The sequence below is a fragment of the Streptomyces sp. NPDC051211 genome (assembly GCF_040689505.1).
Classification (GTDB): Bacteria; Actinomycetota; Actinomycetes; order Streptomycetales; family Streptomycetaceae; genus Streptomyces.
Genome location: NZ_JBFBAV010000049.1, coordinates 1 through 51,264, shown reverse-complemented (window position 1 = coordinate 51,264; position 51,264 = coordinate 1). Strand labels below are relative to the sequence as shown.

Genomic DNA, 51,264 nt, shown 5'->3' with positions numbered 1-51,264 from the left:
CCCACCCCGCCCCTTCCCGAACTGGGGCTCCGCCCCAGACCCCGCTCCTCAAACGCCGGAGGGGCTGGAAAGGCCAAACCCCGGCGGGGCTGGGGCGGTACCGCCCGGCGAGGCGGGATGGGTACCGCCAGCGGGGCGGGGTGGGTGCCGCCCCGACGGTGGGGGTGCCGACTGCGGCGGTGGAGGCGGTCGCGGCGATGGGGGCGGTGGGGGCCGGTCGGGGGGTGCGGCGCGCCCGGGTGGGGTGGGGGGAACCCCGTGCGGCGGGGGAGGGGGGTGGCCCGATAGCCTTCGGCTCATGACCGCACCGCTTATCTCGGGTAGGGCCCGCCGCAGCGTCGCGGCCCTCGGGGCCGTGTCCGCCGGCCTCCTCCTCCTGTCCGCCTGCGACAAGCCGACCCCCCTGGCGACCGTGACGGTCGGCAGCTCGTCGGTGTCCACGGAGGCCCGCTGCGAGGACAAGAAGGAGCTGACCGTCGAGGAGGTCCAGGGCTGCCTGACCCCCAAGGACGCCAAGACCATCAGCTACGACCGCGGCGAAACCCTCCGCCTCGGCGTCGAGCCGGAAATCGTCGAGGGCGGCAAGCAGTGGCAGGCGGTCCTGGACGGCCAGCCCATCAACGACCTGTCCGAGAAGACCTACCGCAGCTTCCCGAACGCCGACATCTTCGCCACCGGCGGCCAGGGCGAGGCCCCGGCCTCCAAGGCGCTGAACATCGTCCAGTTCTCCAAGGACGGCAAGCCGCTCGCCGTCTGGTCGTTCAAGCTGAAGCTGAAGTAACCAAAACGGCCGAGGATCAGGACACGCGGTGCGCGCGCTCATCGTGACCGCGGTGGCGGCGGAGGCCGACTCCGTCGCCGCCGGGCTCACCCCTCACCCGGACCCGGACACCCCCGGGCCGCGCACCCTGCCCGGCGGTTACCTCATCACCCGCCGGGACCTCCCGGGCCTGGCCCTCGACGTGCTCGTCGCCGGCGTGGGGCCGGCCGCCGCAGCCGCCGGCACCGCGACCGCCCTGGCCCTGGCGCCGTATCAGGTCGTCGTGTCCGCCGGCATCGGCGGCGGGTTCGCGCCCGCCGCCCCGCTCGGCTCGCTCGTGGTCGCCGACGCCATCGTCGGCGCCGACCTGGGCGCCGAAACCCCCGACGGCTTCCTCGCCGTCGACGCGCTCGGCTTCGGCCGGAGCGTCCATCTGCCGCCCGCCGAGCTGGCCGCCCGCGCCGCCGAGGCCACCGGTGCGCTCCTCGCGCCGGTGCTGACCGTCTCCACCGTCACCGGCACCGCCGCCCGCGCCGCCGAACTCGCCGCCCGCCACCCGTTGGCCGGAGCCGAGGCCATGGAGGGCTTCGGGGTCGCCGAGGCCGCCGCCGCGCACGGGCTGCCCGTGCTGGAGATCCGCGCCGTGTCCAATGCGGTCGGTCCGCGCGACCGGGCCGCCTGGGCGATCGGCGATGCGCTGGCCGCGCTGACCGAAGCCTTCCGCGTGCTGGGACCCGTACTCGCGAACTGGGGAGAACGCCATGACCGGCAGGACCGGCCCGACCGACCCGATCGACCCGACTGACCCGATCGACCCGACTGGCCCGACTGGCCCGATCGAACCGACCGGCGCGACCGGCGCGACCGGTGACGCCGCGGCAGGTGCCGTGCGGATCGCCTACTCGCCCTGCCCCAACGACACCTTCGTCTTCGACGCGTGGGCGCACGGCCGGATCCCGGGCGCGCCCGCGCTCGACGTGACCTTCGCCGACATCGACGTCACCAACGGCATGGCCGAGCGCGGCGAGCTCGACGTGCTGAAGGTGTCGTACGCCGTACTGCCGTGGGTGCTCGGGGAGTACGCGCTGCTGCCGTGCGGCGGCGCCCTGGGCCGCGGCTGCGGACCGCTCGTGCTGACCCGGGAGGCGGGGCTGGATCTGGCCGGGCGGACCGTCGCCGTGCCGAGCGAGCGGTCCACCGCCTATCTGCTGTTCCGGCTGTGGGCGGCCGACGTGCTGCCGGACGGCGTCGGCAAGGTGGAGGTGATGCCCTTCCACGAGATCATGCCGGCGGTCCGCGACGGCCGGGTGGACGCCGGACTGGTGATCCACGAGGCCCGGTTCACCTACCGGAACTACGGGCTGCACTGCCTGGCCGACATGGGCGAGCACTGGGAGACCACCACCGGGCTGCCGATCCCGCTGGGCGCCATCATCGCGAAGCGTTCGCTGGGTGCGGAGAGGCTGCGCGAGCTGGCCGAGGCGGCCCGGGCCTCGGTCCTGATGGCCTGGGACGACCCGGAGGCCTCGCGGCCGTACGTGCGGGCGCACGCGCAGGAGCTCGATCCGGCGGTCGCCGACCAGCACATCGGGCTGTACGTGAACGAGTTCACCGCGGGCCTCGGGGACGACGGGTACGCGGCGGTGCGCGGGCTGCTCACCCGGGCGGCGGCCGAGGGCCTGGTGCCGCCCATCGCCCCGGACGCCCTGTACTTCCCGTAGAGGGCACATCGCGAGCACGCCTGCACGAACAGCTGTGCCCCGCCACTCGTTCGGGTGGCGGGGCACAGCTGTTTGACCGTGAGCGGCCCGCGGCTCAGACGTCGAGCTGGTCGGCCACCGCGCGGAGCAGGCCGGCGATCTTCGCGCCGTGCACCTTGTCGGGGTAGCGGCCGCGCTCCAGGCTCGGCGTGATGTTCTCCAGGAGGGTGGTCAGGTCCTGGACGATCGAGGCGAGCTCGTCCGGCTTGCGCCGCTGCGCGGCCGCGACCGAGGGCGCCGGCTCCAGCACCGTCACCGAAAGGGCCTGGTCACCGCGCTGGCCGGCGACCACACCGAACTCGACGCGCTGGCCGGGCTTGAGGGAATCGACCCCGGCAGGGAGCACCGACGAGTGGACGAAGACGTCGCCGCCGTCGTCCCGGGAGAGAAAGCCGAAGCCCTTCTCACTGTTGAACCACTTGACCTTGCCGGTAGGCACGTCTGTCCTCTGTCCTTGCTCGTCGGGTCGGAAATGCCGTCCGGAATGCACGGTAAAAAATGGCTCCGGATAGCAGTGCAGCGGGTCATCTGTGACCCGCCACCTCCAGGCTAATGGTCCCGGGGGCGCTGACAAGACGTCGCCCGGTCGGAACCTGTCGGCCGCTTCGGCCAGGGAACTACCCTGGTGGGGTGACTGCTACTCCTCAGCCCGACGAAGCACGGCCCGGCGACGCATTGGTCAAGGCCGGGGGCATCGTATTCATCCTCGGCGCGCTCGCCACCCTCGCGACCATGGCTCCGCTGTTCCTGGACGTCGACCCGTTCCCGTCCTACGCGTGGGCGGTGTGCATGCTGATGGGCGTCGGCTTCATCATCTCCGCCGCCGGGGTGCTGCGCGGGATCGCCTTCCAGCGCCGCGCCGCCCGCGCCGTGCAGGCCACGACCCAGGGGCAGGGCGGCACCGCCCAGCCGGCTTCCGCTCAGACCCCCTGAGCCGCGACGTACTGCTTCAGCCAGGCCGGCAGCGCGGTGAGGTCGGGCAGCACCACGTCCGCGCCCGCCGCCCGCAGGTCCGGCTCCGGGCAGGGCCCGGTGGGCACCGCCACCGACAGCGCGCCGGCCGTGCGCGCGCCCCGTACGTCGCCCACGTGGTCCCCGACGTACACCTGTGCCCCGTACTCGCGCAGCGCGCCCGCCTTGGCCTCCGCCCACAGCCAGCCGATCACCGCGTCCGGCTCGATGCCGAGGTGGGAGAGGTGCAGCCGGGCGTTCGGCTCGTGCTTGGCGGTGACCACGATCGCGCGACCGCCCAGCGCCTGGACCGCCTCGATCGCCTCGCGGGCGCCCGGCATGGCCGGGGTCGGCACGATGGCGTGGGTGGGGTAGATCTCCCGGTAGCGGTCCGCCATCGCCGGGATTTCCTCCTCCGGGAACCAGTACGCGAGCTCCTCGTCGAGCGGCGGACCGAGCCGGGTGACCGCCTGGTCGGCGTCGATGAAGGTCCCCGTCTCGGCCGACAGGGCCAGGTATGCGGCCTTGATGCCCGGCCGCGAGTCGATGAGGGTCATGTCGAGGTCGAAGCCGACGGTGAGGGCGTGGAGGGTCATAGCGGCCATTGTGCCGAGACCGCGCCCGGAAACGGGAACGTGGACTTAGCCTCGCCTTACCAGACAGTGAAATTTGGCGACATGTCAGCGCCCGTCTCCACGGTCCCGGTGGCCTCGGGGCTGCCCGTCTCCACGGTCCCGGTGGCCTCGGGGCTGCCCGTCCCCGGCGCACCCTGACCACCCGTCGCGCCGCCCGGACGGCGCCCGCGCTCGCCGCACTCCTGTGCCCGATACTCCTCAGCCTCGCCGTCGACGCCCGTCCCGTCCCAGCGCGGGGTCCGGGTTCCGCCGAGCGCACACCCCACCCGCCGGGCGGTCCCCCCAGCCCCTCCGGCGTTCGAGGCGCGGGGGCTGGGCTCCGCCGGGGGTACCACCCCAGCCCCGCCGGGCGATCCCTTCCCAGCCCCTCCGGCGTTCGAGGAGCGGGGTCTGGGCTCCGCCGAGCGCACACCCCAGCCCCTCCGGGCGGTCCCCCCAGCCCCTCCGGCGTTTGAGGAGCGGGGTCTGGGGCGGAGCCCCAGTTCGGGAAGGGGCGGGGTGGGGAACAGCTCCGCGCAGCGGCCGCCTGCCCGGGTGCGGCGCCGTTGCCGGGGGCCAGCCCCCGGTGCCCCGCGCCTCAAACGCCGGCGAGGCTGGAAGTGCCGCTGCGCGGCAACCCAGCTGGGAGCGTCGCCCGGCGGGGGAGGATGCCCGGCGGGGCTGGAGGTGCCTGCGGCAACCCAGCCGCAAAGGACCGGAGGGTCCGGAGGCGGCCCGGCGCAGAGCTGAAGTCGGCCCGACAGGAACCGGGGCGGGGCGGAGTCCCGCCAGGCGGGGCCTCGCAGGGGCGGGTCAGCGTCTGCGGGCTCGCCAGATCAGGTACGCCGCCGAGGCAACCCCCGCCCCCCGCACAACCCACGGCACCATCCCCGTCAACACATCCCCCGCCTCCCCCTCGGCCAGAGCAGCCCCCCACCGCCCGTCCGCCCGCCCCCACACCCACAGCAGCGCCCCGCTGCACACCACGCCCGGCAGCCCGAAGACCACCCACTTCTTCTCGGCAGGCCCGAGCACCCTCGACCCGTACGCGAAGAGCCACCCGACGGCGAGCAACAGCCAGTGCCCGGTGGCCACCCCGGCCACCAGCACGGCGGCGGCCAGCAGCAGGAAGGCGTGCGGTTTGGGCCGGGCCGCGGTCTCGGCGGCCGCGACCTGAGCGGCGGCGGGCTGCTTCCGCCGCTCCCGGAGCGCCCGTACGAGCCTCCGACCCCGCCCCCCGGCCCCCGGCTCCGACCCCGGCCCTGGCTCCGCCTCCGGCCCCGGCTCCGGCTCCGGTTCCTCGTCCACCCGCTCCTTGAACAGGTCCGGGATCTCGATGCCCCCCACGAACCCCTCGACCTGCGGACCCGCGCCGTACGCGCTCGGCGCCACCCGCCACCAGTCCGGCTCCGGCCCGCCGCTGTCGCCGGAGGGGCCGAGCTCGTCCAGCCCGGCCAGGTGCGGCGGCGCGGCCGCGGTGTCCGCGGGCGGGGCCGGCGGCACGGTCTTGCGGCGCAGCCGCCCCGGCCCGCGCTGGGTGGGCACGCCCGGGGAGGAGTCGGGTTCGGTGACCGTCGTGGACGTTCGCCCGGAGGCCGCGTCGAGCACCTCCTCGGGGGTGCCGATCCGCTCCAGGATGCGGCGTACGGCGGCGGGGGTGTCGGGGTCGTACTTGGCGCGGCGGCGGTCGATCTCGTCCCGCAGCCCGGCGACGAGCCGCATCCGGTCCCCCGAGGACAGTTGCCGGCGCTGTGCCAGATCCCCGACCCTGCTCAGATATTCGTAGACCAGATGGTCGCTCTCGATCCCCACGCCCCGGCTCCTCCCGTCCCACCTTCCCCGAAGGTAGCGCGTGCGTGCGTGGAGCAGCCCGGGGCGCAGCGGATAACGTTGGCCGGATGGCGGCCGGCGGGACCGGCCGATGGGACCAGGAGGCGACCGTGCCCGAGGCAAGCACCGGAGGGAATGCGCCGCGCTCCCTCGCCGAGGCGCTGCGCGCCCGCGACGACGCGGGCCTCGCTGCGCTGCTGTCCGCCCGCCCCGACCTGCTCAGCCCGGTCCCGAACGACCTGACCCAGCTCGCCACCCGGGCCGGCACCCGAGCCTCGGTGGTCCGCGCGCTGGACCGCCTGGACCGCTTCGCCCTCCAGACGGCGGAAGCCCTGGCGGTGGCCCCGGACCCCTGCGACTACGCCACGCTGGAAGCCCTGCTGACCGGCCACCAGGGCGAAGCCGCCTTCCCCGGCGGCACCGCGGACCACGCCGGCCCGGACACCGCCGAGCCGAGCCCCACCACCGGAACCGCCACGAGCGCCGCCACCGGCACGGGCACGGACGCCACCACTGGCACCGGAACCGGCACGAGTGCCACCACCGGCACGGGCACGGGCGCGGACACCGCCAGCGGCACGGACGCGGACACCGGCACGGGCGCCGCCGCCGACGGCCCCGGCACCGGGACCGGCACGGACGCCACCACCGGCACGGGCATCGGCACGAGCGCCACCATCGGCACCGGCCCCGGAGCCGGCACGGGCATGGGCACCAGCCCCGGCCCCACCCCCGCAACCCACACCAGCACCAGCACCAGCACCGCCGAAAGCATTCGCGCCGCCCTCCCCCACGCCCTCCACACCCTCCGCACCCAAGCCATCGTCTGGGGCGACAACGACCGGCTCCGCCTCGTCCGTACCGCCCGCGAGCTGCTCGCGCCCGGGCCCGCCCGGCCCTCTCCCACCGGTCTGGGGCCGACCGTCACCGAGGCGACGGCCGGGATGTCGCCCACCCGGATCCAGGAGATCGTGGCGGCGGCCGGGCTGCCGGCCACCCACGATCCGGTGTCCGCCGTCGCCGCGCTGACCGCGCTGTTCACCGATCCGGTCCGGATGTCCGCGCTGCTCGACGAGGCCCCGGCCGAGGCGCACCACGTGCTGGACCGGCTGGTGTGGGGGCCGCCGTACGGGGAGGTCACCCCGAACCCGACCCCGCCGGTCCGCTGGCTGCGCGACCGCGGGCTGCTGCTGCCCGCCACGGCGCGGACCGTCGTACTGCCCCGCGAGGTCGCGCTGCACCTGCGCGGCGGGCGGGCGCACCGTACGCCGGAACCCGTGCCGCCGGCCGTGCCCGCGGCGGCCGAGCACCGTCCACAGCTTGTGGACGCGAACGCCGCCGGCCAGGCCCTCGCCGCTCTGTCGGCCGTCGAGGAGCTGCTGAAGTCCTGGGAGCACGGGGCGGGACCGGCCGTGCTGCGGGCCGGCGGGTTGTCCGTACGCGATCTGAAGCGGACCGCCGCCACCCTCGACGTCGGCGAGTCCGTCGCCGCGTTCTGGATCGAACTCGCCTACGCGGCCGGACTGCTGGCCGGCGACGGCGAGGCCGACGAGCGCTACGCGCCGACCCCCGCCTACGACGACTGGGCCGAACTCCCGCCCCAGGAGCGCTGGTCCGCGCTCGCCCTTGCCTGGCTGCCGGCCACCCGTACCGCCGGGCTGGTCGGCGAGCTCGACACGAAGGGCCGGACGCTGTCCGCGCTCGGCCCCGACCTGGATCGGTCCGCCGCCGCCGAGGTCCGCCACCGGGTCCTGGAGCTGCTCGCCGCACTGCCCGAAGGCGGTTCGCCCGCCCCCGAAGCCCTCCTGGACCGGCTGGCCTGGGAGCGGCCGGTGCGCGGTACGAGCGAACTCCGGGCCCGGCTGGCCCGGTTCACCCTCACCGAGGCTGAGCTGCTCGGGGTCACCGGCCGCGGTGCGCTGTCCGGGCCCGGCCGGGCCCTCCTCGCGGGCGAGGACCCGGCTCCGCTGCTGGCGCCGCTGCTGCCCGAACCCGTGGACCACGTCCTGCTGCAGGCCGACCTGACGGCCGTGGCTCCGGGCCCGCTGCGCCGGCCTCTCGCCGAGACCCTCGCGGTGCTGGCGGTGGTGGAGTCGAAGGGCGGGGCGACCGTGTACCGGTTCACCCCGGGCTCGGTACGGCGCGCCCTGGACGCCGGCCGGACCGCCGCCGACCTGCACGCGTTCCTCGCCGAGCACAGCCGTACCCCGGTGCCGCAGCCGCTCTCGTACCTGATCGACGACGTGGCGCGGCGGCACGGCCACCTGCGGGTGGGGGCAGCCTCCGCGTACGTCCGCTGCGACGACGACTCCGTCCTCGGCGAGATCCTCGCCGACAAGCGGTCGGCGGGCCTGGCCCTGCGCCGGCTCGCCCCGACCGTGCTGGCCGCCCAGGCCGACCCGGCGGCCCTGCTCGACGGGCTGCGCGCCATGGGGTACGCCCCGGCGGCCGAGTCGCAGACCGGGGACGTGGTGGTCGCCCGCGCGGACGCCCACCGCACGCCGCCGCGCACCGCCCCCGTGCCCGTCCCGGACGGCCCGCCGGTCCCCGACGCCACCCTGCTGGGGGCGGCGGTACGGGCGATCCGCGCGGGCGACGTGGCGGCGACGGCGGTCCGCAAGGAGCCGGCCCTTGCCGGCGCCGCCACTCCCGCCCCGGGTGAACTGCCGCGCACCACCGCGGCGGAGACCCTGGCCACCGTGCAGGCGGCGGCCCTGACCGGTTCGGCGGTGTGGATCGGCTACGTGAACGCGGACGGCGCGGCCAGCCAGCGGGTGATCGCCCCGGTCCGGGTGGAGGGCGGCTTCGTGACGGGCTACGACCACACGGCCGACGAGGTCCGCACGTACGCCCTGCACCGGATCACCGGGGTCGCCGAACTGGCCGAGGACCAGGTCTAGCCCGATCCGGCCGCGGGCGGCAAATGCGGTAAATGGTGTGCGGGGCGCGCCCGTGCTGCCGCAGGCTGGCCTCATGTCCGACCCGAACAGCCGCCTGATCCGCGCCGCCCACACCGACACCACGGTCACCGTCTACCAGGCCTACGCGCCCGCCCTCGGCCGGCCGGCCGCCCGCGACCAGCGCTTCCCCGCCGCCTGGAAGCGGGAGCGGATGACCTGGATCAAGCCGTCCTTCCTGTGGATGATGTACCGCTGCGGCTGGGCCACGAAGCCCGACCAGGAGACGGTGCTGGCCGTCGAGATCACCCGCGAGGGCTTCGACCACGCCCTGTCCCGGGCCTGCCTGTCGCACTACGAGCCCGGCACCCACACGGACCGGGCCGCCTGGCAGGCCGCCCTGCGCCAGGCCCCGGCCCGGGTCCAGTGGGACCCGGAGCGGGACCTTCACCTCAACCCGCTGCCCCACCGCTCCCTCCAGCTGGGCCTGTCCGGCCCGGCCTCCCGGGCGTACGCCGACGAGTGGACCGTCGCGATCCGCGATGTCACCCCGCTGGCCCGGGAGATCCACGCCCTGGTCCGGGCCGGGGAGGACGACGCGGCCCGCGCCCTCCTGCCCGTCGAAACCCCGTACCCCTCGGGCCCGCTGCCTCACCTGGGCGCGTAGTCGATCCGGCCCGGCTCGAACGGCCACCGCTCCGCGAGCCAGCGCGACACCGTCTCGTACACGCTCACATCGAGCTCGGCCCGGTCGGCCCGCACCCACGAGGCGACGTGCACCCGGTCCGGCTCCTCGCGGGCCGGGTAGATGTAGAGGCAGCCGATGACCTCGTCGCCGTCCAGGACGCTGTACGTGAACCCGGTCCGGGCTTCGAAGTCCCGGGCGTGGCGGGCAAGGTCCTCCCGGTTGGCCTCCAGGGACATGCCCTCCACCGGCGGCCACTTCCGCCCGAACCCGGGCGTGGCCCGCACGTGGGCGATGCTGCCGCTCCACGCGGCGTGGTCCCGCTCGTTGTGCTCCTCGCCGAGCGGTTCCAGCCGGAATCCGTCCGCGACGAGACTGCGCGGCACCTCGAAGTCGGCGGGTACGAAAGCCTGTTGATCACTCATGCACCCCGACCCTATCCGCCGGCTCCGGGAGCTCGCCGACCGGCCACCGCCACCGCCACCGCCACCGCCATCGCCACCGGTCGTCGACGTGGAATGCCCCGGCGACCTCGATCTCCTCCACCCGCTGGCCCCGCTCGGGCAGCTTCGCCTGACAGGCACGGCCCGCCCTCCTATCGTTTGGCATCGGGCATCCAGGAGGGCGGGGGGACATGACCGGCTCGGCGGGCGGCGGCCAGGACATACACAACGAGATCAGCGGCGGCCTCTTCCACAACGTCGTGGTGCAGGGCGGCACCGTGACCCTCCAACTCCCGCCCACGCTCCACCCGGCGCTCACCGGCATGCCCGCGCCCTCCCTGACCTTCACCGGCCGGGACGCCGACGCCGGCACCCTGCTCGCCGGGCTCCGGCCACCCCCGGGGGCCACCGGTCGGCAGGTGGTGGCAGGGCTGCCCGGGGTCGGCAAGACCGAACTCGTCCTCCAGGTCGCCGACCGGGCCCTGAAAACACCCGGCCTGCTGCCGGGCGGAGTTCTCTTCATCGACCTCTTCGGCTATGACGATCAGCGTCGCCTCGAGCCGCACCGGGCCCTCGGCTCGCTGCTGCGCGCCCTGGCGGTGCCGGACGAGTACGTCCCGGAGGACCTGGAGGACCGGGCCCGGTTGTACCGCTCCGTCCTCGACGTCTACGCGGCGGATGGCCGGCGGGTACTCCTCGTGCTCGACAACGCCATGAACAGCGCCCAGATACGGCCCCTGCTGCCCGGCGATCCCCGGTCACCGGTATTGATCACCTCCCGGCACACCCTCAGCGACCTCGGCGCCCGCGTGCACGACCTCTCCGTCCTCGACGAGCCGTCCGCGGTCGAACTGCTGGGCCGGAACCTGCACATGACCGTGGGCCCGGAGGACACCCGGGTGGCCGACGAACCGGCGTCGGCCGAAGAGATCTCCGCCCTGTGCGGCCGGCTCCCGCTCGCCCTGCGGATCGTCAGTGCCCTGCTCGCGGACCTTCCGGCCCGACCGCTGCACTCCATGGCCGGCGCGCTGCGCGACGCGCGCGGACGGCTGGCCCGGCTCAGCCGCGACGACCTGGCCGTACGCGCCGCCTTCGAGCTGTCGTTCCGCCAGCTGCGGCCCGACCAAGCCCGGCTGTTCCGGCTGTTGCCGCTGAACCCGGGGCCCGACCTGTCCACCGAGGCGGCGGCACACCTGGCCGGCCTCCCGCCCGAGACGGCGGAGGAACTGCTTCTGCCCCTCGCGCGCGGGCACTTCGTCGAACCGGGCGCATCGTACGGACGCTGGCGCATGCACGACCTCATGCGCCTGTACGCCGCCGAGCTGTGCCGGATGCAGGACGAGCCGGACGAGCAGGAGGCTGCCCTCGACCGGCTGTTCGGCCACTACCTCGACGCCGCGCGGACGGCCAGCACCCACATGAACCCCCTGACGCATCCCGACCCCCGGTTCGCCGACCGGGAACACGCCCTCGCCTGGCTGGACGAGGAGCGGCACAACCTGCTCGCCGCCGCGCTCGCCGCACCGGCAATGGGACGACCACGGGCGCTGGTCGAACTCCACTACCTGCTCCACGACTTCCACTCCTGGCGCCACCACTTCGACGACGCGGCCGAACTGGCCCTGAACGCGCTGCGCGCGGTCCGTTCGCCCGGCCATCCGGAGCTGCACGATTTCGAGGCGGCCGTCCTCAACAATCTGGGTACGGTCCAGCGTGAGCTGCGCCGGTTCGACGACTCGGTCGCCTCGTACCTGGAGTCGCTGCGCCTCTACGAACGGCGCGGGAACGCCCCTTCCGCCGCGATCACCCTGAGCAACCTGGGCCTGACCTACTGGCACATGAACCGGCCGGAAGAGGCCGTCGAGGCACTCTTGAGGGCTCTCGCGCTGTATCCCCCGGACACCGACCGACGCGTCCTCGGCATGGCCTTCACCAACCTGGGCAAGGCCCTGCACTCCCTGCGCAGGCTGGAGGAGGCCGCGGACGCCTTCGGCGAGGACATCGCCGTCTGCCGGGAGACCCACGACCGGATCGGCGAAGGCGTCGCCCTCAACAACCTGGGGATGGTCCTGCGGGACATGGGACGGTACGCCGAGGCCGTGGACGCCCACGAGCAAGCCCTGGCGGCCGCCCGGGAGACCAAGGACCGGCGCAGCGAGGGCCTGGCCCAGTCGAACCTCGGCCTGGCGCTGGCCCTGGCCCGCGACGACCGGGGTCCGGCGGAGGCGATCGACCTGCTCTCCCGGTCCATCGAGCTGCTCGACTCGCTGAGCGACGAGCACATGGCCACCCACGCACGCCACCAGCTCGGGCTGGTGCTGATCCACGCCGGCCGCTCCGAGGAGGCGCTCTCTGTCCTGTCGGCCGTGGTAGGGACGAGCCGCGCGGCCGACGACCCGGACACGGAGGCGATGGCCCTGAGCAATCTCGGCCTCGCCCAGGAGATGTCGGGCCGGTTCGACGACGCCGTACGGGCCCAGACACGGGCCGTCGCCCTCTACCGGCGGCTCGGCAACCGCCACCTCGAGGGTCGGGCCCTGCTGAATCTCGGCCTGGCCTTCAACCGGACTCACGCCTGGGATGCCGCGATCGAAGCGTACGGCGATTCCGCCGCCGCATTCCGGGAGACCGGGGACGAGGAGTTGTTCTCCGAGGCCATGAGGTGCCGTGACGAGACCGAGCGGACGCGCCTGCGAAGGCAGCGCCGCCGACTCCGCAGCCCGGGAACCCGCCGCCGCCCCGAGTGATACGGCAGACTGGAGGTTTGGCCACCCGCACCCGGGGGGCCACCCCTGCCGGAAGGGATGCACGACAGGTGAACGGTCCGCTCATCGTTCAAAGCGACAAGACGCTGCTCCTCGAAGTCGATCACGAACTCGCCGAAGCGGCGCGCCGGGCCATCGCGCCCTTCGCCGAGCTGGAGCGTGCCCCCGAGCACATCCACACCTACCGGATCACCCCGCTCGGCCTGTGGAACGCCCGGGCCGCCGGGCACGATGCCGAGCAGGTCGTGGACGCGCTGGTCGAGTACTCCCGGTACCCCGTCCCGCACGCGCTGCTCGTCGACGTCGCCGAGACCATGGCCCGGTACGGGCGGCTCACGCTCTCCAAGCACCCCGTGCACGGGCTGGTGCTGACCAGCACCGACCGGCCGGTGCTGGAGGAGATCCTGCGGTCCAAGCGGATCATGCCGCTGGTCGGGGCGCGGATCGACGCCGACACCGTGGCCGTACACCCCTCGGAGCGCGGGCAGATCAAGCAGACCCTGCTCAAGCTGGGCTGGCCGGCCGAGGACCTTGCCGGGTACGTGGACGGCGAGGCGCACCCCATCGAGCTGGCCGAGGACGGCTGGAAGCTCCGCCCGTACCAGCGGCAGGCCGTCGACGGGTTCTGGCACGGCGGGTCCGGGGTGGTGGTCCTGCCCTGCGGTGCGGGCAAGACCCTGGTCGGCGCCGGCGCCATGGCCGAGGCGAAGGCGACCACGCTGATCCTGGTGACCAACACGGTCTCGGCCCGGCAGTGGAAGCACGAGCTGGTCCGGCGGACCTCGCTGACGGAGGAGGAGATCGGCGAGTACTCCGGGACGCGCAAGGAGATCCGGCCGGTCACGATCGCGACGTACCAGGTGCTGACGACCAAGCGGAAGGGCGTCTATCCGCACCTGGAGCTGTTCGACTCCCGGGACTGGGGGCTGATCGTCTACGACGAGGTGCACCTGCTGCCCGCGCCGGTCTTCAAGTTCACCGCGGACCTGCAGGCCCGGCGGCGGCTCGGGCTCACCGCCACCCTCGTGCGGGAGGACGGACGCGAGTCCGACGTGTTCTCCCTCATCGGGCCGAAGCGGTTCGACGCGCCCTGGAAGGAGATCGAGGCGCAGGGCTACATCGCGCCGGCGGACTGCGTCGAGGTGCGGGTGAACCTGACGGAGGGCGAGCGGCTGGCGTACGCGACCGCCGAGACGGAGGAGAAGTACCGCTTCTGCGCGACCACCGCGACCAAGCGGAAGGTGACGGAAGCACTGGTCAGGAAGCACCGGGGCGAGCAGACGCTGGTCATCGGCCAGTACATCGACCAGCTCGACGAGCTCGGCGAGCACTTGGACGCGCCCGTGATCAAGGGCGAGACCTCGAACGCGCAGCGCGAGAAGCTCTTCGACGCGTTCCGCCAGGGCGACATCAGCGTGCTGGTCGTGTCCAAGGTCGCGAACTTCTCGATCGACCTCCCGGAGGCCACGGTCGCCATCCAGGTGTCCGGCACCTTCGGCTCCCGCCAGGAGGAGGCCCAGCGCCTGGGCCGGGTGCTCCGCCCGAAGGCGGACGGCCACGAGGCCCGCTTCTACTCGGTGGTGGCCCGCGACACGATCGACCAGGACTTCGCGGCCCACCGCCAGCGCTTCCTGGCGGAACAGGGCTACGCCTACCGGATCATGGACGCCGACGAGCTGCTCAAGGAGAGCTGACCGGCGGATCGCAGCGCGTGCCGGGGAGGCGCGGGGGTCAGCGACGTATGACGCCCGCGTCTTCCGCGTATTCGCCGAGGAGGACCACGCTGAAGGCGGTCGCGGCGAACACCCTGGCGGCGCGCAGCATGCCGCCGACGCGGTGCCGGGGGTGGATGTCGGAGGTGGTGGCGGTGGCGCCGCTCGGGCGGCCGCCCTGGATCGGGGTGAAGGTTGCGGTGCTCATGGATCCATGGTCCCGATCCGGCCCGCTCCGCACATCGCTCCCGGGAGCGAATCCCAGGGCTCTCCTTCTACTACTCCCGACCCATGCGGAGACCCGCCGCCTCTGCCCAAGGTCTGACACTCCCGGGTATGACACCCGCACGGACCCCTAGGGGGCGCCGGAAAAACCGGTCGCGCCGCACCGGCGCCGTGACTACAATTCCCGCTCTTGCCGCCTCCGCCGCCATCACCGGGGAGTGCCACCGTCCGGTCGGAACCGGACGGACCCAGCTGGTTCAGTTTCCGGTCCATGAGCAGGAGGCAGTTCCGTGCCCGCGCACGTCCCCGACACCGCCGACACCGCCGACACCGCCGACACCGCCGACACCATCGACGGAGCCGATACCGCCGCCCCCGCCGCCGATCCGCTCGGCCGGGAACGCGCCCATCTCGCCGCGTCCCGCGCCGCGCTCCGCGCGATGCGCGAGGACGTCGAGTCCCTCGACATCCGCGACGTCACCGCGAACTGGGTCAACGCGATCGTCCTGCAGGCCCAGATCGACGACCGGATCAAGGCCCTCGCCGACCTCGCCCACACCCCGCTGTTCTTCGGCCGCCTCGACTACCTGCACGCGCCCGGCGCCGAGCTCGCCGAAGGCGCCGAGGGCGAGCAGTTCTACATCGGCCGCCGCCACGTCCACGACGCCGACGGCGACCCCATGGTGATCGACTGGCGGGCGCCGGTCTCCCAGCCCTTCTACCGCGCCTCCAAGGCCGACCCGCAGGACGTCGCGCTGCGCCGCCGCTTCGGCTACACCGGCGGCGAACTCACCGCCTACGAGGACGAGCACCTCTCCGACCCCGCAGAGGCGGCCGCCGTCTCCAAGCTCCTCCAGCAGGAGATCGAGCGCCCCCGCGTGGGCCCCATGCGCGACATCGTCGCGACGATCCAGCCCGAGCAGGACGAGATCGTCCGCTCCGGCCTGGCCGGCTCGGTCTGCGTGCAGGGCGGCCCCGGCACCGGGAAGACCGCCGTCGGCCTGCACCGGGTCGCCTACCTGCTGTACGCCCACCGGGACCGGCTGGCCCGCACCGGCACCCTGGTCATCGGGCCGAACCGTTCCTTCCTGCACTACATCGAGCAGGTGCTGCCGGCCCTGGGCGAGCTGGAGGTCAAGCAGGCCACCGTCGACGACCTCGTCGCCCGCGAAGGCCTGGAGGTGCGGGCCGCCGACGCCGCCGAGACCGCCGTGGTCAAGGGCGATGCCCGGATGGCCGAGGTGCTGCGCCGCGCCGTCCGCTCGCACGTCACCCTCCCGACCGAACCCCTGATGGTGGTGCGCGGCTCCCGCCGCTGGCGGATCCCCGCGTACGAGCTCACCGAGATCGTGGAGGAGCTGCAGAACCGCGACATCCGCTACGGCGCCGCCCGGGACGCGCTCCCGCAGCGCATCGCGCACGCCGTGCTGGTCCGGATGGAGCAGGCCGGCGAGGCACCCGACGACCGGGTCCAGGACGCGGTGGCCCGCAACGCGGCCGTGAAGGCGGCGGTCAAGGCGGTCTGGCCGGCGGTGGATCCGGCCAAGCTGGTGCTGCGGCTGCTCGCCGACCCCGGCTTCCTCGCCGAGCACGCCGACGGGATCCTCACCGCCGACGAGCAGAAGCTGCTGCTGTGGCCGAAGCCCTTCCGCAGCGTCAAGGCGGCCAAGTGGTCCCCGGCCGACCTGGTCCTGATCGACGAGGCCGCCGACCTCGTGGAACGCACCCACTCCCTCGGGCATGTGGTCCTCGACGAGGCCCAGGACCTGTCCCCGATGCAGTACCGCGCGGTCGGCCGCCGCTGCACCACCGGCTCGGCGACCGTCCTGGGCGACCTGGCCCAGGGCACCACCCCGTGGGCCACCCGCAGCTGGGCCGAGGCCCTGGCCCACCTGGGCAAGCCGGAGGCCGTACTGGAGGAGCTCACCGCCGGCTTCCGGGTGCCGCGCGAGGTCATCGCGTACGCCTCCCGGCTGCTCCCGGCGATCTCGCCGGGCCTGGCACCGGTCTCCTCGGTCCGTGAGACCCCCGGATCGCTGCTGGTGGAGGCCGTCGCGGAGGGTACGGAGCTCACCCCGTCGGTGCTCGCAGCCTGCCGCGACGCGCTCCGCCACGAGGGCTCCATCGGCCTGATCGCCGCCGATGCCCGCATCCCGGTGCTGGCCGAGGCGCTCCTCGCGGCCGGTCTGCCCTACCTGTCGCCGGGCGAGGAGACCACCGCCGAGTCCCGGCTGACGCTGGTGCCGGCCTCGCTCGCCAAGGGCCTGGAGTACGACTACGTGGTCCTGGACGAGCCGGCCGCCATCGTCGACGGCGAACCCGACGAGCGCACCGGCCTGCGCCGCCTGTACGTCTGCCTGACCCGGGCCGTGTCCGGCCTGACGGCCCTGCACGCGGCCCCGCTGCCGGAGGCCCTGGCCTGACGGCCCGGGCAATCGCCCCACCGCGACACCCGCCCCGGTGTGGGCATTCGTCCCGCAGGGCGGGACGGGTGGGCACACCGGGACCACCGGCGTGCAGCCGCCGAAACGCCCGCACCCCCGCCGGGGCAGGCGCCCCCTGGGCCCGCGCCCCCTCGGCCGCGCCCCGCTCCGTCCCGGCGGCCTCGACGCTCAGGCGCGGGCGCCCTCGGACTCGGTCCGCGCGCCCGGGGTGCCCGAGGAGGCGACCACCCGGGCCGCCGTCCGCGTACGCCGGTCCAGCCGCAGCGCGATGACGGCCAGGCCGATCGCGGTGACCGTCATCGCCGCCCCCGCCCAGGCGGTGGCGGCGAAGCCGTGGCCGGCGTCGATGACGGTGCCGCCCAGCCAGGGCCCGCCGGTGTTGCCCAGGTTGAACGCGGCCGTGGTGGTCGCCCCGGCCAGGGTCGGGGCGGCGCCCGCCACGTTGAACATGCGGGCGTTGAGCGCCGGGGCGGTGAAGAAGGCCGAGACACCGATGAGGAAGGACAGGCCGACCGCCGCCACCGCGGCGGAGGCCAGCAGGGCGAGGGCGACCAGGAAGACGGTCGAGCCGACGATGCCCCAGATCATCACGCCGAAGAGGTGGGCGTCGGCGACACGCCCGCCGATGGTGGTGCCGATCAGCGCGCCGACCCCGAAGAGCCCGAGGATCCACGGCACCCAGCCGGACTCCAGGCCCGCAACGTCCGTGAGCAGCGGGGCGAGGTAGCTGAACGCGCAGAAGACGCCGCCGGCCGCGAGCGCGGTGACGCCGATGGACAGCCAGACCTGGCGGTCGCGGTAGATGCGCAGCTCACGGGCGAGGGTCGGCCGCTCGGCGGGCAGCGGAATGCGCGGTACCCGGGCGAGGATTCCGGCCAGGGCGACGGCGGAGGCGGCTCCGACCGCCCAGAACGCCGACCGCCAGCCGAGGTGCTCGCCGAGGAAGGCGCCGAGCGGCACCCCGAGGACGTTGGCGATCGACAGGCCGCCGATCATCACGGCCATGGCGCGGGCCCGGGCATCGGCGGGGACCATCGCGATGGCGACGGCCGCGCCGACCGCCCAGAAGCCGGCGCAGGCGAGGGCGGAGACCACCCGGGAGGCGAAGAGCAGCTCGTACGAGGGGGCGAGCGCGCCCGCGACCTGGCCGAGCCCGAAGAGGGTGATCAGGGAGATCAGGGTGGTGCGGCGGGGCAGCCGGAGGGTGGCCACGGCCAGCAGCGGGGCGCCGACCACCATGCCGATCGCGAAGGCGGATATCAGCAGGCCGGCCTGCGGGATGGTGACGTCCATGTCCTCGGCGATCGGCGGGAGCAGCCCGGAGAGCATGAACTCGCTGGTGCCGAGTGCGAAGACGGACAGGCCGAGGATGTAGACGGCCACGGGCATACGGGGTCGTTCGGCGGCAGCGGGCATGAATGGGATCAACCCCGCCGAACGCGATCTCATTCCCCGCCGTCTTCCCGCCCGCCTTGCGGCCGTCTCAGACGGTGGCCCCGGGCGGCTCGGTGAGGGTGGCCAGCTCGGCGGCCAGATTGCGGCGGGCAGTGCCTTCCCAGTGGGCGGTTCCGTAGGGCGTACGGAAGAGCCGGGGCAGGTCGAGCAGCTGCCGGAGCACGGCGGCCCGGCCGGACCGGAAGGCATCCTCCGGTACGAAGCGGTACTCCTCGCGGACGGCCGCGACGTACGCCGCGTACGCGTCGACCGCGCCGGCCAGGACGGCGAGGTCGGCGTCGCACAGCACCTCGCCGTTGGTGTCGCCGGGTGCGGGGTCGTGGGTGACGGTGAGCCGGACCAGCCGGGCCACCTCGGCGGTGCGGGCGGCGTCGATGCCGAGCTCGGCCAGGGCGCGCTCGGCGAGGGCCGCACTGCGCTCCTCGTTCTCGGACCGGTCGGGCCGGTAGACGGCGTCGTGGAACCAGGCGGCGAGCCGGACGGCGGCCGGGTCGGCGGCGTGGCCCGCGAGGGTGTCGACGTGCCGGAGGACGGCGTCGAGGTGTGCGGTGGTGTGGTACCTGCGCTGCGGTTCCGCCCAGGCGGCGAGCAGGCGGGCGCCGTAGGGGGCGGGGTCGCGCGCCGCGCCCGCTTCGGCGGCGGTCTCGTTCCAGGCGGCCGCCAGTCTCTGCTCGAGCTGCGCGATGTCGGTGTGCATGCGGTCATTGTGCTGTGGCGGTGTGGGTCGCATGCGGGGCGGATGTGCGGGTGGCGTGATTGTGCTGGTGAACCGCGGCCGGGGACCCGTACCCTGGATATTGGACTAGACCTATTTTCGAATACCGACCATACCGACAGCTTTCCGAAGGATGAGGTCAGATGAGCAACCGTGCAGTCCTGGAGGTGATCGCCCTCAACGTCGAGGACGCGGTCGCCGCCCAGGCCGGTGGGGCGGACCGCCTGGAACTGGTCACCGACATGGCTGCGGACGGGCTCACGCCGCCGCGGGAGACCTTCGCGGCGATCCGTGCGGCCGTGGACATCCCGCTGCGCGTCATGCTCCGGAAGACGGACGGCTTCGCCGCCGGTGACCCGTCCGTCTTGCTCGCGGAGGCGCGGGCGTTGCGCGCGGAGGGCGCGGAGGAATTCGTCCTCGGCTTCCTGACGCCGGACGGCACCGTCGACCTTGCCGCGGTCGAGGCGGTCGTCGCCGAGCTGGCGGGCTGCCGCTGGACCTTCCACCGGGCCATCGACCGGGCCGCCGACCGCGACCAGCTGCGGAAGACCCTGGCGGACCTGCCCGGCCTGGACACCTACCTGACGGCCGGTTCGGCCGAGGGTGTGGACGCCGGCCTGCCGGTGCTGCTGGCGGAGGCCGCACGGCGCGGCGAGCCGGGGTACGGGGCGCAGATCCTGGTCGGCGGCGGGCTGTCGCTCGGCCACCTCCCGGCGCTGCGCGCGGGCGGCATCGACGCGTTCCACATCGGCGGCGCGGCCAGGCCAGAGGGCTGGGGCCGACCGGTGAGCGCGGCCGCCGTCGCGGAGTGGCGCACGGCCCTTTCCTAACCCGCCGTTCCGCCCGCCGGCCCCTTGCCAACACCCGGCCCGGCCCGGCGGCACTCGGGCCGGCTGTGCGCAGCCCTCCCCGCCCCGCCGGGCGGTACCCCCAGCCCCTCCGGCGTTTGAGGAGCGGGGTCTGGGGCGGAGCCCCAGTTCGGGAAGGGGCGGGGAGGGGAACAGCTCCGCGCAGCGGCCTCCACCCCACCCCGGCTTCGCAGCGGGTCCGGGTTCGGGTGCGGCGCCGTTGCCGGGGGCCGGCCCCCGGACCCCCGCGCCTCAAACGCCGGCGAGGCTGGGGTGGCTCAAGCACCGGCGGGGCTGGAAATGCCGCTGCGCGGCAATCCAGCGCAAGGGGACGGCGGGGCCGGAGGGCGCGGTGGGAGGCGGGTCAGGCCGGGCGGCCCTTGGGGCGGCGCAGGCCGGCCCCGGTCAGGCGCCGGACCAGCTCCTTGCTGCCGACCTCGATCGCGCCCGCCGCCACCGCATCCGCGTACCGCTCCGAGGGCACGTCGTAGTGGTCCCGTTCGAACGCCCGCGGCGGACAGCCGATACCCGCCGCGAAGACGTGCAGTTCCTCGTACGACACATCGCTCACCAGGTGCGACCACATGCGGCCGTGGCCGGGCCAGGTGGGCGGGTCGATGTAGACGGTCAAGGGCGGATCACCGGATGCCCAGGACGGGGCCGAGACCGCCGACGGACGCCACCTTCACGCCCGCCTTCCCGCACACCCAGTGCGGGTCCGGCCCCAACTCGGGTTCCACGTCGAGCGCGTGCGGGTCGCCGTGCGAGCACACCGGGCACAGCGGCCAGCGTCCGTACTTCTCCAGCAGGGCGTCCTGCACGTCCTGGGCGACGAGTCCGGCAAGGTAGTCGACCCCCTCGGGCCACTGCTCCACCCACCAGCGGCGGTGCGTGACCGAGTCCTCGACGAGGGAGACGACATCGGCCTCGGCGACCTCGCCCGCGACGAGATCGGCGAGTACAAGAGCGCGGGCGGCGTGCAGCGCCTGTTCCAGAGGGGTCGCGTGGTCCATGGGCCCATTGTGGCCCCGGGTCCCCCATGTGCAGAAGGTCCCTTTCGAACAGAGCCTCATGGCTCCTTGACGCCCCCATCCGCTGAAAATACCTTTCGAAGCGTGAGCGCATCTCAGAAGGAAACTTTCAGCCATTCGGCGGCAGCACCGACGACACCAGCTGCACCGGCCCCCGCGCCCGCCGCGCTGCGGGCCAAGGTGCGCAGCCTCGCGCCCACCATGACCCGGTCCGTGCACGCCGTCGCCCAAGCCGTCGCCTCCGACCCGGCGGCCTGCGCCAAGCTCACCGTCACCGCGCTCGCCGAGCGAACCGGCACCAGCGAGGCCACCGTCGTCCGCACCGCCCGCCTCCTCGGCTACCCCGGCTACAAGGACCTCCGCCTGGCCCTCGCCGCACTCGCCGCCCAGCAGGAGTCCGGCGCCGCCCCCGCCGTCACCGCCGACATAGCCGTCGACGACCCCATCGCCGAGGTGGTCGCCAAGCTCGCCGCCGAGGAGCGCCAGACCCTCGCCGACACCGCCGCCGGCCTCGACCACGCCCAACTGGCCGCCGCCGTCTCCGCCCTGGCCACCGCCCGCCGGATCGACATCTACGGGGTGGGCGCCTCCCACCTCGTCGCCCAGGACCTCGCCCAGAAACTCCTCCGGATCGGCCTGATCGCGCACGCGCACGGCGACCCCCACCTCGCCGTCACCAACGCCGTGCTGCTCCGCCCCGGCGACGCGGCCGTCGCGATCACCCACTCCGGCTCCACCGGGGACGTCGTCGACCCGCTCCGCACCGCCTTCGAGCACGGCGCCACCACCGTCGCGCTCACCGGCCGCCCCGGCAGCCCGGTCACCCACTACGCCGACCTGGTCCTCGCCACCTCCGCACCCCGCGAGACCGAGCTGCGGCCCGCCGCCATGTCCAGCCGAACCAGCCAGCTCCTCGTCGTGGACTGCCTGTTCGTCGGCATCGCGCAGCAGACGTACGAGACGGCCGCCCCCGCCCTCGCCGCCTCGTACGAGGCCCTCGCCCCCCGCCACCGCGCCACCGCGCCGTCCGGCAAACGCACCCCCCGCCAGGAGTCCCCATGACCGCGTACGCGGACCTCCGCGCCCAGCTCGACGCCCTCACCACCGAGGCCTTCCGCCCCGAACTCGCCGAGATCGACCGGCTCCCCACCCTCGACATCGCCCGCACCATGAACGCCGAGGACGCCGCCGTCCCGGCCGCCGTGGCCGCGCAGCTGCCGCAGATCGCCGCCGCCATCGACGCCATCGCCGCCCGGATGGCCCGCGGCGGCCGGCTCGTCTACGCGGGCGCCGGTACGGCCGGCCGGCTCGGCGTGCTCGACGCGAGCGAGTGCCCGCCCACCTTCAACACCGACCCCGCCGAGGTGGTCGGTCTGATCGCGGGCGGCCCCTCCGCCATGGTCACCGCCGTCGAGGGCGCCGAGGACTCCAAGGAGCTGGCAGAGGCCGACCTCGCCGCACTGGGGATCACCGAACTCGACACCGTGGTCGGCGTCTCCGCCTCCGGCCGCACCCCGTACGCGATCGGCGCCGTCGAGTCCGCCCGCGCCCGCGGGGCGCTGACCGTCGGCCTGTCCTGCAATGCCGGTTCGGCGCTGGCCGCGGCCGCCGAGCACGGCATCGAGGTGGTCGTCGGCCCCGAACTCCTCACCGGATCCACCAGGTTGAAGGCCGGCACCGCCCAGAAGCTCGTCCTCAACATGCTCTCGACGATCACGATGATCCGGCTCGGCAAGACCTACGGGAACCTGATGGTCGACGTCCGCGCCTCCAACGAGAAGCTGCGCGCCCGCTCCCGCCGCATCGTCGCGCTCGCGACGGGCGCACCGGACGAGGAGATCGAGGCCGCACTGACCGCCACCGGCGGCGAAGTCAAGGACGCCATCCTCGTCATCCTCGGCGAGGTGGACGCCCCCACCGCCGCCGGACTGCTCTCCTCCTCCCAGGGCCACCTCCGCGCCGCCCTCGCCCGCACCCGCTGACCGCACCCGCCGACCCACCCGTCGACCCACCCGTCGACCGCATCAGCACCCCACCCGCCGACCCCAAGGCACCCACACCATGGCTACAGACAAGAACCGCGCCACCGCCGCCGCGATCCTCCCTCTCGTCGGCGGCCCGGACAACATCTCCTCGATCGCGCACTGCATGACCCGCCTGCGCATCGGCCTGCACGACCGCACCTTGGTCCAGGACGAGGCCCTGAAGGCGCTGCCCGCGGTCCTGGGCGTGGTCGACGACGACACGTACCAGATCGTCCTGGGGCCGGGCGCCGTCGCCCGGGTCACCCCCGAGTTCGAGGCCCTCGTCGCCGAGGCACGCGCGACCGCCCCCGCCCCGCCGAACCCCGCGCCCCCGGCGTCACCGGCAGGAGCGACAGCCCCGCCCCCGTCCCACCCGGTGACCGCGGACGAACTGGCCGCCCAGGGCGCCGCGTTGAAGGCGGCCCGTAAGGAGCGGAACGCCACCCCCTTCAAGCTGTTCCTCCGCCGGATCGCGAACATCTTCGTCCCGCTGATCCCCGCCCTGATCGGCTGCGGCATCATCGCCGGCCTCAACGGGTTCATGACCAACATGGGCTGGCTGCCCACCGTCGTCCCCGCGCTCGCCGCGATGGCCTCCGGCTTCATGTCCCTGATCGCCGTGTTCGTCGGCTACAACACGGCGAAGGAGTTCGGCGGCACCCCGATCCTCGGCGGCGCGGTCGCCGCGATCATCGTCTTCCCCGGCGTCGCGAAGATCACCGCCTTCGGCATGACCCTCGCCCCCGGCCAGGGCGGCGTCCTCGGCGCCCTCGGCGCGGCCTTCCTCGCCGTCCAGGTCGAGAAGTGGTGCCACCGCTGGGTGCCCGAGGCCGTCGACGTCCTGGTGACCCCCACCCTCACCGTGCTCCTCTCCGGCCTGGTCACCCTCTTCGGCCTGATGTTCCTGGCGGGCGAGGTCTCGCAGGCCATCGGCACCTTCGCCGACCGGCTCCTCGCCACCGGCGGCGCCTTCGCCGGCCTGGTCCTCGGCGGGCTGTTCCTGCCCCTGGTGATGCTCGGCCTGCACCAGGCGCTCATCCCCATCCACACCACCCTGATCGAGCAGTCCGGCTACACCGTCCTGCTGCCCATCCTCGCGATGGCGGGCGCCGGCCAGGTGGGCGCGGCCATCGCCGTCTACTACCGCCTCCCCCGCAACGGATCGATCCGCGCCACCATCAAGTCGGCCCTCCCGGCGGGCTTCCTGGGCATCGGCGAACCCCTCATCTACGGCGTCTCCCTCCCCCTGGGCCGCCCGTTCGTCACCGCCTGCGTCGGCGGCGCGGCCGGCGGCGCGTTCGTCGGCCTCTTCAACCAGCTCGGCACCGCCTTCGGCTCCACCGCCATCGGCCCCTCCGGCTGGGCCCTCTTCCCCCTCCTGGACGGCCGCTCGGGCATGGGCGCGACCGTCGCCATCTACGCGGGCGGGCTGCTGGTCGGCTACCTGGTGGGCTTCGCCGCCACCTACTTCTTCGGCTTCACCGGGCCGATGCTCGCGGAGCTGAACGCGGACCCGGATACGGTCGTGGCCACCGGCCCGGAACCGGCCCGTCCGCAGCCGGCCGACACGCCGGCCTTCACACCCTGATCATTTCCGCCGGCTCGCTGACACACTGTCCCGTTGGCCATCTGCCCACAGACAGGAACAAGTTCAGTTGCGAGCCACATCAAGGGCCTTAGTCACCACGGGTATAGCGGCGCTCATGGCCGCCACCGGACCGCAGACCGCAGGCGCGGCCGGCGGTCCGGCCGCAGGAATACGCACGGCGCCGGCCACGGCCGGCGCCCTCAGCGCGGGCGGACCGTCCGCGACCGTCACCCTCATCACCGGCGACCGCGTCGTCACCGGCCCCGACGGAACCGTCGTACGGCTGATCCGCGCCAAGGGCCGGGAGTCCGTACCCATCTCGGTACAACGACGGGCCGGCCACACGCACGTGGTGCCGCAGGACGCCCTGCGGATGATCGCCGACGGCACCCTGGACCGGCGCCTCTTCGACGTCACCCAGCTGGTCAAGGACAAGTACGACGACGCGCACCGCAGCTCGCTGCCCCTGATCATCGGCTACCGGCAGCAGCCGGGCAGCGGTTCACCCGACCCGTCCGGCTCCGGCTCCGGCTCGGCCGCGGGCGACGACATCATCGACGGCCTGGGCGGCATCGCCCGGGAGCGCCGCGCCCTCCCCGCCATCGGCGGCGAAGCCTTCCACGCCGCCAAGTCCGGTACGGCGGACCTGTGGTCGGCGGTCACCACCACCGGCACCGCCGCCCCGGCCACCCCCGGCGCCCGCCCGTTCGCGGCCGCCGCCCCGGCCGTCGCGCACATCTGGCTCGACGGCAAGGTGTACCCGACGCTCGACAAGAGCACCGCCCAGATCGGCGCGCCGACCGCCGTGAAGGCCGGCCACACCGGCAAGGGCGTCAAGATCGCGGTCCTCGACACCGGCGTCGACCAGGCGCACCCGGACCTCAAGGGCGTCGAGATCGCGGAGAAGAACTTCACCTCCTACCCCGACGCCAAGGACCGCTACGGCCACGGCACGCACGTCGCCTCCATAGCCGCCGGCTCCGGCGCCAAGTCCGCGGGCCGGTACAAGGGCGTGGCCCCCGATGCCCGGATCATCGACGCCAAGGTGCTCGGCGACGACGGACCGGGCGAGGAGTCGTGGATCCTCGAGGGCATGCAGTGGGCCGTCGACCAGGGCGCCGACATCGTCAACATGAGCCTCGGAGCCCCGGAGCCCGACTACCGGCCGATGGACGAGGCCGTGGCCCGGCTGTCCGGCAAGGCGCTCTTCGTGGTGAGCGCGGGCAACCACGGCCCGAAGGCCAGGACCCTCACCTCCCCGGCCGGCGCCCCCCAGGCCCTGACCGTCGGCAACGTCGACAAGCAGGACGTGCTCTCGGAGGACTCCAGCCGCGGCCCGTCCGTCGCAGGCAACGTCAAGCCCGACCTCACCGCCCCCGGCACGGACATCACAGCAGCCCGCAGCACCAGCCTGTCGGACGGGCCGGGCAACGGCTACATGTCCTACTCCGGCACCTCGATGGCCGCCCCGCACGCGGCGGGCGTCGCGGCGATGCTCATGCAGCAGCACCCGGCCTGGACCGGACAGCAGGTCAAGCAGGCACTGACCGCCTCCGCCAAGCCCAGCCCGGCGCTCCACGCCTACGAGCAGGGTTCCGGCCGCGTCGACGCCGCCCGCGCCATCACGGCGAACGTGATCTCGGAGCCGGGCTCCCTCGGCTTCGGCACCCAGGCGTGGCCGCACGGCGACGACAAGCCGGTGACCAAGACCCTCACCTACCGGAACCTCGGCACCAAGCCGGTCGCCCTCAGCCTGTCCATCGCCACGGCCACCGGCGCGGGCCGCCCCGCCCCTGCCGGCATGTTCACGCTGAAGGACACCAAGCTGACCGTCCCGGCCGGCGGCACCGCGAAGACCAGCGTCACCGCGAACACCAAGGCCGGAACGGCCGACGGCACCTTCGGCGGCACGGTCCTCGCCTCCGGCGACGGCCAGGCCGTACGCACCGGACTCGTCGTGGTCCGCGAGGTCGAGTCGTACGACCTCACCCTCAAGCACCTGGACACCAAGGGCGAGGCCGCCCCGTACTACACGACGGCCGTGTTCGACCCGGCCACCCACGAGCGCCACGAATCCGTGCTGAGCGCCGACGGCACCCACACCCTGCGCCTGCCCAAGGGCACGTACGCGGTGGAGAGTTCGGTCCACGGCAATGCCGGCGACATCGCCGCCTTCGTCCAGCCCGTCCTGAACCTCACCAAGAACACCACCGTCGCCCTCGACGCCCGCGCGGCCAAGCCGGTCGCCGTCACCACACCCGACCCGGCCGCCCGTCTCACCGGCTACACCATCGGGTACGGGGTCCTGAACTCCGCACTCACCGGCGCCTGGTACGGAACCGCGCAGACGGTCCTGCGCACCGCCCACCTCGGCCCCCCGGCCCCGGACCTGAAGGCCCAGTTCAGCGGCGTGTGGCAGGCCCCCAAGGGCGCCGAGTACCGCCTCGCCTTCAACCGCAAGGGCAGCTGGTTCACCGGCCTGGCCCACCGCATCACCAAGGCCGAGACCGCCGAGGTCAAGGTCTCCGTGGCGGCCTCGGTCACCGGCGCCAAGGGCACGCTCACCGCCACCCCCATCGACCCGAGCGGCAACTCCGTCGGCGCACCGGAGCCGACCCCGCTCAGCCTGCCCCGGACCACCACGCAGTACGTCAACGCGGAGGCCGGCCTGCGCTGGATCTGGAACGTGCAGCAGCTGAACGCCGCGGGCGAACCCCGCATCAGCTACGGCACCACCCCGCAGGCGTACACCGCAGGCAAGGCACGCACCCTGCGGTTCAACACCGGCGTGGTCGGCCCCGACCTGGCCGACCCCGAGCAGGGAGCAAGCCGCTCCGGAGACACCATCTCCGCCTCGGTGAGGCTGTTCAGCGACGGCTGGGGGCACCCCGGCGACTCCGCGATCACCAGCGGCTCCAGCCGCCTGGACCGCAACGGCGTCAAGATCGGCGAGGGTTCGGCGGGCTGGCTCAACGCCGACGTGCCGGCGGCCTCGGCGACGTACCGGCTGAGCATGACCGCCAACCGCTCCGCCAAGGACACCGCCACCAGCACGAAGGTGGCCGTGGCCTGGACCTTCACCTCGGCACGCACCCCCGAGGACCGGTCGACGGAACTCCCGCTGTCCACCGTCCGCCTCTCCCCGGTCCTGTCCCCGTCGAACACCGCCAAGGCGGGCACCACCCTGAAGGTGCCCCTGGTCCTCGCCGGCGCCGCGGCCAAGCCCGGCGCGCTCGCCTCCCTGACGGTCAAGGTCTCGTACGACAACGGCACCACCTGGACCACGCTGCCGGTCACCACGGACGCCCAGGGCGCCCGCTCGGTCAGCCCCGCCCACCCGGCAACGGCGAAGGCCGCGTCCTTCCGGATCGACCTGAAGGACAAGGCCGGCAACACCACCACCGAAACCCTCACGAACGCCTACCTGCTGGCCCCCTGACGGGGCTGCTGTCCCACCCGCTCGTGCAGTACGGCGGCCAGCCTGAGCGCGGTGTCCAGGTTGCAGCGGCCGAGGTCGACCAGGGGCAGGCCGTACGTACCGGCGGCCGAAACCTGGTCGACCCCGAGCGACGGAAACAACACCCCCACCCCGTCCAGCGCGGTCTTCAGCTGCGCCACGGCTTCCTCGGCCGCCTGGACCCGCTCCTTCGGCGTGAGCACCACTACATGCCACCTTTCCACTCTGCGTATCCGGCTTCTGCACACAGAGTGGCGACGGGCTCGCTAGCCTTCAAGAGCGGACACCGCAACAACCGCACCTGTTGGTCAGGGAGTTGCCATGCCAGGAAAGAACCTCGACCCCTCCTCCTCACCACGCGCCCTGCTCGGCTCCGAACTGCGGGTCGCCCGCGAACGCGCCGGCAAGAGCCAGGCCGAACTCGGCGAACCGCTCTTCGTCAGCGGCTCGTTCATCGGCCAGCTCGAAGCGGGCACCCGCCGGATGCACCTCGAACTCGCCCGCCAGATAGACGACATCCTCGACACGGGCGGCTTCTTCGCCCGCAACTGCGGGGCGGCCGCCAAATCCAAGTACCCGGACCACTTCGCGGCGGCGGCCGAGGCGGAAGCCTTGGCAAAGGCCATCCGCGAGTATGCGCCGCTGATCATCCCGGGGCTGCTCCAGACGGAGGCGTATGCGCGGGAGGTGTTCAGGGCGTACCAGCCGACGGCGACGGAGGAGACCATCGACGAACTGGTCACCAACCGGCTCGCTCGCGCAGCTCTTCTCGCAGATCCAACAACGCCGCTGTTGTGGACCGTTCTTGACGAGGCAGTCCTACGACGGGTGGTCGGCAGCGCCGTGGTGATGGCGGAGGCTCTGCGCCACCTCGCTGCCCTGATGCAAACACACCGAATCATCGCCCAGGTGATCCCGTTCCACGCGGGCGCTCACTCAGCCTTGGGTGGCCCCCTCAGGCTGATGTCCTTCGACGACGCACCCCCACTTGCCTACGTCGAAGGCCTGGGAACGGGACTGCTGTTGGACGATCCGGCCACCGTCACCCACCACACGCTGACCTACGATCTCCTCACGGCCAACGCGCTCTCACCGCGCAAGTCGCTGGCCTTGATCGAGTCGGTGGCGGAGGATTACGAGCATGACGAGCACGCCTGAGTACGACCTGTCGGCGGCCACCTGGCACAAGTCCAGCTACAGCGCCGGCGACGGCGGAAACTGCCTGGAGATGGCCACCTGGCGCAAGTCCACCCACAGCGGCGGCGACTGCGTCGAAGTCGCCGACGGCCAACCCCACCTCGTCCCCGTCCGGGACTCCAAGCGCCCCGACGGCCCCCACCTGACCTTCCAGGCGGCAGCCTGGTCCGCCTTCGTCACCACCCTCTGACCGGGTCCACGTCGAACGTCGGTGGCAGTTCGCCGCCGTCCTCGTCCATGTTCACGAAGACGTAGCTGCCGGGCGGCCCCGGGAACACCTCGAACCGCTGCCCGAGCGGCACTTCGCGCAGGATGGCGGACTCCTGCCGGGGCCTGCCCGTGCCCGCGTCCAGGCGCCACAGGTGCGTCCAGGGGTACTTCGAGGTCACGACCGTGACCTCGTTCCCCCGCCCCGGCCCCAGGCCGAGGACGTTCCCGCCGTCCAGTGAGCGGTTCCAGAGGCGGCGGCCGTCCGTGAGGGAGTATGCGGACACCGACTGCTTCTTCTTCCCCCGCTGGACCGGGGTGATCAGCAGATCGCCCCGCACCCACGGTGCTGGGGCCGGCAGCAGGTCCTCCTCCGGGCCGGACACCGGCACGGAACCGCGCTGCCGCCCGGTCTCGTCGAACAGCAGCACCGATTCCGTGTTCCGGATCGCGATCGGGTCAGCGGAGAGCACCCGGACCACCTCCAGCCCGGCCGTCGGGGGCAGCGGGCTCTGCCAAGCCTGCGCGCCGGTGCGCGCGTCGACGGCCGTGAGCCGCATGGCGCGCTCGCACTGCTCCACGTACAGGACCCGCTCCCGCGCGCCGTCCAGGGCTTCGATCGAGCACCTCGGTGCTCTCTTCACCCGCCAGCGCTCCGTGCCCTCGCGCACGTCGAGCCCGACCAGCGCGTCCTCCTGGACGATGACGGCCGTGCCGGCCACGACGGCGGGCGGGACCCGTTCGGCGGTCGGGGCGGACTTGGTCCACAGGGTCCGGCCCTCGGCGAGGTCGACCGCCACGAGCTTCGTTCCGCAGGCCGAGCCCGGTCCTCCGTACGCGAGGGCACCGATGTCCGAGGGGGCGGTGCGGCTCAGCGCGCAGACGAGGGTCCCGTCCGGGGCGGGCAGCCGCCAGCCCTTGCGGCCCTCCCCGTTGTAGGCGATCAGGCCGTCCGTCCGGGCCCGTACGAGCAGACCGGAGCGCTCCGACGGCCAGACGCCGAGCGGCTTCGCCGACGTCGGGCGGACGGGCTCCTGCCAGCCCGAGAGGTCCATCTGCGGGCCCCGCATCCACTCGAAGGCCAGCCAGCCGGGCCAGAGCACGGCCAGGGCGGCGACGAGGGCGAGCGCGCGGGCCGGGCGGGAGGTGCGGATGCCCTTCTCGTCCTTGACCCGGGACCACACGAACCAGGCGGCCACCCAGAGGAGCGGGGTGAAGATGATCAGCCAGCCCATGCCGCGCGGGCAGTCGTCGGAGCCGCACTCGTTGTAGGGCATGTCGACGAACGCGAGCTTCCAGAAGAGCACGAAGTACAGCGCGGTGACGGCGGCGAGCGCCGCGGCCAGGCCGAGCCAGGCAGCCCCGATGAGCCGCTCGGCCGGCGGCAGTTCCTTGTCCATGATCCCCCCCGGCGCAGCCTATCGGCCGGGGCGGCAGGGCTCAGTGGGGGAAGGCCCTGGTGTCCAGCTTCAGCCCGAAGGGCTTGGGGAGCTCCAGAGCATCGCCGAACGCCACACGGTCTGCGTGCTTGTACGCGCCGTTCTGCGGTTCGGTGAACAGCGTGGCAGTGGGGCCGTGCTCGTCGAAGCGGTCGATGAGCAGGTAGGCCGGCACCGGGGCGTGGGCGTACGCCCAGAGCTTCTTCTTCCGGTCGTCCTCGGCGTTGCCCTTCGAGGTGATCTCCACGACGAGCAGCGCCTCGGCCGCGTCGACGGGGTCGTTGACGTCCGCGTCGATGCCTTCGACCGGTTCCCGCGGTGCAACCACCAGGTCCGGCACGTACAGCTTGCCCAGCGGGGCGATGTGGATGCCGAGGGTCTGGTAGATCCCCCATTCCGGGGACAGCACCGGGTACAAGGCATGCTGCACACGCTCGGCAATCCCGTTGTGGTGGCGGTGGGGCGGCGGTACCAAGTGGATCTGTCCTCCGTCGATCTCGGCGCGCCAGCCCTCTGGCACATCCAACTCACGCCAGCTCTGCAGCAGGTACTCCCACGCACGGCCACCGGCACTCCGGCCGGGCTCGACCATGGCAGCGGTCATCGCGGGTCCCCTCTCCTGTGGCCCATGGGGGCGAGCGTAGATCGACGGTTTGGCGGCACGGGCCGCCTTTCATCAGCGTCCCACGATCGAGGGGCGCACGCAGCGACTAGCCGCGGGCCGCCTCGATGAAGGCGCGGATCAGGTCCGGGGACTTCACGCCGCGCGAGCTCTCCACCCCGCTGGACACGTCCACTCCCCACGCCCCGGTCACCTCGACGGCCTCCCGCACCGTGGCCGGGGTCAGCCCGCCGGCCAGCAGCCAGCGGCCTTCGGGTGCGGTGAAGTCCGCCGAGCCCCAGTTCCACGGCTTGCCGGAGCCGGGGTCGGGGGCGTCGATGAGCAGCAGGTCCTCGCCGTACTCCCCGCAGCGCTCGGCGTGCTCGGCGGTGGCCCGCAGCAGGGTCCGACCCTCGGCGCGCAGGGCCGCGAAGTCCTCGGGCCCCTCCTCGCCGTGCAGCTGGATGCCCCGCACCCCGCTCTCCTCGGCGAACCGGCGCACCTCCTCGACCGACTGGCACCGGAACACCCCCACGGTGAGCACCCCGGCCGGCACCCGCCCGGCCAGCCGCCGGGCGGTGGTGGCGTCGACGGTCCGCGGGCTCCCGGGCGCGAACACGAACCCGACGGCGTCGGCCCCGGCGGCCACGGCCACGTCGACGTCCGCCTCGGCCTTCAGGCCACAGATCTTGATGAACACGTCAGTCATACGGCCAGTCAACCAGGTCACCCCGCGTCAACACCCAGGAGTTCCTCATCCGGTGAGGCGCTGCGGACGGAACAGCCGTATGATGTCGTCCACGACATCATACCTTCCGCCGCATGGACGACGATCTGCACGTGATCGAGGTGGAACCCGAAGTGCGCACCTGGCTGGAACCTCTGCCGGACAAGCAGCACCGCAAGGTAGAGGAGTACGCGGAGCTGCTGGCCGTCCACGGAGCCCGGACTCCCATGCCGTTTGCCCGCCCCCTCAGGGGCGGGGTGTACGAGCTGCGGCCCACGCTCGACGGTGTCGCGACGCGGATCACGTACTGGTTTGCGCCGGGCCGCCGGATCGTGCTGCTCACCGTCTTCCGGAAGACGCGTATGCACGAGGCGGACCAGATCGCCCGCGCGGTGGCAGCCCGTATGGTGTGCGAGATGAAGCACGGCCCGGCCCACACGGTGTACAGCCGCGGCGAGGAAGGCGACGCATCATGAACCACGCGCGTTGGAAACTGGCCCGCGAGAAGAAGGCCTCCGGAGATTACGCCGAGTCCCCCGAAGCAGCCGCGGAACGCTCGGAGGTCCGGCTGGCGATGGCCTTCGCCAAGGCCGTCTACGACCGGCGCAAGGCGCTGGGGCTGTCCCAGGCCCAGCTGGCCGAGCGGGCCGGTCTCACCCAGGCGAAGATCTCCCGTATCGAGGGCGCCGACGCCGTGCCGACCCTCCCGCTGCTGCGTCGCCTCGCAACCGCTCTGGACGCGGCTTTGAACATCGCGCTCGACGCGGACCACGAGGAGGTCCGCTTCGTGGCACGGTCGGCCGCCTGAACGCCCGAGGGCGGTATCCCCCGCTGGGGATACCGCCCTCGGCTTACAGCTTCTGGAGCTACCGATCCGCGGGGGATCAGAAGTCCATGTCACCGCCCGGCATGCCGCCCGGAGCGGCGGCAGCCTTCTCCGGCTTGTCGGCGATGACGGCCTCGGTGGTGAGGAACAGCGCCGCGATGGAGGCCGCGTTCTGCAGGGCAGAGCGGGTCACCTTCGCCGGGTCGATGATGCCCGCGGCGATGAGGTCGACGTACTCGTTGGTCGCGGCGTTCAGGCCGTGGCCGACGGGCAGGTTGCGGACCTTCTCCGCCACGACGCCGCCCTCGAGGCCGGCGTTGATCGCGATCTGCTTCAGCGGGGCCTCGAGGGCCAGCTTCACGATGTTCGCGCCCGTGGCCTCGTCGCCCGTGAGGTCGGCCTCGAGCTTCTCGAAGACCGAGGAGGCCTGGAGCAGGGCCACGCCGCCACCGGCGACGATGCCCTCCTCGACGGCCGCCTTCGCGTTGCGAACGGCGTCCTCGATGCGGTGCTTGCGCTCCTTGAGCTCGACCTCGGTCGCGGCACCGGCCTTGATGACCGCAACACCGCCGGCGAGCTTCGCCAGGCGCTCCTGCAGCTTCTCGCGGTCGTAGTCGCTGTCCGAGTTGTCGATCTCGGCGCGGATCTGGTTGACGCGGCCCTGAACCTGGTCGCTGTCACCGGCACCGTCGACGATGGTGGTCTCGTCCTTGGTGATGACGACCTTGCGGGCGCGGCCCAGCAGGTCCAGGCCGGCGTTCTCGAGCTTGAGGCCGACCTCCTCGGAGATGACCGTGCCACCGGTGAGGATGGCGATGTCGCCCAGCATGGCCTTGCGGCGGTCGCCGAAGCCCGGAGCCTTGACCGCGACGGACTTGAAGGTGCCGCGGATCTTGTTGACGACCAGGGTCGACAGGGCCTCGCCCTCGACGTCCTCGGCGATGATCAGCAGCGGCTTGCCGGACTGCATGACCTTCTCCAGCAGCGGAAGGAGGTCCTTCACGTTGCTGACCTTGGAGTTGACGATCAGGATGTACGGGTCGTCGAGCGACGCCTCCATACGCTCCATGTCGGTGGCGAAGTACGCCGAGATGTAGCCCTTGTCGAAGCGCATACCCTCGGTGAGCTCCAGCTCCAGACCGAAGGTCTGGGACTCCTCGACGGTGATGACGCCTTCCTTGCCGACCTTGTCCATGGCCTCGGCGATGAGCTCGCCGATCTGGGTGTCGGCGGCGGAGATGGAGGCCGTGGAAGCGATCTGCTCCTTGGTCTCGACGTCCTTGGCCTGCTCCAGCAGGGCGCCGGAGACGGCCTCGACGGCCTTCTCGATGCCGCGCTTGAGGGCCATCGGGTTGGCGCCGGCGGCCACGTTGCGCAGGCCCTCGCGGACGAGCGCCTGGGCGAGGACGGTCGCGGTGGTCGTACCGTCACCGGCGACGTCGTCGGTCTTCTTGGCGACTTCCTTGACCAGCTCGGCGCCGATCTTCTCGTACGGGTCCTCGAGCTCGATCTCCTTGGCGATGGAAACACCATCGTTGGTGATCGTGGGCGCGCCCCACTTCTTCTCGAGGACGACGTTGCGACCCTTGGGGCCAAGGGTGACCTTGACGGCGTCGGCGAGCTGGTTCATGCCGCGCTCGAGACCGCGCCGGGCCTCCTCGTCGAACGCGATGATCTTGGCCATGTGAAGTGGTCCTCCCGGACGGGGTGGATTGCTCCGGACCGCGCTGGCGCCCGCGACGGACGGCCTGCGTGCCAGGCGGTTCCTTCCCGCCGGACACTGCGGGCCTCACCGACCCGGTCCTCGTCTATGTAGCACTCTCACCTGGAGAGTGCTAACGCCAATGATTAGCACTCGACCCCCACGAGTGCAAGCGGCTTCGGGCAAGGACCGGACATCCTCCGGCTGCGATGCAGGTCAACGCGCGAGGGGCCCGCATCCCTGTCCGGAATGTGGGCCCCTCGCGTGTGCGTGTCGGTGGTCGACGTCCTGGTCAGACCGCGAGCTTGACCATGTCCGCCTGCGGACCCTTCTGGCCCTGCGAGATCTCGAACTCGACCCGCTGACCCTCTTCGAGGGTGCGGTACCCGTCCATCTGGATGGCGCTGTAGTGGACGAACACATCCGCACCACCGTCGACCGCGATGAAGCCGTAGCCCTTCTCCGCGTTGAACCACTTGACGGTGCCCTGAGCCATGCCTAACTCCCCTATTACTGGCCCTTGCGCAGGACCGCACTTCGCGGTCCCGGGTCAGAACTTGCGTCGGAACGCGTCGACCGCGGCTGAATGTATCTGGACCGGAGCTGTCTGCAACAGGTCATTCCGACGAGAATTCTGGACATGCGAATAGCTTGAAATAGAGTGAAAATTTGCCATATCCCAGGGCAAGTTGGACCTGGCGAAACACGCCAAAGCCTCATATCGCACACGCACATTGGCCCGATGTCGACCATGGGGAGGCCCGCTCATATGCGGCGGGCAAGAACGGCGGAGGGGACTTCCCCAACTCTACCGCGCCCAATCAAGCAGAATTGCCCCCTCCGCTTTTGCGGAGGGGGCAATTCAGGGTTTGCGCGTGTCAGCTACCGACGGGTCGGCAGCCGCCCGCCGGCACGGTGCCGGTCCGGTCAGCCGCCCGCGACGGCCGGAATGATGGAGACGCCCGCACCGTCCGGAGTCGCAGCCTCCAGGCCGCCCTCGAAGCGCACGTCGTCGTCGTTGACGTAGACGTTGACGAAGCGGCGGAGCTTGCCCTGGTCGTCCAGGACGCGCGCGGCGATGCCCGGGTGGTTCTTCTCCAGCGACTCGATGACCTCGGCCAGGGTCGCGCCCTCGGCCGGGACCTCGGCAGCACCACCGGTGTAGGTGCGCAGGATGGTGGGGATGCGGACGTTGACGCTCATGGCGCTACTGCCTTTCCGGTAGTACGGGGAGATGGTCAGGCCAGGCCGGCGGCGCGGAACGCGTCCAGGCTGGGGCGGATGGTGGCGGTCTGGCCGCTGTCCGCGGCCACCGCCTCCAGGGTCTTGAGGCCGTCGCCGGTGTTGAGGACGACGGTGGTCAGCGCCGGGTCGAGCTGCCCGTTCTCGATGAGCTTCTTCGTCACGCCGACGGTCACGCCGCCCGCGGTCTCGGCGAAGATGCCCTCGGTCTGGGCGAGCAGCTTGATGGCCTCGACGACCTGGGTGTCGTCGACGTCCTCGACGTAGCCGCCGGTGCGGCGGGCGATGTCGAGCACGTACGGGCCGTCGGCCGGGTTGCCGATGGCGAGGGACTTGGCGATGGTGTTCGGCTTCTGCGGGCGGACCACGTCGTGGCCCGCCTTGAAGGCGGTGGACACCGGGGAGCAGCCCTCGGCCTGGGCGCCGAAGATCTTGTAGGGCTTGTCCTCGACCAGGCCGAGCTTGATCAGCTCCTGCAGGCCCTTGTCGATCTTCGTCAGCTGCGAGCCGGAGGCGATCGGGATCACGATCTGGTCGGGCAGCTGCCAGCCGAGCTGCTCGCAGATCTCGTACGCCAGGGTCTTGGAACCCTCGCCGTAGTACGGGCGCAGGTTGACGTTGACGAAGCCCCAGCCCTCGCCCAGCGGGTCGCCGATGAGCTCGGAGCAGAAGCGGTTGACGTCGTCGTAGTTGCCCTCGATGCCGACCAGGTCGCCACCGTAGACACCGGCCATGACAACCTTGCCCTGCTCCAGGTCGTGCGGGATGAACACGCAGGACCGGAAGCCGGCGCGGGCGGCCGCGGCGCCGACGGCGCCGGCCAGGTTGCCGGTGGAGGAGCAGGAGAGCGTGGTGAAGCCGAAGGCGCGGGCGGCCTCGACGGCGATGGCCACGACGCGGTCCTTGAAGGAGTGCGTCGGGTTGCCGGAGTCGTCCTTGACGTAGAGCTTGCCGGTGATGCCCAGCTCCTTGGCCAGGTTCTCGGCGTCCACGAGCTTGGTGAAGCCCGGGTTCAGGTTGGGCTTGGCGGCGACGTCGGCCGGGACGGGCAGCAGCGGGGCGTAACGCCAGATGTTGTTCGGGCCGGCCTCGATGGCGGCGCGCAGGGCTTCGGGGTCACCGGTGGGGAGCTCGTACGCGACTTCCAGCGGTCCGAAACACTCGTTACAGGCGAAAATGGGACCGAGGTCGAAGCGGGTGCCGCATTCACGACAGGAGAGCGCAACGGCAGGTCCGAGATCGACAGAGGTGGCGACAGTCTGTGCAGCCATGATGGCGAGGCCCTTTCTCCTCATCTTCCCCGTGGCGCACTTCGCCACGAGACGGATTTGGCACCTTCCCTAGCCGGGGACCTCGCTGCTGAGCGCAGACGCGAGAACCGACTGGAGGGTTGCCGGGGCTTCAACGGGCCGTGTCCCTCTGCCCCTCTGGATGAGCGGTATGGCGCCGGGCCGCGCGCTCTATGGCGCACCCGGGCATTTGTGTGCGAGCACCCCCGGCATGCGGGGGTCCTGCGCGTTGTTCAAGACTGTAACCGACGGATCGGGCGGATGAGACAGCTGTCCGAACGGCGAGATGGATCTCATGACGGACGGATTCAGGGAGTGCCGCAGGTGCTGGAAGAGGTGGAGCGCTGGCTGGGCCGGCGGTCCTGGACTGCCGCCGACAGGCCGCTCGACCAGCTGCTTTCCGCGAAGCGGGCGGCTGGGACGACGGTCAGTGTCGTGCTTCCCGCGCTCGACGAGGAGGCGACCGTCGGGGAGATAGTCGAGGTGATCCGGCGGGAACTGATAGACGGCCTTCCGGTTCCTCTTGTTGACGAACTCGTAGTAATCGACTCCGGGTCGGCCGACCGGACCGCGGAGGTCGCGGCCAAGGCCGGCGCCCGGGTGGTGCACCGCGACGAGATCCTCCCCCGCATCCCGGCCGTGCCCGGCAAGGGCGAGGTGCTGTGGCGCTCCCTGCTGGCCACCACCGGGGACATCGTCTGCTTCGTCGACGCCGACCTGCGCGACTTCTCCTCCGCCTTCGTCTCCGGCATCGTCGGCCCGCTGCTGACCGACCCGGACATCCAGTTCGTCAAGGCCATGTACGACCGCCCCCTCGGCACGGAATTCGACGGGCTCGCCTCCGGCAAGACCCCCGGCCAGGGCGGCCGGGTGACGGAATTGGTGGCCCGGCCGCTGCTCAACCTGCACTGGCCCCGGCTGGCCGGCTTCGTGCAGCCGCTGGGCGGCGAGTACGCCGTACGCCGCTCCCTGCTGGAGCGGCTCCCCTTCCCGGTCGGCTACGGCGTGGAGCTGGGCCTGCTGGTCGACGCCCTGCACACGGTCGGCCTGGACGCCCTCGCGCAGGTCGACGTCGGGGTCCGGCTGCACCGCCACCAGGACGGGCAGGCGCTGGGCCGGATGGCCGCCGCGATCTACCGGACCGCCCAGGTCCGGCTCTCCCGCGGCCACCTCGTCCGCCCCGCCCTCACCCAGTTCGAACGCGGCCCGGACGGCTTCGTCCCGCACACCTACCCGGTGGACACCGAGGAGCGGCCGCCGATGCGCGGCATCCGGGAGTACGCCGTCCGCCGCGTGGCCTAAGCACACGCGGAAGCGGAAGAACTCACGTTTGAGTGGGGGCGGGCCGGGCTAGGTTGGCCGCATGGCTTCCCAGGTACTCGTCGCAGCCAACCGTGGCCCCCTCTCGTACGCCCTCGCCGCCGACGGCACCCTCGGTGCCCGGCGCGGCGGGGGCGGTCTCGTCTCCGGCCTCTCCGCGGCCCTCGCCGAACAGCCGGACACGCTGTGGATCTGCGCGGCGCTCGGCGAGGCCGACCGCGAGGCGGTCCGGCGGGGGCTGTCCGAGCCGGGCGTGCGGATGCTGGAGATCGACGGGACGGTCTACGACGACGCGTACAACGGCATCGCGAACTCGGTGCTGTGGTTCCTGCACCACGGGCTGTACGAGGTGCCGCGCGCGCCGGTCTTCGACGCGGAGTTCCGGCGCCAGTGGGACTCGTACCGGACCTACAACCGGACCTTCGCGCAGGCACTGGCGGCCGAGGCCGCCGACGGCGCCGCCGTCCTGATCCAGGACTACCACCTCTCCCTGGCCCCGGGCATGCTCCGGGAGCTCCGCCCCGACCTGCGGATCGCCCACTTCACCCACACCCCGTGGGCGACGCCCGAGTACCTGCGGATGCTGCCGTCCGACGTCCGCGAGGAACTGCTGCGCGGGATGCTCGGCGCCGACCGGCTCGGCTTCCACACCGCCGCCTGGGCGGCGGCGTTCACCGAGTGCGCGCAGGCCGTCGAGTCCGCCCGCCGGCCCGAGGTGGCGGTGTACCCGCTGGGCGTGGACGCGGACGAGCTGCGCGCGCTGGCCCACCGGCCCGAGGTGAACGACCGGCTGGCTTCGCTGCGCGCGGAGGTCGGCGACTGCCGCACGATCGTGCGGGTGGACCGCACCGAGCTGTCGAAGAACATCGTGCGCGGCCTGCTCGCCTACCGGGAGCTGCTGGCCGGCCGCCCCGAGTGGCGCGGCCGGGTGGTCCACCTGGCCTCCGCCTACCCGTCCCGGCAGGACCTCGCGGTCTACCGCACGTACACGGCGGCGGTGGCGGAACTGGCGGAGGAGATCAACGCCGAGTTCGGCACGGCGGACTGGCAGCCGGTGCACGTGTCCGTGAAGGACGACTTCGTGCGCTCGCTGGCCGCGTACCGGCTGGCGGACGTGGCGTTGGTCAACCCGGTGCGGGACGGCATGAACCTGGTCGCGAAGGAGATCCCGGTGGTGTCGGAGGCGGGCTGCGCGCTGGTCCTGTCGACCGGGGCGGGGGCGTACGACGAGCTCCGCAGGGACGCGCTGACGGTGAACCCGTACGACGTGTCGGAGACCGCCGAGGCCCTGCACCAGGCCCTGTCGATGCCGCCGGAGGAGCGCACGGAACGCACGAAGCGCCTGGCCACGGCGGCCACGGCCCTGCCCCCGGCGGCCTGGTTCACTGCCCAGCTGACGGACCTGCGGGGCTCCTAGGGGGTGTCGGAGTCGATGGCCCGGGCCAGGGTGGCGAGGAAGGCGGCGACCTTGCCGGGGCCGGCCAGGGTGAGGTCCGCGCGGGCGGAGAGTTCGGGGACTTCCGCGGAGCCGCTGCAGACCAGGAGGCCGGGCAGGCCGTCGGCGCGGCGCTTCTCCACGGCCGCGAAGGCGGCGAGGTCGCCCAGGTCGTCGCCCGCGTACAGCACTGCTTCCGCTTCCGTTTCGGCGAGGTACTCGGTGAGGGCCACTCCCTTGTCGGTGCCCGGCGGGCGGAGTTCCAGGACGGCGCGGCCGGGTTCGACCACCAGGCCGTGGCGCCGGGCCAGCTCGGTGAGGGGTTCGCTCAGGGCCGCGAAGGCGGCGGAGGGGTCCTCGGTGCGGCGGGTGTGGACGGCGAGGGCCCGGCCCTTTTCCTCGATCCAGGTGCCCTGCCAGGCCCCGATCGAGTCGAGGAAGCCCGGCAGCTCGGCGCGGACCGCGGCGACGCCGGGGTGCTCGGCGGGGGCGTGGACGTTCCCGGTGACGGCGTCCCAGCGTTCGGCCCCGTAGTGGCCGAGGACCACCAGGTGCTCCAGGCCTGCTGCGCCGGCGAAGCCGCCGTAGCGGACGGCGACCCCGGCCGGCCGGCCGGTGATCACCGCGACGGAGCCGACCCGGGGCGCGAGCGCGGACAGCGCCGGGAGGGCGTCCGGGTGGGCGCGGGCCTGGTCCGGGTCGGGCACGATCTCGGCGAGGGTGCCGTCGAAGTCGAGGGCGACCACGGATCGGCGCGGTGCGCGGAGCAGGGCTTCGAGTCCCTCGCGTCCGGCAGCGGTGACGGGCATCGGCATGTCGTGCGGATGGCTCCCCATGCCCCCGACCCTACCGGCGCCCGCGGGGGCCCGCCCAGGCTTCCGAACGAAGGGCACGGAACCCCCTGCCGGCGGGCCCGGCGGTCCCCCTGCCGGCTGGCCCTTACCGGCGGTCCCTTACCGGCGGGCCCGGCGGTCGGCGCGGATGCGGCGGAGGCGGTTGACCGTGCCGGGGGCGTGGGCCAGTGCGCGGGGGTCGTCCATCAGGGCGTTGAGCAGCTGGTAGTAGCGGACCGGGGTCATGCCGAGGTGTTCGCGTATCGCGCGCTCCTTGGCGCCGGGCCCGGGCCAGGTGCGGCTCTCGTACGCGAGCACGGCGGCCTCGCGCTCCGAGAGTTCCTGCCCGTCGTCTGTCATACCGTCCAACATATCGCCGGGCTCCGACACCCCCGGCGCCGCCCGTGGTCAGCCCGCTTCGGCCACGCGGGCCTCGCCGGCCAGGTCCTCCAGGGTCTGGGACGGGGAGGCCGGGGGCGGCAGCAGGGCGCTGCCGATGCGCTGCTTGACGTTCTCGCTGACGCCCGCCCAGGACTTCTTGTTCACCGGGTAGAGCCGTGAGCTCGGCAGGGCCTTCAGGAAGGTGCGCAGCCGCGGGTCGGCTCCGCCGGTGCCCTGCTCCATCGCGCGGTAGCCGCTGGTGGTGACGGGCAGCAGGCCGTACGTGCCGGTGAACCTGGTGACGTTCTCCGGCGCGTACAGGTGGTCGAGGAATTTGCCGGACTCCTTGCGGTGCCCGTTCTTGAAGGCCATCACCCAGTCGGCGACGCCCATGGCGGGGCGGGGTTCGCCGTCGATGGTGGGCAGCGGGACCATGCCGTACTTCACGCCCTTGGATTCGGCCTGCTTCATCAGGGTGGGGTGCCCGTTGAGCATGCCGGCCTCGCCCCGGGAGAACGCGTCGAAGGCGGCCTGCCGGTCCAGCTTCGCCGGTTCGACCGGGCCGGTCAGGCCCTGGCCCGTGAGCTTGTCCCGCAGCCAGGTGAAGGTCTTGACGTTGGCCGGGGAGTCGAGCGCGTACTTCTCCTCGGTGTCGGTGTAGCCGCCGCCGCCGGCGAGCAGCCACATCATGGTTTCGGCCTGGGCCTCCTCGCGGCCGAGGGGCAGCGCGAAGGGGGTCGTCACCCCGGCGGCCTTCAGCTTCTTCGCGGCGGCTTCCAGGTCCGCCCAGGTCTTGGGGGCCCAGGAGGTTCCGTCCTTGCCGGTGATCCCGGCGTCGGCGAAGAGCTTCTCGTTGTAGAAGAGCAGCCGGGTGCTGGCCACGAACGGCATGCCGTACTGGACCCGGTCGATGGTGCCGGCGTCGGCGAGCGGGGTGAGGAAGTCCGCCTCGGTGTGGACGGAGAGCAGTTCGTCGGCGGAGTAGAGCTTGTCGGCGGCGGCGTAGTCGGCGTAGGCGCCGATCTGTGCGATGTCGGGGGCCTTGCCGGCGGCGACCATCTCGGCGACCTTGGCGTCCACCTCCGACCAGGACAGGACGGTCACCTCGACCTTGATCCCGGGGTTGGCCTTCTCGAAGCCGTTCGCGAGGTTCTTCCAGTAGGCGGCGGAGGAGTTCTGCGGATTGTCTCCGTAGTCGGCCGCCACGACGCGGAGGGTCACCTCGTTGTCCTCGCTGAGGCCGAGGGCTCCGCAGCCCGTCAGCGCGCCGGTCAGCGTCATGGTCAGGCACAGTGCGCCGACGGTCGTGGCCAGCTTTCGGTAACGGCCCTGCACAGCTCTCGATCCACCCCTGGTTGTCCGTACGATGCCCATAAGGTCTACACCACTTCGCCAACGCCGCAGGACCCGGGGGGCGGACCTGCGACATCCGCGTCCCCGAATTTGTATGGCCACTCAACAATCCCCCTCAATGGACTAGACCTTTCCCCTTGATGCACGCGAGACTGTCACCCGTGAAACCCGTGAAACACGTCATCGCCCTCGATGTGGGCGGCACCGGGATGAAGGCCGCCCTCGTCGCCGAAGACGGCTCCCTGCTCCACCAGGCGCGGCGCGCGACCGGCCGCGACCGGGGCCCCGAGGCCGTCGTCGAGTCGATCCTCGACTTCGCCGCCGAACTGCACGCCCTGGGCACCGACCGGTTCGGGCGGGCGGCCTCGGCCGCCGGAGTCGCCGTCCCCGGCATCGTCGACGCCGAGAACGGCATCGCCGTGTACGCGGCCAACCTCGGCTGGCGCGACGTACCCCTGCGCGCCCTGCTCAGCACACGGCTGGCCGGCATCCCCGTCGCCCTCGGGCACGACGTCCGCACGGGAGGACTCGCCGAAGGCCGCATCGGCGCCGGCCGCGACGCCGACCGCTTCCTCTTCGTCCCGCTCGGCACCGGCATCGCAGGCGCCATCGGCATCGACGGCCGGATCGAGGCCGGCGCCCACGGCTACGCCGGCGAGATCGGACACATCGTGGTCCGCCCCGGCGGCCCCGAGTGCGGCTGCGGCCAGCGCGGCTGCCTGGAGACCCTGGCTTCCGCCGCCGCCGTCTCCCGCGCCTGGGCCGCCGCCTCCGGAAACCCAGACGCCGACGCCGCGGACTGCGCCGAGGCCGTCGCAGCCGGCGACGCCGCCGCCGGGCAGGTGTGGCAGGCCGCCGTCGGCGCGCTCGCCGACGGCCTGGTCACCGCCCTCACCCTGCTCGACCCGCGCACGCTGATCATCGGTGGCGGGCTCGCCGAGGCCGGGGAAACCTTGTTCACACCACTGCGGACGGCCGTCAAGGAGCGCGTGACGTTCCAGCGGCTGCCCGACATCGTGCCGGCGGCCCTCGGGGACACCGCCGGATGCCTGGGCGCAGGGCTGCTCGCCTGGGACCTACTCGCCACGGAGGTACCTGCCTGATGTCCGGAAGCGCACACAGCACCGTTCTCTCCGGCGCCAGGGTGGTGCTGCCCACCGGGACCGTCGCGAACGGCCGGGTCATCGTCTCCGGCGACCGGATCGCGGGCAGCGCGCCCGAGGCCGCCGAGCTCGTCGACCTGTCCGGACACTGGGTGGTCCCCGGCTTCGTGGACATGCACAACCACGGCGGCGGCGGGGCCTCCTTCACCTCCGGCACCCCGGAGGAGGTGCTCAAGGGCGTACGGACGCACCGCGCGCACGGCACCACCACCCTGATCGCCTCCACCGTCACCGGCGACCTCGACGAACTCGCCCGGCGGGCCGGCCTGCTCGCCGAACTGGTGCAGCAGGGCGACCTCGCGGGCATCCACTTCGAGGGCCCCTTCATCTCCCCCTGCCGCAAGGGCGCCCACAAGGAGGACCTGCTGCGCCACCCGGACCCCGCCGAGGTCCGCAAACTCGTCGACGCCGCCCACGGCACCGCCCGCATGGTCACCCTGGCCACCGAGCTGCCCGGCGGCCTGGACTCCGTACGGCTGCTGGCCGAGCACGGGGTGATCGCCGCGATCGGGCACACCGACTCCACGTACGAGCAGACCCGCGAGGCCATCGACGCGGGCGCCACCGTGGCCACCCACCTGTTCAACGCCATGCCGGCCCTCGGGCACCGCGCCCCCGGCCCCATCGCCGCCCTGCTGGAGGACGAGCGGGTCACCGTCGAGCTGATCAACGACGGCACCCACCTCCACCCGGCCGCCCTGGAACTGGCCTTCCACCACGCGGGCGCCGGCCGGGTCGCACTGATCACCGACGCGATGGACGCGGCGGGCTTCGGCGACGGCACCTACCACCTCGGCCCGCTGGAGGTCGAGGTCAGGGACGGCGTGGCACGCCTCGTCGAGGGCGGCTCCATCGCGGGCTCCACGCTCACCCTGGACACCGCCTTCAAGCGGTCGGTGACCGTCGACCGGCTGCCGGTGGAATCGGTGGTCCGGGCGATCTCGGCGAACCCCGCAAAACTCCTCGGCCTGTACGACCGGGTCGGCTCGCTGGAGCCCGGCAAATACGCCGACCTGGTCGTCCTGGACGAGGACTTCGACCTCAAGGGCGTCATGCGGCGCGGCGAATGGATCGTCAGCCCGCTCGCCTGAGCGGGTAGTCGAAAGGCGGCGGTCGGCCCCGGGGACTGGGCGGACCGCCAACTGTTTGGCATGATCCCGGCACCGACCGACCGGGGGGTGCCATGATCCTGACCGTCACGCTCAACACCGCGCTGGACGTGACGTACCACGTGCCGCGACTGCTCCCGCATGCCTCGCACCGCGTCCGCGACGTCCGTGAACGGCCGGGTGGCAAAGGCGTGAACGTGGCCCGGGTACTGGCCGCGCTGGGGCACGGGGTGACCGTCACGGGCTTCGCCGGTGGACCGCACGGCGAGGTCCTGCGTACCTCCCTCGCCGAGGCGCCGGGCGTCGCCGACGCACTGGTCCCGTGCGCCGGGAACACCCGCCGCACCGTCGCCGTGGTCGACGCGTCCACCGGGGACACCACCCAGTTCAACGAGCCCGGCCCGGCCATCTCCTCGGTCGAGTGGACCCGCTTCCAGGCCCGCTACCAGGAACTCCTCGGCACCGCCCGCGCAGTCGCCCTGTGCGGCAGCCTCCCCCCGGGCCTCCCGGTGGGCGCGTACGCCGTCCTCGTCCGGGCGGCCCGCGCGGCCGGGGTCCCCGTCCTGCTGGACACCGGCGGAGAGGCCCTGCGCCGCGGTGTGGCCGCCCGCCCCGACCTGATCAAGCCGAACGCGGTCGAACTGGCCGAGCTGACCGGGTCCCGCGAGCCCCTGCCCGCCACCCTGGCCGCCCGCCGCCGCGGCGCCCACGCGGTGGTCGCCTCCCTCGGCCCGGCCGGCCTGCTGGCGGCCACCCCGGAGGGCACCTGGCAGGCGGCCCCGCCGCGCGCCCTGTCGGGCAACCCGACGGGCGCGGGCGACTCGGCGGTCGCGGGCCTGCTGTCGGCCTTGGCGGAGGGCCTGGACTGGCCGGAACGCCTGACCCGCGCGGTCGCCCTGTCGGCGGCGACGGTGCAGGCCCCGGCGGCGGGAGAGTTCGACCCCCGCACCTACGAAGAGCTGCGGGGGTCGGTGAAGGTGACGTCAGGTCAGCCCGACTAGCGGCCGGCGGGCCGACGGGCTCAGCCCGAGAGACCGGTCAGCCAGAACTGGTCGATGTTCGCGTTGCACTTGTTGTTGGCTTCGCAGGACAGCTTGATGGTGTTGGTGCCCTCCTTGAGGTCCACCTGACCCCAAGTGGTCTGCCAGCCCTTCTCCCAGTCGCCCTTGGGCTGCTTGGAGAAGTTGTGCAGTCTGACCGGCTTCTCGTTCGGCTTGCCGTTGATCGTCAGGGTGCCGTCGGCGTCCTCACCCGGAATGCCGTACCGGATGTAGAAGCGGTACTTGCCGGCCTTCGGCGCCTCCAGCGTCCAGGTCACCGCCGCACCGACCTGGTTGAAGTTGCCGACGTACTGGCCGCTGGCGGACTTCGCGCCCGGAATCACGCTCTGCAGACCCGCGTTGCCCGTCAGAGCCATACCGGGGCCGCCCGCGTCGCCCTTGGGCAGCACCGGGCCCGAGGACTTCGACGTGCTCGGCTCCGGGCTGGCCGAGTTCTGCGGGGCCGCCGACTGGTTCTGGGTGCCGCCCGCGGGCTGCTTGCCGGCGGTGTCGTCCTTCTCACCCTTGTCACCGAAAGTCATCGCCGCGCCGATGCCGATGGCAACCGCGGCGACCACCGCGATCGCGGCGATCAGCAGGCCGCGCCGGCTTGAGCCGCCACCGCCGCCGTGCGAGGCGATCCGCTGGGTGTGCTGCTGCGGGGGCTGCGGGGGCAGGGCCTGCGGCGGAACGCCGTAGCCGCCGCCCTGGATCGCCTCCGGGGCCGCGTAGTGCGGCTGCGGCTGCGGCGGCACCTGGCCGCGCTGGCCGCCGGGCCTGCGCTCGCCGACCGTATGGACCTGGTTGTACGAGGTCCGCGGCACGCCGGGCTGCACGCCGGGCTGACCACCGACCGTCGGGCCGGGGTAGCCGTATCCACCGCCCGACGGGGGCGGGGTGGCTCCGGCAGCCTGGCCGTCCGCGTAGAGGTAGCCGAACGGATCGTCGTCCTCGGGCTTGTTCGCGGGGGTGGTCATCGCAGGTCACTCCTTTCGACCCACGGGAGCCTACCCCGAACACGTGCACACACGGGCTTCGGATGCCCTCAGCCGGCCCGCCGGTGCGCCTTGGAACGGGACCTTTTCTCGATGTACATCCGCTGGTCGGCCGAGCGCAACACCTCGTCCGCGGACATGCCGCAGCTGGCCCAGCCGATGCCGAAACTGGCCCCCACCCTGACCGCACGGCCGTCCACCCGGATCGGCGGGATGATCGCGTTGCGCAGCCGCACGGCGAGATCGGCGGCATCGGCCGCCCCCAGCCCGTCGGCAAGGACGACGAATTCGTCACCACCCAGCCGAGCGACGGTGTCACCGTCCCTGACGCCCGTCGTCAGCCGCCGGGCCACCTCGATGAGCACCGCGTCACCGGTGTGGTGCCCGAACCGGTCGTTGATCGACTTGAACCCGTCCAGGTCGCAGAAGAGGACGGCCAGGCCCTTGGTGCCGTCGTCGATGTCGGTGGCGGGGGCCACGGTGTGCACGTGGTGGTCGTACGGGCCGCCGGCGACGGCACCCGCGCCCGGCCCGCCACCGTGCCCGTGACCGTTGCCGCCCGGCGCACCGGGGAACTCGAAGGGGTCGGGGAGCCCGTCGGGCCGGAAGCCGTGCTCCCCGGAGACGGCCGCCGCGCCCCGCTCCTCGAAGGCCGCGTCCAGCGCCTCCACGGCCGTGGCCCGCACCGACTGCGGGCGGCGGCACAGCCGCGCGCCGAGCCGGGCCCGCAGCTCGGCGCTGTTGGGCAGGCCGGTCAGCGAGTCGTGGCTGGCCCGGTGGGCGAGCTGCAGCTCGTGCCGCTTGCGTTCCTCGATGTCCTCGACGTGGGTGAGCAGGAACCGCGGGCCGTCGGCTGCGTCGGCGACCACCGAGTTCCGCAGCGACACCCATACATAGGTGCCGTCCCGGCGGCCGAGGCGGAGCTCGGCCCGGCCGCCCTCGGCGGAGGTCCGCAGCAGCGTCCCGATGTCCTCCGGGTGCACCAGGTCGGAGAAGGAGTAGCGGCGCAGCACGGACGCCGGGCGGCCCAGCAGCCGGCAGAGGGCGTCGTTGGTGCGCAGCAGCCGGCCGTGCTGGTCGCCGCCCATCTCGGCGATGGCCATGCCGCTGGGCGCGTACTCGAAGGCCTGCCGGAACGACTCTTCACTGGCTCGGAGCGCCTGCTGCTCGCGCTCCAGCCGGACCAGGGCGCGCTGCATGTTCGCGCGCAGCCGGGCGTTACTGATCGCAATGGCGGCCTGGAAGGCGTACATCTGGAGCGCTTCGCGCCCCCACGCGCCGGGGCGGCGGCCGTTGCGCGGCCTGTCCACCGAAATGACCCCGAGCAGCTCGCCGCCGGAGGCGTACATCGGCGCGTACAGCCGGTCCTCGGGGTGCCATTCGTCCTTGAAGCGGGGCTCGGGGCCGTCGGTGTGCCACTGGGGCACGTCGTCCTCCAGCAGGACCCAGCCCTCGGTGTGCGGGATGAAGCGCAGGCCGTCCCAGGACTCGCCCATGGAGAGGCGGCGCTCCCAGGAGGACCGGGAGCCGACCCGGCCGGTGATCAGGGCTTCGGCGGCGGGGTCGCCGGCGAAGGCGGCGACGACGAGATCACCGTCGGGGCGGACGAGGTTGACACAGGCGAGTTCGTAGCCGAGGCCCACGACGATGCCGTCCACGACGGTCTGCAGAGTGTCCGCCAGGCTCCTGGCCGTGTTGAGTTCGGCCACCACCTGGTGCAGCTGCCGCAGGGTCGCAAGACGGACGTACGGCTCCGACTCGGTCTCCATTGCTCGCTCTCCCCGAGACCTCGACAGCAACTCCAGGTTTGTCATCGGCGTTTCGTTGCGGTGTCCCGTCCACTGAATCACAGTGAGCTGTGCGCCAGGTACACAGGGTCAACAAATCTTGCTCTCTGTGACTTAAGTCACACGATATGGAAATAGGGGTACGGGAGGGGTGGGAGCGCTCCGCTCCATTACCGGAAGCAAACGATACGTCGCGGGTCCTAGGTCGCGGTGCCGGGACCGCCGCGGCACACCGCCGAACGGACCCGGACCGGCCTCGGACCGGCCTCGGACCGGCCTCGGACCGGCCTCGGACAGGACTAGGACCGGACTCGGACCGCGGTCCGATGCGGGGCCCGGGAGGGCGAGACTAGCGTTCGGGTCATGCTGAAGACGAGACCCGGGACCGGACCCGGCACTGCCCCCACCCCTCATGCTGAAGGGGTGAGCAACGAAGACTTCCGGGCCGCGATGTCCCGGCTCGCGGCGGGCGTGGTGCTGGTGACCGCGCACGAACCGCCCCTGACCGAGGGCGGCCCGCGCGGCGAGGACGCCGGCATGACGGCCACCGCCTTCATGTCCGTCTCGCTGGACCCGCCGCTGGTGGTGGTGAGCCTGCGGGAGGGCTCCCGGATGGACGACCTACTGGCCGAACAGCCGCTGTGGGCGGTGTCGGTGCTGGCCGACGGCCAGCGGCAGGTGGCCGGCCGGTTCGCGATGAAGGGCCGCATCAGCGACCGGCTCCTCTTCGCCGACCTGCCGTATTCCAGGGGCGAGATCTCGGGCGCGCCGCTGATCGGGGGCGCACTGGCCACTCTGGAATGCCGGACCGAATCCCGGGTACCGGCCGGCGACCACACCCTGGTCATCGGCCGGGTCCTCGGCGCGACCCTTCCGCCCGCCGAGGGCGGCCCGCTGATGTACTTCCGCGGTGGCTACCGCCGGATGGGGGCGTAGGCGGCTCGCGCTGCCGACCGGACGGGGCGGTGCCTGCGGGAGCTGCCGGCCCTGGGCTACCAGTCGCGGCGCTACCAGTCGCGGCCGGAGCGGCCCCGCTTCGTCTCCGCGCGGGCCTTCTTCTCGCGCAGGCGCCGCTCGTTGATCCCGCGGGGGATCTTCGTCGCGCGGCGCGGCTTGGGCGGCGGGGCGGTCGCCTCCGCCAGCAGCGAGGCCAGCCGTACCAGGGCCATCTCGCGGTTGCGCCACTGCGAGCGGTGCTCGGACGCGCGGACCGTGACCATCCCGTCCACCAGACGGGAGGCCAGCCGCTCCAGCGCCCGCTCCTTCCACACATCGGGCAGCGCACCGGTGTCGCGCAGGTTGAACAGCAGCTCCACCCGGGAGTCGGAAGTGTTGACGTGCTGTCCGCCGGGCCCCGAGGAACGCGAGAAGCGCCACGTGAGCTCGGCCTCGGGCAGCACGACCGAACCGCGGATGACATAGGGACCAGGCATGCCCCCATGGTCCCGCCCGGCCGCACTCCCCGTCACCTCCATTTCGCATCCTTTTCGCACAACCGACCGCCGGGCTGGAACCTCCCGTCCCCTCCCCGCGTTAAGACAGTCAGCGGTAGCTTGACCACACGGTCTTGACGGTCATGGTTCGAGGAAAGGGACATCCGATGGCGGTAAGCCTGTCCAAGGGCGGCAACGTCTCGCTCACGAAGGAGGCGCCCGGCCTCAGCGCGGTCACGGTCGGTCTCGGCTGGGACGTCCGTACGACGACCGGCGTGGACTTCGACCTGGACGCGTCGGCCATCGCGGTGAACGCGACGGGCAAGGTCGTCTCCGACGGCCACTTCGTCTTCTTCAACAACAAGTCCACTCCGGACCAGACCATCGTCCACACCGGTGACAACCGGACCGGCGAAGGCTCGGGCGACGACGAGGCCATCAACGTCAACCTGGCGGGCCTGCCCGCCGATGTCGACAAGATCGTCTTCCCGGTGTCCATCTACGACGCCGACTCGCGCAGCCAGAACTTCGGCCAGGTGCGCAACGCGTACATCCGCGTCGTCAACCAGGCCGGCGGCACCGAGATCGCCCGCTACGACCTCTCCGAGGACGCGGCGACCGAGACCGCGATGGTCTTCGGCGAGCTCTACCGCAACGGCGCGGAGTGGAAGTTCCGCGCGGTCGGCCAGGGTTACGCCTCCGGCCTGACCGGCATCGCGCAGGACTTCGGCGTCAACGTCTGAGTCCGGGCACGCGGCACCGGCCCGAGCGGCCGATGCCCCGATAGCCGAAGCCCCCTCCCGGCCGTCCGGGGAGGGGGCTTCGCCACGTCCGGTACCGGGCGCCCGGCCGCAAGGACCGGGATGCCCGGGTAAAGGGGGCACGGCCTAGTCTTCTGAGTCATGAATTCTGTTCAGATGTGTAGGCTTGCTCCATGGCACGAATGGGGCGACCGAAGGCCGAGTTGACGCTGTCGGACGA

At 72.7% G+C, this 51,264-nt stretch carries 48 protein-coding genes and 1 riboswitch; of the genes, 25 read left to right on the top strand and 23 right to left on the bottom strand.

Annotation, left to right across the window (positions count from 1 at the left end; all coding sequences use genetic code 11):
- Nucleotides 1–298: 298 nt before the first annotated feature.
- The 3 genes from AB0447_RS31505 (at nt 299) to AB0447_RS31495 (ending at nt 2,481) form a co-directional block, all read left to right on the top strand.
- The gene (locus tag AB0447_RS31505) at nt 299–781 is read left to right on the top strand and encodes a DUF2771 domain-containing protein (RefSeq protein ID WP_366480272.1); all 483 of its coding nucleotides are present in this window, start codon (nt 299–301) and stop codon (nt 779–781) included.
- Nucleotides 782–809: 28 nt separating this feature from the next.
- Complete coding sequence (locus tag AB0447_RS31500; RefSeq protein WP_366480271.1) at nt 810–1,565, top strand: futalosine hydrolase; 756 nt, start codon at nt 810–812, stop codon at nt 1,563–1,565.
- Nucleotides 1,566–1,653: 88 nt separating this feature from the next.
- On the top strand, nt 1,654–2,481 hold the full coding sequence (locus tag AB0447_RS31495; RefSeq protein WP_366480277.1) for a 1,4-dihydroxy-6-naphthoate synthase: 828 nt from the start codon (nt 1,654–1,656) through the stop codon (nt 2,479–2,481).
- Nucleotides 2,482–2,575: 94 nt separating this feature from the next.
- Here the strand turns inward: AB0447_RS31495 and AB0447_RS31490 are convergent, their stop codons facing one another.
- Nucleotides 2,576–2,959 carry a cold-shock protein gene (locus AB0447_RS31490; RefSeq protein WP_366480270.1) on the bottom strand — a complete coding sequence of 128 codons (384 nt, stop codon included), beginning with the start codon at nt 2,957–2,959 and terminating at the stop codon, nt 2,576–2,578.
- Between the two features lie 191 nt (nt 2,960–3,150).
- On the opposite strand from AB0447_RS31490, the gene AB0447_RS31485 reads away from it, so the two are divergent.
- The gene (locus AB0447_RS31485; RefSeq protein WP_366480269.1) at nt 3,151–3,453 is read left to right on the top strand and encodes a hypothetical protein; all 303 of its coding nucleotides are present in this window, start codon (nt 3,151–3,153) and stop codon (nt 3,451–3,453) included.
- On the opposite strand, the gene AB0447_RS31480 is transcribed toward AB0447_RS31485, so the two are convergent.
- Together AB0447_RS31480 and AB0447_RS31475 are read right to left on the bottom strand one after the other, a co-directional pair.
- Nucleotides 3,441–4,067: an HAD family hydrolase gene (locus tag AB0447_RS31480; RefSeq protein WP_366480268.1), complete on the bottom strand. Its 627-nt coding sequence runs from the start codon at nt 4,065–4,067 to the stop codon at nt 3,441–3,443. The genes AB0447_RS31485 and AB0447_RS31480 overlap by 13 nt on opposite strands.
- Nucleotides 4,068–4,898: 831 nt before the next feature.
- Nucleotides 4,899–5,897, bottom strand: a complete 999-nt coding sequence (locus tag AB0447_RS31475; RefSeq protein WP_366480267.1) for a hypothetical protein — start codon at nt 5,895–5,897, stop codon at nt 4,899–4,901.
- Nucleotides 5,898–5,983: 86 nt separating this feature from the next.
- Between AB0447_RS31475 and AB0447_RS31470 the strand changes: the two genes are divergently transcribed.
- Both AB0447_RS31470 and AB0447_RS31465 read left to right on the top strand, forming a co-directional pair.
- Nucleotides 5,984–8,815 (top strand): helicase C-terminal domain-containing protein, encoded by a 2,832-nt coding sequence (locus tag AB0447_RS31470; RefSeq protein WP_366480266.1) that lies wholly within the window; start codon nt 5,984–5,986, stop codon nt 8,813–8,815.
- Nucleotides 8,816–8,888: 73 nt separating this feature from the next.
- Complete coding sequence (locus tag AB0447_RS31465) at nt 8,889–9,479, top strand: DUF4291 domain-containing protein (RefSeq protein ID WP_366480265.1); 591 nt, start codon at nt 8,889–8,891, stop codon at nt 9,477–9,479.
- On the opposite strand, the gene AB0447_RS31460 is transcribed toward AB0447_RS31465, so the two are convergent.
- Entirely contained in the window at nt 9,464–9,922 is a 459-nt protein-coding gene (locus AB0447_RS31460; protein ID WP_366480264.1) for an N-acetyltransferase, read from the bottom strand. The genes AB0447_RS31465 and AB0447_RS31460 overlap by 16 nt on opposite strands.
- A 209-nt stretch (nt 9,923–10,131) precedes the next feature.
- On the opposite strand from AB0447_RS31460, the gene AB0447_RS31455 reads away from it, so the two are divergent.
- Together AB0447_RS31455 and AB0447_RS31450 are read left to right on the top strand one after the other, a co-directional pair.
- Entirely contained in the window at nt 10,132–12,687 is a 2,556-nt protein-coding gene (locus AB0447_RS31455; RefSeq protein WP_366480263.1) for a tetratricopeptide repeat protein, read from the top strand.
- Between the two features lie 68 nt (nt 12,688–12,755).
- Complete coding sequence (locus AB0447_RS31450; protein WP_366480262.1) at nt 12,756–14,399, top strand: DNA repair helicase XPB; 1,644 nt, start codon at nt 12,756–12,758, stop codon at nt 14,397–14,399.
- A gap of 37 nt (nt 14,400–14,436) precedes the next feature.
- On the opposite strand, the gene AB0447_RS31445 is transcribed toward AB0447_RS31450, so the two are convergent.
- Nucleotides 14,437–14,625, bottom strand: a complete 189-nt coding sequence (locus AB0447_RS31445; protein WP_366480261.1) for a hypothetical protein — start codon at nt 14,623–14,625, stop codon at nt 14,437–14,439.
- Between the two features lie 457 nt (nt 14,626–15,082).
- Here AB0447_RS31445 and AB0447_RS31440 point away from each other — a divergent pair, with 457 nt between their 5' ends.
- A complete protein-coding gene (locus AB0447_RS31440) occupies nt 15,083–17,065 on the top strand; it encodes an AAA family ATPase (protein ID WP_366480276.1) in 1,983 nt (660 codons plus the stop codon).
- Nucleotides 17,066–17,254: 189 nt separating this feature from the next.
- Here AB0447_RS31440 and AB0447_RS31435 read toward each other — a convergent pair whose 3' ends face one another.
- Both AB0447_RS31435 and AB0447_RS31430 read right to left on the bottom strand, forming a co-directional pair.
- Complete coding sequence (locus AB0447_RS31435; protein WP_366480260.1) at nt 17,255–18,475, bottom strand: Cmx/CmrA family chloramphenicol efflux MFS transporter; 1,221 nt, start codon at nt 18,473–18,475, stop codon at nt 17,255–17,257.
- A 94-nt stretch (nt 18,476–18,569) separates the two neighbouring features.
- Complete coding sequence (locus AB0447_RS31430) at nt 18,570–19,238, bottom strand: hypothetical protein (RefSeq protein ID WP_366480259.1); 669 nt, start codon at nt 19,236–19,238, stop codon at nt 18,570–18,572.
- Nucleotides 19,239–19,399: 161 nt separating this feature from the next.
- Here AB0447_RS31430 and AB0447_RS31425 point away from each other — a divergent pair, with 161 nt between their 5' ends.
- Nucleotides 19,400–20,086 (top strand): copper homeostasis protein CutC, encoded by a 687-nt coding sequence (locus tag AB0447_RS31425; protein ID WP_366480258.1) that lies wholly within the window; start codon nt 19,400–19,402, stop codon nt 20,084–20,086.
- A gap of 382 nt (nt 20,087–20,468) precedes the next feature.
- Here AB0447_RS31425 and AB0447_RS31420 read toward each other — a convergent pair whose 3' ends face one another.
- Complete coding sequence (locus tag AB0447_RS31420; protein WP_366480257.1) at nt 20,469–20,735, bottom strand: DUF4031 domain-containing protein; 267 nt, start codon at nt 20,733–20,735, stop codon at nt 20,469–20,471.
- A 7-nt stretch (nt 20,736–20,742) separates the two neighbouring features.
- On the bottom strand, nt 20,743–21,117 hold the full coding sequence (locus tag AB0447_RS31415) for a hypothetical protein (RefSeq protein ID WP_366480256.1): 375 nt from the start codon (nt 21,115–21,117) through the stop codon (nt 20,743–20,745).
- A gap of 186 nt (nt 21,118–21,303) precedes the next feature.
- Here AB0447_RS31415 and AB0447_RS31410 point away from each other — a divergent pair, with 186 nt between their 5' ends.
- The 4 genes from AB0447_RS31410 to AB0447_RS31395 all read left to right on the top strand — a co-directional run bounded on the left by AB0447_RS31410 (nt 21,304) and on the right by AB0447_RS31395 (nt 28,186).
- Nucleotides 21,304–22,197 carry a MurR/RpiR family transcriptional regulator gene (locus AB0447_RS31410; RefSeq protein ID WP_366480275.1) on the top strand — a complete coding sequence of 298 codons (894 nt, stop codon included), beginning with the start codon at nt 21,304–21,306 and terminating at the stop codon, nt 22,195–22,197.
- Nucleotides 22,194–23,117, top strand: coding sequence for an N-acetylmuramic acid 6-phosphate etherase (gene murQ / locus AB0447_RS31405; RefSeq protein ID WP_366480255.1), 924 nt, complete (start codon nt 22,194–22,196; stop codon nt 23,115–23,117). The genes AB0447_RS31410 and murQ overlap by 4 nt, the downstream gene beginning before the upstream one ends.
- Before the next feature lie 79 nt (nt 23,118–23,196).
- Complete coding sequence (locus AB0447_RS31400; RefSeq protein ID WP_366480254.1) at nt 23,197–24,747, top strand: PTS transporter subunit EIIC; 1,551 nt, start codon at nt 23,197–23,199, stop codon at nt 24,745–24,747.
- Between the two features lie 115 nt (nt 24,748–24,862).
- Nucleotides 24,863–28,186 carry a S8 family serine peptidase gene (locus tag AB0447_RS31395; RefSeq protein ID WP_366480253.1) on the top strand — a complete coding sequence of 1,108 codons (3,324 nt, stop codon included), beginning with the start codon at nt 24,863–24,865 and terminating at the stop codon, nt 28,184–28,186.
- Here the strand turns inward: AB0447_RS31395 and AB0447_RS31390 are convergent.
- Nucleotides 28,168–28,410, bottom strand: a complete 243-nt coding sequence (locus tag AB0447_RS31390; protein ID WP_366480252.1) for a hypothetical protein — start codon at nt 28,408–28,410, stop codon at nt 28,168–28,170. The genes AB0447_RS31395 and AB0447_RS31390 overlap by 19 nt on opposite strands.
- Nucleotides 28,411–28,525: 115 nt before the next feature.
- On the opposite strand from AB0447_RS31390, the gene AB0447_RS31385 reads away from it, so the two are divergent.
- The gene (locus AB0447_RS31385; RefSeq protein ID WP_366480251.1) at nt 28,526–29,362 is read left to right on the top strand and encodes a helix-turn-helix transcriptional regulator; all 837 of its coding nucleotides are present in this window, start codon (nt 28,526–28,528) and stop codon (nt 29,360–29,362) included.
- Nucleotides 29,346–29,591 (top strand): DUF397 domain-containing protein, encoded by a 246-nt coding sequence (locus tag AB0447_RS31380; protein WP_366480250.1) that lies wholly within the window; start codon nt 29,346–29,348, stop codon nt 29,589–29,591. Before AB0447_RS31385 ends, AB0447_RS31380 begins: the two co-directional genes overlap by 17 nt.
- Here the strand turns inward: AB0447_RS31380 and AB0447_RS31375 are convergent.
- The 3 genes from AB0447_RS31375 to AB0447_RS31365 all read right to left on the bottom strand — a co-directional run bounded on the left by AB0447_RS31375 (nt 29,578) and on the right by AB0447_RS31365 (nt 32,357).
- Nucleotides 29,578–31,008: a PQQ-binding-like beta-propeller repeat protein gene (locus AB0447_RS31375; RefSeq protein WP_366480249.1), complete on the bottom strand. Its 1,431-nt coding sequence runs from the start codon at nt 31,006–31,008 to the stop codon at nt 29,578–29,580. The genes AB0447_RS31380 and AB0447_RS31375 overlap by 14 nt on opposite strands.
- Before the next feature lie 40 nt (nt 31,009–31,048).
- Nucleotides 31,049–31,651, bottom strand: coding sequence for a Uma2 family endonuclease (locus AB0447_RS31370; RefSeq protein ID WP_366480248.1), 603 nt, complete (start codon nt 31,649–31,651; stop codon nt 31,049–31,051).
- Between the two features lie 106 nt (nt 31,652–31,757).
- Nucleotides 31,758–32,357: a phosphoribosylanthranilate isomerase gene (locus AB0447_RS31365; RefSeq protein WP_366480246.1), complete on the bottom strand. Its 600-nt coding sequence runs from the start codon at nt 32,355–32,357 to the stop codon at nt 31,758–31,760.
- 113 nt (nt 32,358–32,470) lie between these two features.
- Here AB0447_RS31365 and AB0447_RS31360 point away from each other — a divergent pair, with 113 nt between their 5' ends.
- Nucleotides 32,471–32,851 (top strand): type II toxin-antitoxin system RelE/ParE family toxin, encoded by a 381-nt coding sequence (locus AB0447_RS31360; protein ID WP_366480245.1) that lies wholly within the window; start codon nt 32,471–32,473, stop codon nt 32,849–32,851.
- Nucleotides 32,848–33,183, top strand: coding sequence for a helix-turn-helix domain-containing protein (locus AB0447_RS31355; protein ID WP_366480244.1), 336 nt, complete (start codon nt 32,848–32,850; stop codon nt 33,181–33,183). The genes AB0447_RS31360 and AB0447_RS31355 overlap by 4 nt, the downstream gene beginning before the upstream one ends.
- 76 nt (nt 33,184–33,259) lie before the next feature.
- Here the strand turns inward: AB0447_RS31355 and groL are convergent, their stop codons facing one another.
- The 4 genes from groL to thrC form a co-directional block, all read right to left on the bottom strand.
- Nucleotides 33,260–34,885 carry a chaperonin GroEL gene (gene groL, locus AB0447_RS31350; protein ID WP_366480243.1) on the bottom strand — a complete coding sequence of 542 codons (1,626 nt, stop codon included), beginning with the start codon at nt 34,883–34,885 and terminating at the stop codon, nt 33,260–33,262.
- Between the two features lie 310 nt (nt 34,886–35,195).
- Entirely contained in the window at nt 35,196–35,399 is a 204-nt protein-coding gene (locus AB0447_RS31345) for a cold-shock protein (RefSeq protein ID WP_005315736.1), read from the bottom strand.
- Between the two features lie 431 nt (nt 35,400–35,830).
- The gene (locus tag AB0447_RS31340) at nt 35,831–36,106 is read right to left on the bottom strand and encodes a MoaD/ThiS family protein (protein ID WP_366480242.1); all 276 of its coding nucleotides are present in this window, start codon (nt 36,104–36,106) and stop codon (nt 35,831–35,833) included.
- Nucleotides 36,107–36,141: 35 nt separating this feature from the next.
- Nucleotides 36,142–37,440: a threonine synthase gene (gene thrC / locus AB0447_RS31335; protein ID WP_366480241.1), complete on the bottom strand. Its 1,299-nt coding sequence runs from the start codon at nt 37,438–37,440 to the stop codon at nt 36,142–36,144.
- Nucleotides 37,434–37,583, bottom strand: a riboswitch (SAM riboswitch). (Overlaps the previous gene by 7 nt.)
- A gap of 175 nt (nt 37,584–37,758) precedes the next feature.
- On the opposite strand from thrC, the gene AB0447_RS31330 reads away from it, so the two are divergent.
- Both AB0447_RS31330 and AB0447_RS31325 read left to right on the top strand, forming a co-directional pair.
- Nucleotides 37,759–38,736 (top strand): glucosyl-3-phosphoglycerate synthase, encoded by a 978-nt coding sequence (locus AB0447_RS31330; protein WP_366480240.1) that lies wholly within the window; start codon nt 37,759–37,761, stop codon nt 38,734–38,736.
- Between the two features lie 61 nt (nt 38,737–38,797).
- Entirely contained in the window at nt 38,798–40,171 is a 1,374-nt protein-coding gene (locus AB0447_RS31325; protein WP_366480239.1) for a trehalose-6-phosphate synthase, read from the top strand.
- On the opposite strand, the gene otsB is transcribed toward AB0447_RS31325, so the two are convergent.
- From otsB to AB0447_RS31310, 3 genes are all read right to left on the bottom strand, one after another.
- On the bottom strand, nt 40,168–41,025 hold the full coding sequence (gene otsB / locus AB0447_RS31320) for a trehalose-phosphatase (protein WP_366480238.1): 858 nt from the start codon (nt 41,023–41,025) through the stop codon (nt 40,168–40,170). The two genes, AB0447_RS31325 and otsB, sit on opposite strands and share 4 nt — an antisense overlap.
- A 117-nt stretch (nt 41,026–41,142) precedes the next feature.
- A complete protein-coding gene (locus AB0447_RS31315) occupies nt 41,143–41,382 on the bottom strand; it encodes a DUF3263 domain-containing protein (protein ID WP_366480237.1) in 240 nt (79 codons plus the stop codon).
- Between the two features lie 48 nt (nt 41,383–41,430).
- Nucleotides 41,431–42,684 carry an extracellular solute-binding protein gene (locus AB0447_RS31310; protein ID WP_366480274.1) on the bottom strand — a complete coding sequence of 418 codons (1,254 nt, stop codon included), beginning with the start codon at nt 42,682–42,684 and terminating at the stop codon, nt 41,431–41,433.
- Between the two features lie 281 nt (nt 42,685–42,965).
- Here AB0447_RS31310 and AB0447_RS31305 point away from each other — a divergent pair, with 281 nt between their 5' ends.
- From AB0447_RS31305 to AB0447_RS31295, 3 genes are all read left to right on the top strand, one after another.
- Nucleotides 42,966–43,859, top strand: coding sequence for an ROK family protein (locus AB0447_RS31305; RefSeq protein ID WP_366480273.1), 894 nt, complete (start codon nt 42,966–42,968; stop codon nt 43,857–43,859).
- Nucleotides 43,859–45,010, top strand: coding sequence for an N-acetylglucosamine-6-phosphate deacetylase (gene nagA / locus AB0447_RS31300; protein WP_366480236.1), 1,152 nt, complete (start codon nt 43,859–43,861; stop codon nt 45,008–45,010). The genes AB0447_RS31305 and nagA overlap by 1 nt, the downstream gene beginning before the upstream one ends.
- A 92-nt stretch (nt 45,011–45,102) precedes the next feature.
- Nucleotides 45,103–46,029: a 1-phosphofructokinase family hexose kinase gene (locus AB0447_RS31295; protein ID WP_366480235.1), complete on the top strand. Its 927-nt coding sequence runs from the start codon at nt 45,103–45,105 to the stop codon at nt 46,027–46,029.
- Nucleotides 46,030–46,049: 20 nt separating this feature from the next.
- Here the strand turns inward: AB0447_RS31295 and AB0447_RS31290 are convergent, their stop codons facing one another.
- Both AB0447_RS31290 and cdgB read right to left on the bottom strand, forming a co-directional pair.
- The gene (locus AB0447_RS31290; protein ID WP_366480234.1) at nt 46,050–47,045 is read right to left on the bottom strand and encodes a carbohydrate-binding protein; all 996 of its coding nucleotides are present in this window, start codon (nt 47,043–47,045) and stop codon (nt 46,050–46,052) included.
- Nucleotides 47,046–47,113: 68 nt separating this feature from the next.
- A complete protein-coding gene (gene cdgB, locus AB0447_RS31285) occupies nt 47,114–48,832 on the bottom strand; it encodes a diguanylate cyclase CdgB (RefSeq protein ID WP_366480233.1) in 1,719 nt (572 codons plus the stop codon).
- A gap of 381 nt (nt 48,833–49,213) precedes the next feature.
- Here cdgB and AB0447_RS31280 point away from each other — a divergent pair, with 381 nt between their 5' ends.
- The gene (locus AB0447_RS31280; RefSeq protein ID WP_366480232.1) at nt 49,214–49,786 is read left to right on the top strand and encodes a flavin reductase family protein; all 573 of its coding nucleotides are present in this window, start codon (nt 49,214–49,216) and stop codon (nt 49,784–49,786) included.
- 71 nt (nt 49,787–49,857) lie between these two features.
- On the opposite strand, the gene arfB is transcribed toward AB0447_RS31280, so the two are convergent.
- The gene (gene arfB / locus AB0447_RS31275; RefSeq protein ID WP_366480231.1) at nt 49,858–50,283 is read right to left on the bottom strand and encodes an alternative ribosome rescue aminoacyl-tRNA hydrolase ArfB; all 426 of its coding nucleotides are present in this window, start codon (nt 50,281–50,283) and stop codon (nt 49,858–49,860) included.
- A 167-nt stretch (nt 50,284–50,450) separates the two neighbouring features.
- Here arfB and AB0447_RS31270 point away from each other — a divergent pair, with 167 nt between their 5' ends.
- Nucleotides 50,451–51,026 carry a TerD family protein gene (locus tag AB0447_RS31270; RefSeq protein WP_366480230.1) on the top strand — a complete coding sequence of 192 codons (576 nt, stop codon included), beginning with the start codon at nt 50,451–50,453 and terminating at the stop codon, nt 51,024–51,026.
- Nucleotides 51,027–51,264: the final 238 nt, after the last annotated feature.

What these genes read in the sequence shown, in the direction of transcription:
- AB0447_RS31505 (WP_366480272.1), top strand. Translation starts at nt 299, where the DNA reads ATGACCGCACCGCTTATCTCGGGTAGGGCCCGCCGCAGCGTCGCGGCC.
- AB0447_RS31480 (WP_366480268.1), bottom strand. Translation starts at nt 4,067, where the DNA reads ATGACCCTCCACGCCCTCACCGTCGGCTTCGACCTCGACATGACCCTC.
- AB0447_RS31470 (WP_366480266.1), top strand. Translation starts at nt 5,984, where the DNA reads ATGGCGGCCGGCGGGACCGGCCGATGGGACCAGGAGGCGACCGTGCCC.
- AB0447_RS31465 (WP_366480265.1), top strand. Translation starts at nt 8,889, where the DNA reads ATGTCCGACCCGAACAGCCGCCTGATCCGCGCCGCCCACACCGACACC.
- AB0447_RS31460 (WP_366480264.1), bottom strand. Translation starts at nt 9,922, where the DNA reads ATGAGTGATCAACAGGCTTTCGTACCCGCCGACTTCGAGGTGCCGCGC.
- AB0447_RS31455 (WP_366480263.1), top strand. Translation starts at nt 10,132, where the DNA reads ATGACCGGCTCGGCGGGCGGCGGCCAGGACATACACAACGAGATCAGC.
- AB0447_RS31445 (WP_366480261.1), bottom strand. Translation starts at nt 14,625, where the DNA reads ATGAGCACCGCAACCTTCACCCCGATCCAGGGCGGCCGCCCGAGCGGC.
- AB0447_RS31440 (WP_366480276.1), top strand. Translation starts at nt 15,083, where the DNA reads ATGCGCGAGGACGTCGAGTCCCTCGACATCCGCGACGTCACCGCGAAC.
- AB0447_RS31435 (WP_366480260.1), bottom strand. Translation starts at nt 18,475, where the DNA reads ATGCCCGTGGCCGTCTACATCCTCGGCCTGTCCGTCTTCGCACTCGGC.
- AB0447_RS31430 (WP_366480259.1), bottom strand. Translation starts at nt 19,238, where the DNA reads ATGCACACCGACATCGCGCAGCTCGAGCAGAGACTGGCGGCCGCCTGG.
- AB0447_RS31425 (WP_366480258.1), top strand. Translation starts at nt 19,400, where the DNA reads ATGAGCAACCGTGCAGTCCTGGAGGTGATCGCCCTCAACGTCGAGGAC.
- AB0447_RS31415 (WP_366480256.1), bottom strand. Translation starts at nt 21,117, where the DNA reads ATGGACCACGCGACCCCTCTGGAACAGGCGCTGCACGCCGCCCGCGCT.
- murQ (WP_366480255.1), top strand. Translation starts at nt 22,194, where the DNA reads ATGACCGCGTACGCGGACCTCCGCGCCCAGCTCGACGCCCTCACCACC.
- AB0447_RS31400 (WP_366480254.1), top strand. Translation starts at nt 23,197, where the DNA reads ATGGCTACAGACAAGAACCGCGCCACCGCCGCCGCGATCCTCCCTCTC.
- AB0447_RS31395 (WP_366480253.1), top strand. Translation starts at nt 24,863, where the DNA reads ATGGCCGCCACCGGACCGCAGACCGCAGGCGCGGCCGGCGGTCCGGCC.
- AB0447_RS31385 (WP_366480251.1), top strand. Translation starts at nt 28,526, where the DNA reads ATGCCAGGAAAGAACCTCGACCCCTCCTCCTCACCACGCGCCCTGCTC.
- AB0447_RS31380 (WP_366480250.1), top strand. Translation starts at nt 29,346, where the DNA reads ATGACGAGCACGCCTGAGTACGACCTGTCGGCGGCCACCTGGCACAAG.
- AB0447_RS31375 (WP_366480249.1), bottom strand. Translation starts at nt 31,008, where the DNA reads ATGGACAAGGAACTGCCGCCGGCCGAGCGGCTCATCGGGGCTGCCTGG.
- AB0447_RS31370 (WP_366480248.1), bottom strand. Translation starts at nt 31,651, where the DNA reads ATGACCGCTGCCATGGTCGAGCCCGGCCGGAGTGCCGGTGGCCGTGCG.
- AB0447_RS31365 (WP_366480246.1), bottom strand. Translation starts at nt 32,357, where the DNA reads ATGACTGACGTGTTCATCAAGATCTGTGGCCTGAAGGCCGAGGCGGAC.
- AB0447_RS31360 (WP_366480245.1), top strand. Translation starts at nt 32,471, where the DNA reads ATGGACGACGATCTGCACGTGATCGAGGTGGAACCCGAAGTGCGCACC.
- AB0447_RS31355 (WP_366480244.1), top strand. Translation starts at nt 32,848, where the DNA reads ATGAACCACGCGCGTTGGAAACTGGCCCGCGAGAAGAAGGCCTCCGGA.
- groL (WP_366480243.1), bottom strand. Translation starts at nt 34,885, where the DNA reads ATGGCCAAGATCATCGCGTTCGACGAGGAGGCCCGGCGCGGTCTCGAG.
- AB0447_RS31345 (WP_005315736.1), bottom strand. Translation starts at nt 35,399, where the DNA reads ATGGCTCAGGGCACCGTCAAGTGGTTCAACGCGGAGAAGGGCTACGGC.
- AB0447_RS31340 (WP_366480242.1), bottom strand. Translation starts at nt 36,106, where the DNA reads ATGAGCGTCAACGTCCGCATCCCCACCATCCTGCGCACCTACACCGGT.
- thrC (WP_366480241.1), bottom strand. Translation starts at nt 37,440, where the DNA reads ATGAGGAGAAAGGGCCTCGCCATCATGGCTGCACAGACTGTCGCCACC.
- AB0447_RS31325 (WP_366480239.1), top strand. Translation starts at nt 38,798, where the DNA reads ATGGCTTCCCAGGTACTCGTCGCAGCCAACCGTGGCCCCCTCTCGTAC.
- otsB (WP_366480238.1), bottom strand. Translation starts at nt 41,025, where the DNA reads ATGGGGAGCCATCCGCACGACATGCCGATGCCCGTCACCGCTGCCGGA.
- AB0447_RS31315 (WP_366480237.1), bottom strand. Translation starts at nt 41,382, where the DNA reads ATGACAGACGACGGGCAGGAACTCTCGGAGCGCGAGGCCGCCGTGCTC.
- AB0447_RS31310 (WP_366480274.1), bottom strand. Translation starts at nt 42,684, where the DNA reads ATGACGCTGACCGGCGCGCTGACGGGCTGCGGAGCCCTCGGCCTCAGC.
- AB0447_RS31305 (WP_366480273.1), top strand. Translation starts at nt 42,966, where the DNA reads ATGAAGGCCGCCCTCGTCGCCGAAGACGGCTCCCTGCTCCACCAGGCG.
- nagA (WP_366480236.1), top strand. Translation starts at nt 43,859, where the DNA reads ATGTCCGGAAGCGCACACAGCACCGTTCTCTCCGGCGCCAGGGTGGTG.
- AB0447_RS31295 (WP_366480235.1), top strand. Translation starts at nt 45,103, where the DNA reads ATGATCCTGACCGTCACGCTCAACACCGCGCTGGACGTGACGTACCAC.
- AB0447_RS31290 (WP_366480234.1), bottom strand. Translation starts at nt 47,045, where the DNA reads ATGACCACCCCCGCGAACAAGCCCGAGGACGACGATCCGTTCGGCTAC.
- cdgB (WP_366480233.1), bottom strand. Translation starts at nt 48,832, where the DNA reads ATGGAGACCGAGTCGGAGCCGTACGTCCGTCTTGCGACCCTGCGGCAG.
- AB0447_RS31280 (WP_366480232.1), top strand. Translation starts at nt 49,214, where the DNA reads ATGCTGAAGACGAGACCCGGGACCGGACCCGGCACTGCCCCCACCCCT.
- arfB (WP_366480231.1), bottom strand. Translation starts at nt 50,283, where the DNA reads ATGCCTGGTCCCTATGTCATCCGCGGTTCGGTCGTGCTGCCCGAGGCC.
- AB0447_RS31270 (WP_366480230.1), top strand. Translation starts at nt 50,451, where the DNA reads ATGGCGGTAAGCCTGTCCAAGGGCGGCAACGTCTCGCTCACGAAGGAG.